We start from the raw sequence: 55,131 nt of genomic DNA, 5'->3' as shown, positions 1-55,131 counted from the left end.
CGGGCGCGTTCCTCCCGCGGTCTGGCCCCGTCCGGGTCGATCGCCGCGGTGATCAGCGAGAACTGTCCCGCCAGCGACGTCACCGACTGCGGCACCACGGGGTGCGAACCAGAAGCGTCCAACCCGGAGGCCAAGTTCACCAAGACCTGCTCGGTCGCCACCAGCAACCCCGGCTCCACGTGCGCCTGCACGGCACCGAGCTGTCGAGTGATGAGCTCAGCAGCATCCAACCCCACCTGCTCCAACGAGGCAGCCAGCACCGGCAACCGTGCCGGTACCTCCGCCCCCGACAGCGACCGGTCCACCCGGGTGACCGCCGCGACCGCCAACCGGGCCCGGGCCGTTCTCTCCGACACCCGCGCCAACGTCGCGACCGCCGCCACCGGCGAGGCGAACCCCAAGGCTTCCGCCGCCCCCGTATCCACCGAACCCGCGACCCGCACCCGCGCGGCATCCACGACCCGACCGATCTCCTCCACCGCGACCACCCCGTCCGCACCCGACGGCAGGGCGTCGAGCAGCTCACGAAGAGCGGTCAGGGCGGGAGAAGTCATACCCCCATTTTGCACGGACTATCGAACCTATGTTCGACTGAATCGGAATCTGTGGAGAACTTCGCCCGCCCTCCTTTGTGCACAGAACCTCGTCACGACACAACCCCTCCCACCGACTCCCGTCCGCTTCTACGGTGGAAGCACGAGAGGAGACATTCATGACGAACACCACCCCCACCCCCGACAGCCCCGACGACGACGCCCCCACCGCGCTCGGCGACGGCTGGGTCGAGAAGGACGGCGACGTGCTGCCCGAGGAGATCGACGAGGTTCTTCCCGAGGCGCAGCCCACAGAAGGGCAGCAGCCCCTGCCCTGAGGCGGCTCATGCGAGCGGGCTCAGCAAGCAGGACCAACGCCCCCAGCCCGTTCATAGACTCCGACCGATAGGTTGGCGGGATGCAGCAGCGCCCCCTCCCCGTGCCCCGCCGTCTCGCGGCATCCGCCCTCGTCGCCCTCGCCGTCTCGGCGACGGCCCTCGTCGCGACGATCCTCGTATTCTTCGTCACCAACGGGGCGGCCGCGGCCAACCTCGGACCGCTCACGACGTACTTCCTCCCGGCGGCCATCGCCCTCGTCGTGCTCCTGTTCGGCGCGGCGGTCGCGGGCGCGTTCCGGTCGTGGTGGGGCGCCGGCCTCGCGGGTCTCGCGGGAGGCATCCTCGCGTCCGTCGCGGGCACTGCGTACACCGTGCTGTCGACGGGCACCGCGTGGAGCCAGGAAGTGACCGACTACCTCCTCGGGAGCCTGGCGGGCACGAGCCTCGTCTTCGAGGTCGCGGCCGTCGTCGCGGCCCTCACCGTGGGCCGTGCCGTGTGGCGGGCGTTCCCGGGGTCGCCCCGCCGCCCGATCGCGATCGTCCGCGTCCCCGCCGATTCCCTCGAGAACGGCGAGCTCACCCACCTCGAGCGCACGCCCGTCGACTCCGACCTCGCCCAGGAGCAGTGGGACGCCTACGTCAGCGCCCTGGAGACTGAGGGCTTCGAGATTGTGCAGGCGGAGCCCGCGGACGAGCATCCCGACTCCGTCTTCATCGAAGACGTCGTGGTCATGTTCGGCGACGTGGCGGTCATCACGAGCCCCGGAGCCGACTCGCGGGCCGGCGAGATCGACGGCATCCGCGAGCTCGTCGAGTCGCTCGGCCACCGCGTCGAGCAGATCACCCGCCCCGGCACCCTCGACGGCGGCGACGTGCTCAAGGTGGGCTCGACGGTGTACGTCGGCCGAGGCGGACGGACCAACGGCGAGGGCATCCGTCAGCTCCGCGCGATCGTGGCGCCGCTCGGCTATACCGTCATCGCGGTGCCCATCACGAAGGCGCTGCACCTCAAGAGCGCCGTCACCGCGCTTCCCGACGGCACCGTCATCGGCTTCGCCAAGTACCTCGAGGCTCCGAGCGTCTTCGAGCGGTTCCTCCCGGTGCCCGAGGCGCACGGTGCCGCCGTCGTGGTGCTCGGGCCGGATGCCGTGCTCCTGTCGTCCGCAGCGCCGAAGACCAAGGCGCTCCTCGAGGACCTCGGGTACCGCGTCGTGACCGTCGACGTCTCCGAGTTCGAGAAGCTCGAGGGCTGCGTCACGTGCCTCTCGGTGCGCATCCGGTAGCCGCCCGAAGCCGAGGTTGCAGCGACGCTGAGGCAGGTCTAGCCTGGAAGGCTGCCCACGAGCCTCCAGGGAACCTCTCACATGTCTTCACCGTCGACCGACTCCGGTCGTAACCGCAGTACGAGCACGTTCGCCGCGATCCGGCGCCTGTACCCGTACGCCAAGCCGGCGATGCCGCGGATCATCCTCGGGATGATCGCCGCCCTGCTCGCCGGGCTCGTCGCGCTGCTCATCCCGCAGGTGCTCCGCTCCCTCGTGGACGGACCGCTGTCCACGGGAGACGTGCGGCAGGTGTGGCCCGCCTTCACCGCGGTGCTCGCGCTCGGCATCCTCGAGGCCATCATGATCGCGCTGCGGCGGTGGTTCGTGCTCACGCCCGGCACCCACATCGAGGCGCGGTTGCGCAACGGGCTGTACGCGCAACTGCAGAGCCTGCCGGTGAGCTTCCACGACCGCTGGCCGAGCGGACAGCTGCTCTCGCGCGCCGTGAGCGACCTCAACCTGATCCGCCGCTGGATCTCGTTCGGGCTCGTGCTGCTCGTCGTCAACGTCATCACGATCGTCGTCGGCCTCGTGTTCCTCATGAGCATCTCCTGGCTGCTCGGGCTCATCTTCCTGGTGTGCTCGATCCCGCTGTGGATCTACGGCTACGTGTTCGAGAACAAGTACTCGGTCGTCGCCCGGCGCAGCCAGGACCAGGCCGGAGACCTCGCCACCACTGTCGAGGAGTCGGTGCACGGCATCCGCGTGCTCAAGGCGTTCGGCCGCGGGCCGCACGCGCTCAAGAACTTCGCGAGCCAGGCCGAGGAACTCCGCGGGACCGAGATCGAGAAGGCCCGAGCGATCGCCGGCATCTGGCTGTGGCTGCTCCTCGTCCCCGACGTGACCTTCGCCCTCAGCCTGCTCGCGGGCGTGTGGCTGACCGTGCAGGAGCAGATGACCGTCGGCCAGCTGTTCGCGTTCTTCGCGACCGCCGCGGTGCTGCGCTTCCCGGTCGAGTCGATCGGCTTCCTGCTGTCGATGACGTTCGACACGCGCACCGCCGCCGACCGCTTCTTCGAGGTGATGGACACCGTCAATACGATCACCGACCCGGAATCGCCGCAGTCGATCGCCGACCCGAGGGGCCGCGTCGTCTTCGAGGGTGTCCACTTCCGGTACCAGGACTCGCCGCCGCGCGTGCCCGACCTCCTGGACGGGGTCGACCTCGCGATCGAGCCGGGGGAGACGATGGCCCTCGTCGGACTGACCGGCTCGGGGAAGTCGACGCTCACTGCCCTCACCACGCGGCTCTACGACGTGACGGCGGGGCGCATCCTCGTCGACGGTGTCGACATCCGCGACCTCACCCTCGAGGAGCTCCGCACCCACCTCGCGATGGCGTTCGAGGATGCGACGCTCTTCTCCGCGAGCGTGCGCGAGAACGTGCTCCTCGGCCGCCCCGACGCGTCCGACGCCGACCTCGCCGAAGCGCTCGAGATCGCGCAGGCCGGATTCGTGTACGACCTGCCCGACGGGCTCGAGACGAAGGTCGGCGAGGAGGGGCTGTCGCTCTCCGGCGGTCAGCGCCAGCGTCTCGCGCTCGCCCGAGCGGTCGCCGCCCGACCGTCGGTGCTCGTGCTGGATGACCCGCTCTCCGCGCTCGACGTCGACACCGAGGCCCTCGTGGAGGCCGCGCTGCGGCGCGTCCTCGCCTCCACCACCGCCCTCATCGTCGCCCACCGCCCCTCGACCGTGATGCTCGCGGACCGCGTCGCCCTCCTCGAGGAGGGCCGCGTGACCGCGGTCGGCACCCACTCCGAGCTGCTCGCGTCGAGCGAGCACTACCGCTATGTCATCTCGTCGCTCGAAGCGGAGAGCGAAGCTCTCCGTGGAGCGGACTCACAAGGCCGCGCAGAGGGAAATGCCGACGCCCGGAAGGAGGCCGACCGATGAGCGTGACGGGAGTCGAGGGCGAGGAGCGCAACGACTACACGAAGGAGGAGAGCCGAGCCATCCGGCAGCGGTCGCTGCGCCTGCTGGGGTCGCTCCTGCGACCCGTCCGCGCGCGCGTGTTCCTCACGATGGCGGTCGTCGTCATCAGCACGGCGGCGCAGGTCGCCGGGCCGCTGTTCATCGCCTACGGCATCAACAACGGGTTGCCGGCCTTGCTCGCGCAGGACTGGTTCCCGCTCGCCGGCGCGGTCGGCGCGTACCTGTTCACCGGTGTCATCGGCGCCGTGCTCATCGCGTGGTACACCGTGCTCTCGGCGCGGATCAGCCAGACCATCCTCTTCGACCTGCGCAAGCGGGTGTTCCTCCACACCCAGCGGCTGTCGCTCGACTTCCACGAGAGCTACACGTCGGGGCGCATCATCGCGCGTCAGACGAGCGACCTCGACGCGATCCGCGAGCTCCTCGACTCGGGCATCAACAACCTCGTCTCGGGGTTGCTCTACATGACCTTCACGGCGATCGCGCTCATCGCGCTCGACTGGGTCTCGGGGCTCGTGCTGTTCGGCTCGCTCGTGCCGCTGCTGCTGCTCACGCGCTGGTTCCAGAAGCGCTCGCAAGCACGATTCCGTCAGACTCGCACCGCGTCGGCGCGCCTCATCGTGCACTTCGTGGAGAGCATGACGGGCATCCGGGCGGTCAAGGCGTTCCGCAAGGAGAAGCGCAACGAGAAGGAGTTCGGCGGGCTCGTCGAGGACTACCGGGATGCCAACGCGCGCGTCATCCAGCTGTTCGGCATCTACGACCCGGGCCTCGTGCTCATCGGCAACATCGCGCTCGCGATCGTGCTCGTCGTCGGCGGCATCCGTGTCGCGGACGGCACCCTGCTCATCGGAACGCTCCTCGCGACCCTCCTCTACACGCGGCAGTTCTACGCGCCCGCGGAGGAGATGGCGATGTTCTACAACTCGTACCAGTCCGCGGCCGCGGCGCTCGAGAAGATCTCGGGCGTGCTCGAGGAGAAGCCGTCCGTCGCCGACCCGACTCGGCCGATCGACCTTCGGAAGGCGCAGGGCCGGGTCACGTTCTCGGGGGTGGAGTTCGCGTACAAGTCGGACCGCGTCATCCTGCCGACCTTCGATCTCGACATCCCGGCCGGGCAGACGATCGCACTCGTCGGATCGACGGGCGCGGGCAAGTCGACTCTCGCGAAGCTCATCTCGCGGTTCTACGACCCGACCCTCGGCACGGTCTCGCTCGACGGCGTCGACTTGCGCAGGCTGCACCCCAAGGACCTCCGCCGAGCGATCGTCATGGTGACGCAGGAGGCATACCTCTTCTCGGGCACGGTCGCCGACAACATCGCGCTCGGCAAGCCCGACGCGACCCGCGAGGAGATCGTCGCCGCGGCCCGCGCCGTCGGTGCCCACGAGTTCATCGAGGGCCTGCCGAACGGCTACGACACGGATGTGAACAAGCGCGGCGGTCGCGTGTCGGCGGGGCAGCGGCAGCTGCTCTCGTTCGCGCGCGCGTTCATCGCCGACCCGGTCGTGCTCATCCTCGATGAGGCGACGGCCTCGCTCGACATCCCGTCGGAGCGTCTCGTGCAGGAGGGGCTGCAGACGCTGCTCGCCGATCGCACCGCCGTGATCATCGCGCACCGGCTCTCGACGGTCGCGATCGCCGACCGGGTGCTCGTCATGGAGCACGGGCGCATCGTCGAGGATGGCACGCCCGCCGAGCTCATCGGCGGCACGGGCCGGTTCGCGCAGCTGCACGCCGCGTGGCGCGACTCGCTCGTGTAGGGGGCGGACTCGGGTCGGATGCGCCCCTGGTCGCATCGCGGATCAAAGTGTACGGTGTGAACATGACGACGATCACGCCTTGCCTCTGGTTCGAGTCGCGCGCTGCGGAGGCGCTCGAGCTGTACACCTCGCTCTTCCCCGACGCGCGCGTGATTTCTGAGACCCGGTGGCCCGAGGGGTCGCCCAACGCGGGCGCGCTCCTCTCGGCCGACTTCGAGCTCGCCGGCCAGCGGTTCATCCTCATCGACGGCGGCGGCCCCGGCTTCACCGACGCGATCTCGCTCGCCGTCGTCGTCGAGACCCAGGAGGAAGTCGATTACTACTGGGACGCGCTGCTCGCAGACGGTGGCGAGGAATCGATGTGCGGATGGCTCCGCGACCGCTTCGGCGTGGCGTGGCAGGTGACGCCGAGCATCCTGCCCCGCTACATGTCGGACTCCGACCCGGCCCGCGCCCGCCGCGTCAGTAGTGGCCCTGTCTTACCCTGAGTATGGTGCCGGACCTGACCGCCGCGGTCAACGCGTGCGAGGTGTGGCCGTCGGCGAGCAGCTCGCGGGTTCGCGCGATGCCGCCGCGGCGCCAGATGTCGTAGACGAGGGATGCCATGAACTCGACGCTCGCGCACTGCCGAGCTGGCCGGCCGGAGGAAGCTGGCATCGGTGGATAAGGGCACTCCAGTGCCGAAAAGGCGGAGGAGAGGGCATCCGCGGCGCTCTTCTCGCAAACCCCGGCCGCATCGTGCCTGATCTCCGTCGTTTCGGAAAGCACCGGGCGACCGGGGTGACCGGGGCAACGGCGGCGACCGGGCGACGGCGGCGACCGGGCGACCGCGTGAATGCGCGCCCTGCAGGGCTACGGTCGGTGCCGCGCCGCCGCGAGATCCACGCGGTACGAGTCGCGCGACCAGCGCAGCGGTGTCGACTCGGCTCGGTAGTGCTGCAACGCCTGGGTCTCGTGGTCGATCGGTGGATGCCCACTCGCCCGCACGACGCGCCACCAGGGCACCTCTCCGCCATAGTGCGCCATGACGGTGCCGACCGCCCGCGCCGCCCGGGAGCCGAGCGCCGCGGCCACATCCCCGTACGTCATGACGCGACCGGCCGGGATGTCGGCGACGACGTCGAGCACTCGGCTCACGAAGTCGTCGGATGGCGTCTGCACCGGGCTAGATGGAGAGCGTGCCGATGTTCTCGCCGTACTGGCTCTGGCCGGTGATGACGAAGCCGACGCGGAGGAAGAACTCCTCCGGGCCGTCATCCCCGGGCTCCCAGAGTGCGGTGATGTGGTCGAAGCCGCGGCTCTTCGCCTCCTCGGCGAGCGCGAGCACCGCGAACTTGCCGACGCCCGTGCCTTGGCGGTCGCCCGCGACGGTCACCCGCCACACGCAGCTGCGGAACTCCTCCTGCGTCGCATCCGGGTCGAAGTTGCCCCGGATGAACCCGACCACGCGGTCCTCGTCGAGCACGACTCGCGGCCAGGATGTCACCGGGTTCAGGAAGCTGTCGGCGATCGCGTACGACGGGGGAGTGACGAACTGCTCCTGGCCCCGACGCAGAGTGAGGTTGTTGGCCGCCACGATCGTCTTGGCGGACAGTTCTTCCAGTCTCAGCTCGCCCATGCCTTTCAGACTAAGCGGGCGCACGGGCATCCGCCAAGATATCTCGATGTCGAGATACTTTACGAGTGCTAGTAGGATTGTCGCGGCCAACTGAGAGGAAGCACCGTGGCAAAGATCAAGGTCGAGGGAACGGTCGTCGAGCTCGACGGCGACGAGATGACGCGCATCATCTGGCAGAAGATCAAGGACACCCTCATCCACCCCTATCTCGATGTGAACCTCGAGTACTACGACCTCGGCATCGAGCATCGCGACGCGACCGACGACCAGGTCACCATCGACGCGGCCCACGCCATCCAGAAGCACGGCGTCGGCGTCAAGTGCGCGACCATCACCCCCGACGAAGCCCGCGTCGAGGAGTTCGGCCTCAAGAAGATGTGGAAGAGCCCCAACGGCACCATCCGCAACATCCTCGGCGGCGTGATCTTCCGCGAGCCGATCATCATCTCCAACATCCCGCGCCTCGTGCCCGGCTGGAACAAGCCGATCATCATCGGCCGTCACGCGTTCGGCGACCAGTACCGCGCCACCGACTTCCGCTTCGCGGGCAAGGGCACCCTCACGGTCGAGTTCACCCCCGAGGACGGCTCCGAGCCGCTCAAGTTCGAGGTCTACCAGGCGCCCGGCGACGGCGTCGCCCAGGTGCAGTACAACCTGGATGACTCGATCCGCGACTTCGCCCGCGCGAGCCTGAACTACGGCCTCGCCCGCAGCTACCCGGTGTACCTCTCCACCAAGAACACGATCCTCAAGGCGTACGACGGCCGGTTCAAGGACATCTTCGAGGAGGTCTTCGTCACCGAGTTCAAGGACAAGTTCGACGCCGCCGGCCTCACCTACGAGCACCGCCTCATCGACGACATGGTCGCCTCGGCCATGAAGTGGGAGGGCGGGTACGTCTGGGCGTGCAAGAACTACGACGGAGACGTGCAGTCCGACACCGTCGCGCAGGGCTTTGGTTCGCTCGGGCTCATGACCTCCGTGCTCTCCACCCCCGACGGCAAGGTCGTCGAGGCGGAGGCTGCCCACGGCACAGTCACCCGCCACTACCGCCAGCACCAGGCCGGCAAGCCCACGTCGACGAACCCGATCGCGTCGATCTTCGCCTGGACCCGCGGCCTCGCGCACCGCGCGAAGCTCGACAACAACCCCGAGCTGGCCACGTTCGCCGACACGCTCGAAGAGGTCGTCATCACGGCCGTCGAGGAGGGCCACATGACGAAGGACCTCGCGCTCCTCGTCGGGCCGGACCAGAAGTGGGAGACCACCGAGGAGTTCCTCGACACGCTCGACAAAGCGCTGGCGGCGCGCCTGGGGTAACTCGGGGGCCGTGGGTGGGGATGTCCGCTTCCGGATGTCTCCGCCCGTAGACGCCCGCCGGCTAGTAGAACTTCTCTCCGCGCTCGAGCATGGCGGCGAAGCGAGCGGCGGCGCGCTCGCGGGAGTCGGCGCGCTTGAGCTGCGAGACGCGGAAGATGAAGGCCCAGCGGTTCTGAGCGTTGAGGGCCGCGAAGGCCTCCGCGGCGCTCGGGCTTGCGTCGAGCGCCGCCTGCAGCTCGACGGGCACCGGTGCATCCTTCACCCGGTACGCGGCATCCCACCGGCCGTCCGCCTTGGCGCGATCGATCTCGGCCTGACCGCCCTCGCGCATGCGCCCCTCGGCGATGAGCCTCTCGACGATGCCGATGTTGCGCTGCGACCACGGGCTCGCGCGTCGGCGCGGCGTGAACGCCTGCAGCACGTAGTCGTCGTCGAATCGTGCGACCTGGCCGTCGATCCAGCCGTGGCACAGGGCGACCTCGAGCGCCTCGTCGTAGGTGATGCCGGGTGCGCTCGACAGCTTCTTGCGGAGCTTCAGGCGGACGCCGTCGTCCGTGCCCTGCTCGAGGATGTACGCCTCCCATTGGGCGACCGAGCCGACGTCGACGAGGGGCTTGTCCGCGAAGGAAACCATGCCCCGATCGTAGAAGAAGCCCCCGATACCGCGGTGGTACCGGGGGCTCCTGGCGAGGATACGCCGACTAGCTCGCGGCGACCTCGACGCTCGCGGCGGGGGCCGCGTTCGCGGTCACCTCGACCTTGCGCGGCTTGGCCTGCTCGCTCACCGGGATGACGACGCTCAGCACGCCGTTGTCGTAGTTCGCGGAGATGGCCGCGGTGTCGATGCCCTGGCCGAGGGTGAGCTGGCGGAGGTAGGTGCCGCCCTGGCGCTCGCGGGCAAGCCACTTCACGCCCTCCTGGCTGCGGGGGGTGCGCTCGGCGCGCACCGTGAGCAGCTGGCCGTCGATGTCGACGTCGACGGATCCCGGGTCGATGCCCGGAAGGTCGGCGGTGAGGACGTAGTGGTCGCCGTCGCGGTAGAGGTCGATCGGCATGCGGCGCGGACCCTGTCGGGTCGCACCGCGGTCGAACTCGCGGAACGGGTCGAAGAGTACTGCCATGGTCTGTGTTCCTTCTCTCGAAACTTGAGTCGCTGTGACTCAACTACGAACAAATTAGCACTCGGGATGCGCGAGTGCCAGTGCGTTCGCAGGGGGCGAACGAGGATGCACGCCGGCCTCGAGTGCGGCCACGACGAGTTAATTGCCATGCGTGCATTTATCTCGATATATTCGGGTTATCCCTGCCTCCGAGGAGTCCTCAGTGCACCGACCCGCCCTCCTGTCCGCCGCCGCGGTTGCGGTCGCTCTCGCGGTCGTGCCGGTCGCCCCAGCACTCGCCGCATCGGGTATCCTCGTCGTGACGGGCACAACCGTCGGCATCACCGACGAGACGTCGGCGACGTTCCACTACGAGTTCATCGACTCGACGGACACCGGCGACGACGTCACGTGCTCCCTCGACGGTGGCCCGTGGCAGGCCTGCCCGGACGGCTACACCGTGACCGGGCTGTCCGATGGCGACCACACGATGCTGTTCGCCTCGCCCACGACCAACGGCGCGACCGCCGTATGGACCGTCGACGACGCTGGCCCGGTCGTGCAGATCGAGCCCCTGCCGCAGTACATCAACGCGGTGCCGAACGTGGAGTTCACGGTCACGGACCGCACGGGCATCCGGCGCATCTGGTGCGAGGACCTGCAGACCGGCTCGAGCGGACCCTACTGGAGCTCGGGCGACTGCGACTCGCCCTCCATCGTCAACACCGGCCTCGACGGACCGCACACCTACACTGTCACCGCCACTGACACGTGGTGGCAGGAGGGCGGCGACAGCATCACGTATTTCCTCGATCGTGTGCTGCCCGAAGTGTCGATCACGAGCGACCCCGGCACCGAGTCGGGAGCCGAGGCGCAGTTCGAGTTCGAGGGCGCCGACGTCGATTCGGAGGGCACGATCGTGCCTCCCTACCAATCCGGCATCGACCGGTTCGAGTGCGCGCTCGATGACGCCGAGCGTGCCGAGTGCGTCTCTCCGCTCGTGCTCGACGGTCTCACCGACGGCGAGCACACCGTCACGGTCTGGGCGATCGACCGGGCCGGCAACGAGACCGCCGACGAGCGAACCTGGACGGCGGATGCCTCCGCCCCGGTGATCTCGATCGACGAGGTCGAGCCGTTCCTCACGCACGCCCCCGCGAGCATCTCGTGGACCGTCGACGACCCGACCGCGACGCTCGAGTGCGAGTACGCCTTCGAGAACGCGGACGAGGCGGTCAACACCAGCGGCGCCTGCGCCGCGTCGCCTCAGGTGCTGAGCGACGTCGAGGGCCGGTACTCGTTCACCGTGGATGCCCGCGACGCGGTCGGCAATACGGCGTCGCTGAGTCGCTCGTTCGTCGTCGATCGGACGAGCCCCGTCGTCAGCCTGACGGCCACGCCGCCCGCGGTCTCGGGTTCCGCGTCCGGCTCCCTCTCGTTCACGGCGGGCGAGGGACGCCACGATCCCTGGGTGTCGGGAGTGGCACGCTTCGTGTGCGTGCTGGACGGCACCATCGTCGACCCGTGCGCGTCGCCCTTCGAATTCTCCGGGCTGGGCGACGGCGAGCACGAGTTCGGCGTCATCGCGGTCGACAACGCCGGCAACACGTCCGATTCCGTGGGCCACGACTGGCTCGTGGACACCGTGCCGCCGACTGTCGAGATCGAGTCCGCGCCCGCCGAGTTCACGAACGAGGCGAGCGCGTCGATCGTCTTCACGGTCGTGGACACGGGCTCGGGCATCCAGTCGCAGTCCTGCTCGGCGGACGGCGACTCGGTGCCGTGCTCGTCGCCGATCTCGCTCAGCGGCCTCGCAGAGGGGGAGCACGAGGTCGTGATCTCGGTCACCGACAACGCCGGGTTGACGGCGTCGGCGACGGCGACGTGGACTGTCGATACCGTTGCACCCGTGGTCGAGTTCACCCGCGCGCCCCTGACGAGCGGGGCCAGCGCGACCTTCGAGTTCCGCTCGACGGATGCGTCGCCCGTCGGTCTCCCGATCGCTGTCGCTGCCGCACCCCTCGCGATGTTCGAGTGCTCGCTCGATGGCGGGGCCTTCGACGAGTGCGCGAGCCCCCTCGAGCTGACGGGTCTCGCCGCCGGCGGGCACGAGCTATCGGTTCGGGCGACGGATGCCGCGGGCAACTCCGGCGAGGCTGCCGTGCACGAGTGGGTGGTGCAGCTCCCGGCCGCCGCTCCCGCGGACCCGCGGCCGTTGGCGAGCACCGGCAGCGGCATCCCCGTCGGCGGCATCGTCGCGGCGGGAGTGCTCACCGTGCTCGGGGGAGTGCTGCTCGCGCGCCGGACCCGGAGGGCCTAGTAGCCCGAGAAGTAGTCCGTGTGCACGCGCCGCACTCCCTGCGCGCGCAGGGCTCGGCGGAGGTCGCCCACGAGGGCGGGCGGCCCCGAGACGAAGGCGCGCCGGCGCGCGGCATCCGGAACCGTCGCCGCGATGCCCTCCGCGGTGACGCGGCCGGTGCCGCCGTGGATCCAGCCGGCCGGGAGCGGCGACGGGGCGTCCGGGGCGAACAGGATGACGCGCGCCCCGGTTCGCTCGAGGAGCTCCTGGTAGGGCAGCGCGCCCGGCGTGCTCGTCGCGTAGACGACGGTGACGTCGCGGTGCTCGCCGCGCTCGGCGGCGTGCGCGAGCTGCGAGGCGAAGGGAGTGATGCCGATGCCGCCCGCGACGAGGAGCAGCGGTTGCGAGACATCTCGTGGCAGGGCGAAGTCGCCGCCCACACCCGTTCCGCGCACTTCGGCACCCGGCTCGAGGTCGAGCAGGGCGCGCTTGAAGCTCGATGACTTGCTCGGCACGGTGATCGCGAAGGTCAGCGGGCCGTGGTCGGTCGGCGCGGAGGCGATGGAGAAGTAGCGACGGCTGCCGCGGAAGTCCGCGCGGCGGTGGGGGATGGTCAGCTCCATGTACTGGCCGGGCAGGAACCGCACCGGTCGCGACGGCTGGAACGACAGCTCCCACGTCGACGGGCTCAGTTCGCGCTTGCCGAGGTACTCCATGCGGATCGCCCGGCGCTGCCCGAAGAAGAAGGCGATGACGTTGCCCGCGACGAGCGCGAGCTCGGGGCTCGAGTAGAGCACCGGCCAGCCGGGCGCGACGGGGCCGATCGCGAACGTCGAGGCGAACAGCACGCCGACGACGGCGGCGACGAGCAGCTGCTGCCAGCGCCGCGGGGGCAGGGTGAGCGGCTCGGTGAGCATGAACCCGGCGAGGAAGACGGTGGGGTACGACAGCAGCACGAAGGAGAGCCCTGCGGCGAGATCGCTGCCCTGCAGCAGATAGCGGGTCACCCAGATCACCACGGCGACGCCGATGAACACCCCGGCCATGCTGAAGCGCTGCGTGCGGTAGAGCACGAGGAAGGCGCCGATCGCGACGAGCGGCAGCAGGTACGGGGTCGCCACCCACCAGCTCGCGAAGTTGAGTCCGGTGAGCGAGACGACGACGGCGCCGATCGCCGCGGGGTTGGCGACGTGGCGGCCGCGGATCGCGAGCACGTACTTCGAGAGGCTCGCCACGGCGCCGGCCATCGCGACCCCCGCGAGCTGCTTCGGGTCGAGCGTCGGCGGGAAGAGGAAGAACAGCAGCACGCCGGTGATGATCGCCGACTCGAGGTGCGGCTTCGCCCGGAAGACGAGCCCGAACAGGATGCTCGTGCCGACCGTCACCCCGACGGCGACGACGTTCGTCACGACGATCGCGAGCGGCGAGTACCCCGACATCTGCCCGAAGAACGAGAGCACGAGGGCCAGGACCGTGGTCGCACCGAGCACGATGAGCAGCAGGCTGTACATCGTGACGGCACCGGTGACGCGATCGAGCCACTGCTTCATAGGAACATCTCCCCGTCCAGGTCCGGCGAGAACTCTACTCGCCCGGTCGAGTGCACGCGCACGAACTGGACGCCGAACTCCTCGGCGATCCGGTCCGCGTCGGCGAAGAACAGCGCGGTCGCGCACCCGTCCGCGACGAGCGCGGTGGGGGCGATCGCCCACGTCGCGATCACACGGGAGGTGGGCAGCCCGGTGGTCGCGTCGAGGACGTGGTGCAGCCCGTTCCCCCACGCGCGACGGTTGGTCGCCGAGGCGCAGATCGCGCGGCCGCCCAGCTCGATGACGCCGATCGCCTTCGTCGGGTCGGCGGGATGCTCGAGCGCGACGCGGTACCCGGGTGCGGCATCCCACCTCCGGAGGTCCCCGCTCGCGTCGACGACGACGCCCGTGGCGCCACCGGCGACGAGCAGTTCGCCCACGAGGTCGACGAGGTAGCCCTTGCCGGCGGCTCCGATGTCGATCATGACGGGCCGCACCGCCGTGAGGGTCGAGCCATCCCACCGCACGGCGTCCTCCCACGCGGGCGCCGGCCGCGCCGGACCGCTCGGGCGCAGCGAGTACGCGGCGTCGTAGCCCAGCACTTCGAGGGAGCGTCCGACGAGCGGGCTCACGGCGCCGTCGGTGGCGACGTAGAGGCGGCGGTAGAGGTCGAGGAGCGGGGGCGCGTCGGCGGGGAGCCGCCACGACCCCGGCTCGCGCGCGATGCGCCTGACGAGCGAGTCATCCCGGAACCGCGACCACGTCGCGTCGAAGCGCGCGATGCGCTCGTGCATCGCGAGGACGAGCTCTGGCTCGAGGGCTTCTGCGCTGTCGACCTGCCAGCGCGTGCCGATGGCCTCGAACTCGAGGCTAGGCGGCAGCGTCGGCCTTGATCGTCTCGACGGCGGCATTGAAGCCGCCGCTCGCGAGCGAGGACCCGGCGACCTTGCTCACGGAGATCTCGTCGATGTCCTTGCCGACGACGATCGCCGCGATTCCGCCGATGAACTCGCCCTGGTAGCGGATGGTGTTGGGGTTGGTGCCCTCGCCGACGACCTGGACGTCGGTGATGATGTCGTCCTGGAGCGTGATCGTGACGTCGAGGGTCTCGGTGCCGTTCGGGGACTGGTACTGGCCGGTAGCGCTGTAGGTGCCGTCCGCGTAGGTGGCGTCTCCCGAGTCGGTGGTGTCGGTGGGGGACGACGTCTCCTCGGTGGTGTCCGGCATCGTGGCGTCGGTCGTGTCGTCGGTCGGGGAGGTCGTGGTGCTGCACCCGGCGAGGGCGCCGACGAGGGTCAGTCCCGCCGCGAAAGCGATGGCCGTCTTGCTGTCGGTGAGCGTGCGCATGGATCTCCTTGATCGTCTCGGATCGCGTCGTTGTCGTATCAAGCATGTCGGGTTTGGATTCCGATGGCTTGGAGGCGGCTGAGAAGGCGCTGGGGATCGGGATGCCCCCCTCCGTGTAACGGGCGTGTAAATCTCCGTTCGTCCTCTTGCGCCGGGTTTGTTCGTAAGGTTTACTAACAAACATGACGACGGGGTTCACGACCGGACGGGCACTGCGCCCGACCACCAAGGTGCTGCCGGAGCACGCCCGCGGGCACAACCGCGCGCTCGTGCTCCAGACGCTCTACCGCACCGGTCAGCTCTCGCGCGCCGACATCGCCCGCGAGACCGGCCTCACGCGCGTCACGATCTCCGACCTCGTCGCCGAGCTCATCCTCGAGCGGCTCATCATCGAGGTGGGGCAGCGCGAGGACGCCCGACCCGGCAAGCCGGCAACCCTCCTCGACCTCGACCGCAATTCCTTCCAGATCGTCGGCATCGACCTCTCGGAGTACGCCACCTTCCGGGGCGCCGTGCTCGACCTCGACGGGCAGATCCTCCACCGCGCGGAGCTGCCCCTCGCGGGAGCCACGGGAGAGGATGCCACGGCCCTCGTCGTCACCCTCGCCGAGCAGCTCGTCGCCCACGCCACGCGTCCGCTGCTCGGGCTCGGCGTCGGATCCCCCGGCATCGTCGACCTCGCCGGAGTCGTGCTGAGCGCCCCGAACCTCGGGTGGGCGAACGTGGATCTGCAGGGCATCCTCGCCGACCGCTTCGGCGTTCCGGTGGTCGTCGCCAACGACGCGAACGCCGCCGCACTCGCCGAGCACAGCTTCGGGGGCGCCGACAGCGACATGATGCTCATCAAGGTCGGGCACGGTGTGGGTGCCGCGCTCCTGCTCGACGGCACCCCGCTCTACGGCAGCCGCTTCGCCGCGGGCGAGATCGGCCACGTCGTCGTCGGCACCGACGGCGGAGCCGAGTGCGTGTGCGGCAAGCGCGGCTGCCTCGAGACGTGGCTCGCCACTCCGCGGCTGCAGGGCGCGCTCGCGGCGGCAGCCGACGCGGATGCCCGCGCCCAGGTGCTGAGGGAGGCCGGCCAGCGGCTCGGCATCGCCCTCGCCCCCGTCGTCGGAGCGCTCAACCTCGCTGAGGTCGTGCTGAGCGGACCGACCGAACTCCTCGATGGCACGCTCGCGAGCGCGACCATCGACACGCTCCGCAGTCGCACGATGGCCGAGTTCCACGGCGATCTGACGCTGCGGATGACAGCGCTCGGAGAGGACATCGTCATGCGCGGCGCCGCCGCCATGGTCCTCTCCGCGCAGCTCGGGGTCTCCTGACCCTTGCACCAGCGAGGCGCCAGCCAGGCGTCGCGTGAGTCCCACTAGAAGGAAGACACACAATGACAATGAAGAAGATCGGAGCGGTCGCCGCGGCCACCGCCGCGCTTCTCGTGCTCGCCGGGTGCTCCACGCCAGCCCCCGAAGACGCGGGCGGCACGGACATCACCCTGTGGCTGATGGGCGGTGACACCCCGGATGCGCTGCGCGACTACCTTAAGACCGAGTACGCGGACGCAACCGGGGGCACCCTCACTATCGAGGAGCAGTCCTGGGGCGACGCTCTGTCCAAGCTCACCACAGCCCTGCCTGATGCCGAGAATACCCCGGACGTCGTCGAGATCGGCAACACGTGGTCGCCGACCTTCACGACCGTCGGCGCCTTCACCGACATCAGCGACATGTACGACGAGCTCGGCGGCGACTCCCTGCTGCCGTCGTTCGTGGAGATCGGCGAGGTCGACGGGGCGAACTACGCGCTCCCGTACTACTTCGGTTCGCGCTACATGTTCTACCGCAAGGACATCTGGTCGGCTGCCGGCAAGGAGGTGCCGACGACCCTCGCCGAGTTCAACGAGACCGCGGCATCCCTGAAGACGGCGACGCAGTCGGGCTTCTACATCGGCGGCCAGGACTGGCGCAACGGCATCTCGTGGATCTTCGCCAACGGCGGAGAGCTCGCGGTCAAGGACGGCGACCAGTGGGTGTCCACCCTCTCCGACCCGAACACGATCGAGGGTCTCACCCAGCTGCAGTCGCTGTTCCAGAGCGCCTCGCTCGCCCCGGTCACGGAGTACGACAGCACGCCGTGGGTGAACATCAACAACAACGAGGCCACGGGCGCGCCCGAGGCGGCGACGATCATCGCACCCGGCTGGGCGCACTGGTCGATCGGCGACCTCGCTCCGGACCCCAACGACGACACCAAGCAGGTCGCGACCTGGAACGACGAGGTGTTCGGCACCTTCGTGCTCCCGGGCGTCGACGGCGGAGTGGCGCCGGTGTTCGCGGGCGGCTCCAACATCGCGATCTCCGCGGCGAGCAAGAACCAGGCCGCCGCGAAGGAGCTGATGAAGATCATCTTCTCCGAGGAGTACCAGACGATGCTCGGCGAGAACGGCCTCGGTCCGGCCAACCTGGACTACGCCGACTCGCTCGGCGACGACCAGTTCGCCGTCGCGCTGCGCGAGTCCGCCGCGGGGAGCAAGCTGACCCCCGCCGCGCCCGGCTGGGCCGCGGTCGAGGGCTCGGGCCTGCTCGAGGAGTTCTTCGGCAAGGTCAACGAGGGCGGGGACATCCCGGCGCTCGCAGCCGAGTACGACGAGAAGATCACCGCTCTGCTCAACGGCTAACAGGTGTGCGGCGGGCGGGATGCCAGGTCCCGCTCGCCGCACCAGCCGCACTGAACCACCGCTCACCCCACCGAAAGGAGGTACCCCCATGTCGTCATCCGTCACCCTGCGCCGCTCGCGCACCCCGTACCTCCTGCTCCTGCCGGCGGTCGCGATCCTGCTGCTCGGCATGGGCTACCCGCTCGTCTGGCAGATCGTCACCTCGCTGCACGAGTACGGGCTCGCCCAGCAGTTCGGGCAGCCCGCGCCCTTCGTGGGCCTCGAGAACTTCATCACCCTCGCGACCGACGGCGCCCTCTGGGTCGTCGTCGCCCGCTCCCTCGCGTTCTGCGTGATCACCGCGGCCGTCACTTTGGTCGTCGGCACACTCCTCGCGCTGCTCATGACCGCCGTCACGAGGACGGCCCGGCTCATCCTGCAGGTCGCGCTCCTGCTGGCGTGGTCGATGCCGGTGGTCGCCGCGATGACCGTCTGGATCTGGCTGTTCGACTGGCGGCGCGGCGTCATCAACTACGTGCTCGACATGATCCCCGGCGTCGAGCTCTACCGCTTCCAGTGGCTCGCGAGCCCGATCACGTTCTTCCTCGTCGCGAGCATCATCGTCGTCTGGATGAGCGTGCCGTTCGTCTCCTTCAGCGTCTACGCGGGCCTCACCCAGGTCTCCGAGGAGGTGATGGAGGCAGCCCAGCTGGACGGCGCGAACGGCTGGCAGAGGTTCTGGTCGATCATCCTGCCGCTCGTCCGCCCCGTCATCGCGATCGTGCTTCTTCTCCAGCTCATCTGGGACCTGCGGGTCTTCACCCAGATCACGATGCTCCAGGATGCCGGCAGCAAGGCGAGCGACTACGACCTGCTCGGCACCTACATCTACAAGCTCGGCACGAGCGCCCAGGACTTCGGGATGGCCAGTGCCGTCTCCATCCTCGTGCTCGCGATCACCATCGCGCTCAGCTGGTTCTACATCCGGTCGCTCCTGAAGGAGGACCAGCAATGACCCGCGTCCGCATCCGTCGACTGCTCCTGTCGGCGCTGGCCGTCGTCATCGCCGCACTGTGGGCGTTCCCCGTGTACTGGATGGTGAGCTCGTCGCTCATCCCCACGGCGGTACTGAACTCGTTCATCCCCACGTTCTTCCCGGCTCGCCCGACCGGCAGCAACTACGCGGGCGCACTCGCCGACGGCTCCTTCTTCCGCGCCCTCGGCATGAGCCTCGCGATCACCCTCACCGTCGTCGTCGCGTGCCTGCTGTTCGCGTTCCTCGCGGCCCTCGCGATCAGCCGCTTCCGCTTCCGGGGGCGCACGTCCTTCGTCGTCGCGGTGCTCGTCGTGCAGATGCTCCCCGCCGAGGGGCTCTTCATCGCCCAGTACAAGATGGTCTCGAGCGTGGGCCTGCTCGACTCCGTCATCGGACCGAGCGTCATCTACACGGCGGCCGTCGTGCCGTTCACGATCTGGATGCTGCGCGGCTTCGTCGCGGGCATCCCGGCCGATCTCGAGGAGGCCGCCATGGTCGACGGGCTCTCGCGCTTCGGTGCCTTCATGCGCATCACCTTCCCGCTGCTCGCACCGGGGCTCGTGGCATCCGGGGTGTACGCGTTCCTCCAGGCGTGGAACGAGTTCACCGTCGCCCTCGTGCTGCTGCCCTCGGAGGCCAACCAGACCCTCCCGCTGTGGCTGCGCGGCTTCGTGCAGGCGAGTGCCACGCGAGAGACCGACTGGGGCCAGGTCATGGCCGCCTCGACGCTCGTCGCGGTCCCCGTCATCGTCTTCTTCCTCATCGTGCAGGGCCGGCTCACGTCGGGACTCGTCGCGGGGGCGGTGAAGGGATGAGGGTCGGCATCGACATCGGTGGAACGAAGACGGATGCCGTCGCCATCCGCGATGACGGAGCGGTCGAGCACCAGCTGCGCCTCCCGACGGGCTTCGGCCACGACGCGGTGCTCGACACCGCCGTCGCCGCGGTGACGGACCTCGCCGCCGCGGCCGGAACGGACATCGCCGGTTTCGAGTCGATCGGCATCGGCGTGCCCGGGGCGGTGGATGCCGCGGGCCGCGTCGTCCACGCCGTCAACCTCGGTATCGACGACCTGCCCCTCGGAGCCGCCCTCGCGGGCCGGCTGGGCCGCCCGGTGCGGATCGACAACGACGTGAACGCCGCCGCGCTCGGAGCGTTCCGACTCCTCGGGCGCGACCCCGAGCATTCGATGGCCTACCTCAACCTCGGCACCGGGCTCGCCGCCGGGCTCGTGCTGCGCGGACGGCTGTGGCGCGGGGCGCGCGGGGCGGCCGGAGAGGTCGGGCACATCCCCGTGGACCCTGCGGGCCCGGAGTGCCCGTGCGGTCAGCGCGGGTGCCTCGAGATGGTCGCGTCGGGCTCCGCGATCGCGCGGCAGTGGCCGACCGACGACCCCAAGCCCGCTCGCGCGCTCTTCGCGGCGGCCGCCGCGGGCGAGCCGCTCGCGGTCGAGGTCCGATCGCGACTCGTCGAGAACGTCGCCGCGGCCGTGCGCCTGCTCGTGCTCACCGTCGACGTCGACAGCGTCGTGATCGGCGGCGGACTCTCGTCGCTCGGCGGGGAGCTGCTCGACGACGTCGTCGGGGTGCTGCGATCCTGGGAGGGCGCCTCGGCGTTCCTCGCCTCGGTGGACCTCAGCTCTCGGGTTGCCGTGGTGCCCGCCGGGTTCCCCGCTGCGGCGGTCGGCGCCGCTCTCGTCGGTGTGGCCGGGGAGGACTCGTGGCCGAGGTAGTCATCCTCCCGACCTCGGCGGAGGCGGGGGACCTCGCCGCGTCGGCGATCGCATCCCTGGTGTCCCGCCGTCCCGACGCGGTGCTCGGTCTCGCGACCGGGTCCACGCCGCTGTCGACGTGGCGGGCGCTCGCGGCGCGCGGCCTCGACCTCTCTCGCGTGCGCGGGTTCGCGCTCGACGAGTACGTCGGACTGCCGGCCGGGCATCCGGAGAGCTATCGCGCCGTCATCACCCGGGAGGTCGTCGAACCGCTCGGGCTCACCCCGTCGCTCGTGCGCGTGCCGTACGACGACGGTCCCCTCGCGACCGCGGGGGAGCGCTACGAGGCGGCGATCGACGCGGCGGGCGGAGTCGACCTGCAGATCCTCGGCATCGGAACGACCGGCCACATCGGCTTCAACGAGCCCGGCTCCTCGTTCGCCTCGCTCACCCGCGTGAAGACCCTCACGGAGCAGACCCGCGCCGACAACGCCCGATTCTTCGAGTCGCTCGACCAGGTGCCGATGCACTGCGTCACTCAAGGCCTCGGCACGATCCTGCGCGCCCGGCACCTCGTGCTCCTCGCGTTCGGCGAGCGCAAGGCCGAGGCGGTCGCGGGAGCCGTGGAGGGGCCGGTGACGGCATCCCTGCCGGGTTCCGCGATCCAGCTGCACCCGCACGTCACCGTCATCGTCGACGAGGCCGCGGCGTCGCGGCTGCGCTTCGCGGACTACTACCGCCACGCGTGGGCGAACCGCTTCGACTGGGAGTCGCTCTAGCAGGGGGAGAGGGCTTCAACGGCGGGTGACAGCGAAGCCGGACCTCCTACGAGAATGACGGATTGGACATCCGCCGATTCCAGGTAGTCGAGCACACCACGCGGCACGCACGAACCGGGAACCGCGACGAGAGGGGCGGGAAGCCGACCCGCCCACGCTGAAGCCGAGAGGGCGTCCGGAAAATTCGCTCCGGTGGCGAGCAGCACACGATCGGTGCGGGGGAAACCGTCGAGCGCAATCGCGAGCGACGCCTCGAACCGATCCGCGCCCCACAGTCTCGTCGTCGGCGCGATCGTGGACAGAGACGACTGGATGCCGGTGCTCACGGATGCGGGGCCGCCGGCCACCACGATGCGATCCGGTGCCACTGAACCGAGCAGCGCGGACGTCGCCGAGTCGAGTGTGGGAGCGGATCCCGGGACGAGCAGGACCGGCCACCCGCGCGCGCCGCCGGCGGCCGCGGCGGACAGCGCATCGGGAAACGTTGCGCCGGTTGCGACGTAAATTCCGTCGGAGCTCGGGAACGCGTATTCGACCACGGCGCGCGACGCGGCGTAGCGATCGGGTCCCCACAGGCGGATGGTGTCCGGCTGGATGTTCTTGAGCTGGGCGACGACACTATCGCTGACGCTCGCGGGCCCGCCCACGACGATGATGCGATCCGGATCGAGCCGCTCGATCTCATCCCTGACGACACCAGGCACTCCAGTGGGTGTCACGAGCAGTAGCGGCCCGCCGAGCGTCGCAGCGGCGGGTCCGGCGGAGAGGGCGTCGGCGAAACCGAGCCCGTTCGCGATCACGACGACCGGGGCTGGGCCCGGGTACGCCCGACGCGAGACCTCGACCCCGACCGCGAACCGGTCGACGCCCGAGATCCGCTCCACCGCGACCGGCGGTTCCGGGTCGGGCGGGATGCTCGCGAGCTGGGCATACAGCGCCGTGCCCGCCGGGGATTTGGGCTGATCGTCGGCGGTGACGAGCGCGTACCGGCTGTTGCTGAGCGACTCGCTCGGTTCGACCCGCCACCACGCCCACGGCAGGTAGCCCACGCCGTGCGCCTCCGCCCACGTCATGAACGTCGTCAGGTGCCCGCTGCCGCCGTCGGTCTGCCCGAACTCCGTCGACACGACGGGCACGACCGCGGCGACGGGGGCGATCTCGGTGTTCCAGCATGTCGTCGTGCGACAGCGCTGCGCCGGATAGTTGTGCCAGGATGCCACGAGCTGGTCGTCGTCGGGGCGGAAGGCGAGCCACTGCCTCAGGTCGTTGGCGTAATCGATCCCGCCGAGGAGGATCGGCTGCTCCGCCCCGGCGGTGCGCACCGCGGCGACGAGGGCGGACATTCCCGTCGCGGCATACGTCGCCCCGCTCAGTGTTCCCGTGTAGTCGTCCTCGACCGGTGGTCGGCAGCCGCCGTCGCGCCAGCACTGCCAGGTCAGTTCGAAGACCCAGCTGCTCGTGCCCCACCGCGAGTACGGCTCGTTGAAGAGGTCGAACATCACCGAGCGGTTGCTCGAGAACCGCGCGGCGACGGACGACCAGAACGCCGTCGACTGGCTGTCCGGCATCGCGCGCTGCCCGTGAGCGGAGTACCCCGGAGGGGCCGACGTGTGCAGGTCGAGGATCGCGACGATGCCGGCCGCGTTGAGTTTCGCCACCCACGCCTCGACCGCCGCGCGGTAGCCCTCGGCAGTCCGGCCGGAGCCGGCGGGGCTGCCCCGCAAGCCCAGCCAGCAGTCCTGGTTGAGGGGGATGCGCACGGTGTTGATCCGCCACGACGCCATGAGTGCGGCCTCTGCCGCCGTCGCTTCATCCCCCGAGTAGCCCCAGCCCTGCCAGCACGCGTACTCGAAGCTCGGCCAGTTGGCGCCGCGGGGTACGAAGGTCAGCCCGGTGCGGGCATCCACGAGCCTGTTGCCGACGACGACGGGCTGGGCGGCGGGGGGCGCGGCCGTCGCGGGCGGCGGAGGGGCGAGCGGCATCGCGATCACGACCGCGGCGGTAACCGCCGTTATCCAGGTGCGAATCCCCACGAGGCCCCCCTCGCGGGCAGCCTATACCCGCCCGGGTGCGGCGCGCCGCGCGAACTCAGGATCGATCGGTGTGCGGGGTGCCGCCCCGGGATCCCAGCGCGGTGCATCCTGAGTTCATGCGCACCGCGCCCTGAGCGAGAGTCCTAGAGGCGGCGCCCGTCGGCGTACACCGCCGACACGTGCCACTCGTGGTCGAGGAGCACGGCGTCGGCGGCGAAGCCGGGGACGAGCATCCCGAACCGCTTCTCCAGGCCGAGCACGCGAGCGGGCGTGCGCGTGAGCGCCTCCACCGCGGCTGCGGGCGGGATGCCCGTGCGGACCGCGCAGCGGAGCGCGGCATCCTGGGTGAGCGTCGACCCGGCGATCGTGTCGGTTCCGGAGAGCACCGCGAGCCCCTCGCGCACGGTCACGTTGAGGGAGCCGAGCCGGTAGTCGCCGTCGACCGAGCCCGCCGCCGCCATCGCATCGGTCACGAGCGCGATGCGGCCCGGCGCGGCCGTGAACGCGAGCGCCGCGACATCCGGATGCACGTGCACCCCGTCGAGCACGAGCTCGAGCACGACGCGCTCGTCCTCGAACGCCGCGACCACCGGACCGGGGGAGCGGTGGTGGATGCCCGGCATCGCGTTGAAGGCGTGGGTGACGAGCCGCGCGCCCCGATCGAACGCGGCCCGGGTCTGCTCGAAGCTCGCCTCGGTGTGCCCGACCGCGACGACGACGCCCGCCTCGACGAGCACGTCGATGGCCTCCCCGGCGTTGGGCAGCTCGGGGGCGAGGGTGATCTGGCGCAGGGTCCCGCGCGCGGCGGTGATCAGCTCCTCCACCTCGAGGGGGTCGGGGTCGCGCAGGAACTCGAGGTTGTGGGCTCCGCGTCGCTCGGCAGCGAGGAAGGGCCCCTCGAGGTGCGAGCCGAGCACGAGAGGGTCGGCTGCGGCGAGCTCGGCCACCGCCTCGAGGCTCTCGCCCAGGGAGGCGAGCGGGTTCGCGACGAGGCTGATGACGGAGCGGGTCGTGCCGTGCGCGCGATGGGTGGCGAGGGCGGCCGCGACCTCGTCGGCACCGTTGTCGAAGGCGTGCCCGCCCCCGCCGTGGCCGTGCAGGTCGAGGAAGCCCGGCGTGAGCCACTGACCGCCCGCGTCGACGAGCTCGTCGGCGACCGGGTGCGCGCCGGTTCCGGTCGCCACGATGACGCCCGACTCCACGAGCATCCAGAAGTCGTCGACCTGCCCGTCGGCGTCGAGCTTCCTCGCGGAGTGGACGACGGTGCTCATCGGAAGATGATCGTCCTTGCGCCGTCGAGCAGCACCCGGTCCTCCGAGAACCACTTGACCGCCTGGGTGAGGGTGCGCGACTCCTCGTCCTGCCCGATCGCGACGAGCTCCGCGGGACTGCGCGAGTGGTCGACCCGCACGACGTTCTGCTCGATGATGGGGCCCTCGTCGAGGTCGCTCGTCACGAAGTGGGCCGTCGCGCCGATGAGCTTGACCCCCCGGGCGTGCGCCTGCTTGTACGGGTTCGCGCCCTTGAATCCGGGCAGGAAGGAGTGGTGGATGTTGATGACCCGGCCGGCGAGCGCCGCGCACAGCTCGGGCGAGAGGATCTGCATGTAGCGCGCGAGCACGACGAGCTCGATGTCGTGCTGGTCGACGACCTCTTGCACGCGATCCTCGAACGCGAGCTTCTGGCCCGCCGACGTCACCGGGTGCGACTCGAACGGGACGTCGTAGAACTCGGCGAGGCCCGCGAGATCCGGGTGGTTGCTGAGCACGAGCGGGATGTCGACGCCGAGCTGACCGGCCCGCTGCCGGTACAGGAGGTCGTTGAGGCAGTGGCCCGCCTTGGAGACGAGCACGAGGGTGCGCAGCGGGCGCCCCACGACGTCGAGCTGCCACGTCATGCCGTACTTCGCGGTGACGGGGGCGAGGGCATCCTCGAACCGCTCCCGGGAAACGGGGGACTCGACCTGCAGGCGCATGAAGAACCGACCGGTGTCGTCGCTCGAGAACTGCTGCGACTCGGTGATGTTGCCCTCGGCCTCGACGATCGCGCCGGAGACGGCGTGCACGATGCCCGGCTTGTCCTCGCAGACGAGAGTGAGGATCCAGTGGGTCGCGGCGTCGGTCACCACCCCAGCGTAGCGGCGTGTCGTTGACCCGCAGCGACGCGCGGGTCTAGTGTCCGAGAGGCGTCAACTGGGAGGTTCCGTGGCCGAGTCCGAGAAGTCCGTCATCGAGCAGAACGGCATCAACACGATCGCCGAGTCGGAGCGCAAGGGCCGCCCCCGCGACCTGTTCTGGCCGTGGGCCGCCGCCAACCTCTCCCTCTTCGGTATCGCCTACGGCTCGTACCTGCTCGGCTTCGGCATCTCGTTCTGGCAGGCGACCGTCGTAGGCGTCGTCGGGATCGTGATCTCGTTCCTCTTCGTGGGCGTCATCGCGCTCGCGGGCAAGCGCGGCTCCGCCCCGACTCTCGTGCTCAGCCGCTCGGTCTTCGGGGTCAACGGCAACAAGGTGCCGAGCATCCTGTCGTGGATCCTCACGGTCGGCTGGGAGATCGTGCTCGTCTCGCTCGCGACGCTCGCGACGGCGACCGTCATCACTCAGCTCGGCGGCGACGGCGGCGTGCTCACGAAGGTCGTCGCGCTCGTCATCGTCGCCGCGCTCGTCATCGCGGCCGGCGTCATCGGCTTCGACCTCATCCTCAAGCTGCAGTTCTGGATCACGATCGCGACGGCGGTGCTCACCGTCGTCTACATCGTCATCGCCATCCCGCACATCGACCTCGCGGCGGTCGCCGCGCTGCCCGCTGGCGACGTACCGGCCGTCATCGGCGGATTCGTCTTCATGCTCACCGGCTTCGGTCTCGGGTGGGTCAACGCCGCGGCCGACTATTCGCGCTACCTGCCGCGCAACGCCTCCAGCCGCGGCGTCGTCGGGTGGACGACGTTCGGCGCGTCCATCGCCCCCGTCCTCCTGCTCGTGTTCGGCCTCCTGCTCGCGGGCTCCTCGCAGGAGCTGCGGGATGCCCTCGCCCTCGACCCCGTCGGAGCCCTCGCCGCGATCCTGCCCATCTGGTTCCTCGTGCCGTTCATCGTCGTCGCCGTGCTGGGCTTCGTCGGAGGCGCGGTGCTCGACATCTACTCGTCGGGGCTCGCGCTTCTGACGGCGGGCCTGCGCGTGCCGCGGTTCGTCGCCGCCTCCATCGACGGGGTGCTCATGGTGCTGGGCGCCGTGTTCGTGGTGTTCATCGCGGAGAACTTCTTCTTCCCCTTCCAGGGCTTCCTCATCACCCTCGGCGTGCCGATCGCCGCGTGGGCCGGAATCGTCATCGCCGACGTGCTGCTGCGTCGCGAGGGCTACGCCGAGAAGGACCTCTACGACCCGAAGGGCCGCTACGGGAGCGTGCGCTGGGCGCCCGTCGCCCTTCTCGTCGGGGGCTCGATCGTGGGCTGGGGCTTCGTCGTCAACACGTACGCCGAGTGGCTCGGCTGGCAGGGCTACTTCATGGATGCGATCGGCGGCAAGGAGGGCACGTGGGCGTTCGCGAACCTCGGGGTGCTCTTCGCCCTCGTGATCGGCTTCGTCGGCTACCTGCTGCTCGGGCGGGCCGCCATCCGTCGCGAGGAGGCGGCTGCGGATGACTGAGCCGGGCGCCGAGCCCTGGCTCGTCGTCATCGACATGCAGGTCGTCTTCGCCGAGTCCGGGAGCCCGTGGGCGACGCCCGGCTACGCGGCCATCGAGCCGACGGTGCAGCGTCTCGTGGAGCACTTCGGCGAGCGGGTCGTGTTCACCCGGTACGTCGCTCCGGAGCATCCGACCGGCGCATGGGTGCCGTACTTCGAGCTCTGGCCGTTCGCTCTCGTGCCGCCCGACGACCGGCTCTATGACCTGATGCCCGCGTTCTCCGGAGAAGCGCGCACGGTCGTGACAGCGACGACGTTCGGCAAGTGGGGTGACGAGCTCGCGAGCATCCTGGGTCCCGACCCGACGATGGTGCTCGTCGGGGTCTCGACCGACTGCTGCGTCATCTCGACGGCGCTCGCGGCGGCCGACGCGGGTGTCGCGGTGCGCGTGGTCGCCGACGGATGCGCCGGACTCAGCGAGGCCGACCACGACCGCGCCCTCGCCGCGATGTCGCTCTACGGGCCGCTCATCGAGGTCGTCACCTCCGATCAGGTGCTCTCCCGCCCCTAGGCTGAGAGGCGATGTCCAGCACCACCGGTTCTCGCGCCTCCTCCGCTCCGACCCCGCCGTTCCCGTGGGTCGGCCTCGTCACCCTCTCCCTCCTCGTGTTCACGTCGGTGACGAGCGAGTTCCTGCCGACGGGGCTGCTGCCCGACATGGCGCGCGAGCTCGGGGTGTCGGAGTCGCAAGTGGGCATCCTCGTGACCGTGTTCGCGGGCACCGTCGTGGTGACGGCTGCGCCCCTCGCGACCCTCACGCGCCGGTTCTCCCGCAAGTACCTCATCCTCGCGGTGCTCGGCATCTTCATCGTCGGCAACGTGCTCGCCGCGGTCGCGCCGAACTACGAGGTGCTGCTCGTCGCTCGAGTGATCGGCGGTCTCGCGCACGGACTGTTCTGGTCGGTCGTCGGCGCGTACTCGGGCCACCTCGTCCCGCGGCACCAGGTCGGTCGGGCGGTCGCGATCGTGTCGGGCGGCGGCACGGCCGCGTTCGTGCTCGGCGTGCCGGTCGGCACGGCGCTCGGTCACCTGCTGGGCTGGCGCGTCGCCTTCGCGATCATTGCCGGGATCACCCTCCTCCTGACCCTCGTGACGCTGAAGTTCCTGCCGCCGGTGCGCCACATCGCCCCGCTCGCGACCGGCGAGATCGCTCTGCCGCTGCGCAAGGACAAGTCCATCCCCGGTGTCGTGCTGCTGTGCATCCTCATCGTCATGATCATCACGGGGCACAACATCTTCTACACCTACATCGCCCCGTTCCTCATCGGGCCGGTGGGGCTGGATGAGGGTGCCGTCGCGGGAGTGCTGTTCCTGTACGGGGGCGCGGGTGCCATCGGCGTGCTGCTCGCGGGACTCCTCGTGGACCGCTACCCGCGTGCCGCGCTCGCCGCGTCGCTCGTCGGCATCATGGCGACCGTCCTGACCGTGGGGCTCGTGCCGCACAACCCGTGGGTCGCCGTGCCGGCGATCGTCGCGTGGAGCATCGCGTTCGGCGGCATCCCGAGCATGGTGCAGACGCGGATGCTGCACACCGCGTCCGCGCGGCTGCGGGACGTGGCATCGGCGTACCAGACGACCGCGTTCAACATCGGCATCGGCGGGGGAGCGCTCATCGGCGGCATCATCCTCGACTACTGGAGCATCACGGCGCTGCCGTTCGTCGACATCGCGATCACGGCGTCCGCCCTCGTGCTGCTGTTCGTCGGCGACCGGTGGCTGCACTCGCGCGCGCGGCGCATCACGCCGACGGAGCCGGTGCCGACCGTCGGGTGAGACCGACCGGGCTTACGCGTGCCCGACGCCCAGCCGGTCGAGGTACCCGGTGAACGCCGCCAGGCGGGGCTCGAACTCGGCGAAGACCCTCGGCGCGCGCGGCGACCACGCGAGCTCCGCGGCGCTCGCGAGTCGCGGGAACGCCATGGTCTCGACCTGGTCGATCGTCGACAGCGTCTCCGTCCACATCGGGGCTTCGATGCCCAGGATGTCGTGCTCGGCGAGGCCCGGCACGACGTCGGCCGGCTCCCACTCATAGGAGTCGCGGATGCCCGTCGGCCCGTTCGCCCACTCGAGCCCCAGCTCGGTCGACTCGTCGTACTTGTGGTCGAGGTAGATCGCGTCGGCGGGCGACAGGATGACGCGGCCCCCCTGCTCCACGAACGAGAGGGTGTGCTCGGCCGCCCCCTCCTGCGGTGTCGTGTAGCTCCAGTACTGCCCGATCGTCCCGGGCGGCAGCTCACGGGAGCGGCCCATCTCGTGCCATCCGATCAGGGTCTTGCCGGTCGCGGCGCCGATCGCGGTCGCCCGCGCGATGAAGTACTGGAAGTCCTCGTCCGTCGTCGCGAGCGACTCGTCGCCGCCGAGGTGGAGGTACGGGCCCGGTGTCAGTGCGGCGAGCTCGCGGAGGGCATCCGCCACGAATTCGTAGGTGCGCTCGGAGCGGATGGCGAGCGACGAGAAGCCGACCTCGATGCCCTCGTAGGGCTCGGCCGGGGCATCCCCGAGCTCCGGGTACGCGGCGATCGCCGCATTCGTGTGGCCGGGCATGTCGAACTCGGGAACAATCGTGATGAACCGGGATGCCGCGTACTCCACGATCTCCCGGTAGTCGTCGGCCGTATAGAAGCCGCCGCCCCCGCCGCCGACCTGCGTGCTCGCGCCGATGCCGGTGAGCTCGGGCCACGAGTCGAGCTGCAGGCGCCAGCCCTGGTCGTCGGTGAGGTGCAGGTGCAGGTGGTTGAGCTTCAGGAGGGCGATGTCGTCGAGGTAGCGCTTCACCGCGGCGACGGGGAAGAAGTGGCGGGCGACGTCGAGCATCGCGCCGCGGTAGGCGAACCGGGGGAAGTCGTCGATGTGGACGTGGGGCACGCGCCCCTCGGCATCGGTGAGCTGGGCGAGAGTCTGGCGGGCATAGAAGGCGCCCGCGTCATCCGCCGCCTCGATGCGGATGCCGTCGGGGGCGACGTCGAGGGTGTAGCCCTCGGGATGCGCACTCCCTGAGGCACTCGAAGGCAGCCCCCCGTGCACGCTCACGTCGAGGGCATCAGCACGCGAGCTTCCCTCCCGCTCGATCACCGACACGGGCTGCGGCACCACGTTCACTCCCATCCCCCGAGTATGTCAGGAGTCCTAACTAACCGCGAGGAGACCCCTACCCCTCACCGCGAGGAGACCTCTACCCTCTCCTCCTCTTCCGAAACGACGGAGATCCGGCCCGAAGCAAGCGGGATGCCGCACAGTACGCAGCGGGATGCCTCGATCTCCGTCGTTTCGGAAGAGGACAGACGCGCACAGGGGGCATGAGGGTCGCGGCGGCGCGGGACGGCTCCACAACGCCACCGCGCGAGGCTGGTACGCTGAACCGGTCGCGACTGGCGTTGAGATGGGTCAACCATCGGGGAGCGACCGCCTTCGAAGTGAGCCGTACGCCTGGGCTCACGGGATAATCGTCCTAGTTCGATCGCGCGTCAGGAGCCGCCAGTGTCATCCACGTTCAACTCCCCCCTTTCCGAAGTCGATCCCGAGATCGCCGCGGTCCTCGAGCAGGAGCTCGGCCGCCAGCGCAACACGCTCGAGATGATCGCGTCCGAGAACTTCGTGCCCCGGGCCGTGCTCGAGGCGCAGGGCTCGGTGCTCACCAACAAGTACGCCGAGGGCTACCCGGGCCGCCGGTACTACGGCGGGTGCGAGTTCGTCGACGTCGCCGAGTCGCTCGCGATCTCGCGTGCCAAGGAGCTCTTCGGCGCCGCCTACGCGAACGTTCAGCCGCACTCCGGTGCCTCCGCCAACGCCGCGGTGCTCTCCGCGATCGCGAGCCCGGGCGACCGCATCCTGGGTCTCGCCCTCGACCAGGGCGGCCACCTCACGCACGGCATGAAGCTCAACTTCTCCGGCAAGCTCTACGAGGCGAACGCCTATGGCGTCGACCCCACCACGCACCGCATCGACATGGACCAGGTGCGCGAGAAGGCCCTCGAGGTCAAGCCCCACGTGCTCATCGCCGGCTGGTCGGCGTACCCGCGCCAGCTCGACTTCGCGGCGTTCCGCGCGATCGCCGACGAGGTCGGGGCCGTGCTGTGGGTCGACATGGCCCACTTCGCCGGACTCGTCGCCGCTGGCCTGCACCCCTCGCCCGTTCCGCACGCGCACGTCACGAGCTCGACGGTGCACAAGACGATCGGCGGACCGCGCTCGGGGTTCATCCTCACCAACGACCTCGAAACCCAGAAGAAGCTCAACTCGAACGTCTTCCCCGGTCAGCAGGGCGGACCGCTCATGCACGTGATCGCGGCGAAGGCGACCGCCTTCAAGCTCGCCGGCGAGCCCGAGTTCAGGGAGCGCCAGGAGCGCACCATCCGCGGCGCCCAGATCCTCGCCGAGCGCCTCGCCGCCGCCGACGTCGCCGAGGCGGGCGTGAGCGTGCTCACGGGCGGCACAGATGTGCACCTCGTGCTCGTCGACTTGCGCAACGCGGCCATCCACGGGCAGGACGCCGAGGACATCCTGCACTCCGTCGGCATCACGGTGAACCGCAACGCCGTGCCCAACGACCCGCGCCCGCCGATGACGCCGTCCGGCGTGCGCATCGGCACCCCGGCGCTGGCCACCCGCGGCTTCGGCGACGCCGAGTTCACGGAGGTCGCCGACGTGATCGCCGCCGCCCTCAAGCCGAACCCGGATGTCGCGGCTCTCCGCTCCCGCGTGGAGAAGCTCGCCGGCGACTTCCCGCTGTACGAGGGCCTCGAGTCGCCGGGACGCTGGAGCTGATGACAGCACTCACGCTCGACGGCGTCGCGACCGCGGCCGCCGTGAAGGACGAGCTGCGCGAGCGCATCGCCGCGCTGAAGGCCCGCGGCATCACGCCCGGGCTCGGAACCCTGCTCGTCGGGGATGACCCGGGCTCGCAGTCCTACGTCGCGGGCAAGCACCGCGACTGCGCCGAGGTGGGCATCGAGTCCATCCGGGTCGACCTGCCGGCAACCGCCTCCGAGGCCGACGTCATCGCGGCGATCGAATCGCTCAACGCCGATCCCGCGGTGACGGGCTACATCATCCAGCTACCGCTGCCCGCCGGGCTCGATGAGAACGCGATGCTCGAGCTCATGGACCCCGACAAGGACGCGGATGGCCTGCACCCGACGAACCTCGGTCGGCTCGTTCTCGGCGTCTCGACGGAGATCGACTCGCCGCTGCCGTGCACGCCCGCGGGAATCGTCGACATGCTGCAGCGCTACGACGTGCCGATCGCCGGCACGCACGTCGTGGTCGTGGGTCGCGGGCTCACCGTGGGGCGCCCGCTCGGCCTGCTGCTCACCCGAAAGGGCCTCGACGCGACCGTGACGCTGACGCACTCCCGCACGGCCGACCTCGAGTCGTACGTGCGCCGCGCGGACATCCTCGTCGCGGCGGTCGGCGTCGCCGGGCTCATCAAGCCCGAGTGGGTCAAGCCCGGTGCGGCAGTGCTCGACGTCGGTATCACGCGAGTGGTGAACCCGGACACCGGCAAGGCGAGGCTCGTCGGCGACGTCGACCCCGCGGTCGCCGAGGTCGCCGGGTACCTCTCGCCGGTGCCAGGTGGCGTCGGACCCATGACCCGTGCGATGCTGCTGAAGAACGTCGTCGACGCCGCGGAAAGGACTGCACCGTGAGGATCTCCTGGGGACACGTGATCGTCGGGTTCGCCGCGCTCGTGGCGCTCGCGCTCGCCGCGGGCTTCGTGCTCGAGTACCTCGGCCTGTGGCAGCTGCAGCTGCCCTGGTCGCCGTACGTCGTCGACTAGGCGAGCCCGCTACCGGTCGAAGAGCAGCATCCCGGCGCGCAGCGCGAAGTTGCGCAGCAGCGACAGCTCGGGCACTGAGAAGGTTCGCGGCCGCGTGTCCACCACCGCGAGGACGCCGATGCGGTGCCCGTCGGGCGACTCGACGGGATGCCCGGCGTAGAAGCGCAAGTAGGGCTCGCCGGTGACCTGCGGTCGATCCCGGTTCCGCGGGTCTGCGGCGAGATCCGGGATCACGAATCCCCGCGGGTGCTCCAGGACCTCGTTGCTGAGCGACCCCCGCCGAGGCGCGGCGAGCCCGGTCTCATTCGTCGCCGCGAGGAGGCGCACCTCGTCGCGGCCGACGAAGAAGAAATCGACGCTGTGCGCCTGGAGCACCTCCTTCGCGGTCGCGAGAAGGAGATGGATGCGCGGGTCATCGCGCACCTCCGCCGACTCCACCCACGCCACCGCGGCGAGCCGGGCCTCCTCGTCTACCGGGACGCGCACGCGGTCGGGCGAGTGGTCGAGCGCGTCGGCGAGCAGGGGGATGATGCCGCGGGCTGCTCGCTCGTAGGTGGCATCCGAATCGAAGTCTTCGGCGCTCGAGACGGGCGCGCCCCCCGCGAACGACATCCGCGGGCGACCGTCGAGCGCCGATCGGGTGATGCTGTTGGCCGCCGCCGCCCGCGCCGCAGCGACGTTGCGGATCGCGGCGTTCACCGAATCGGGGAAGTGCTCGGGCACCCCCACCACGATGACGCACGGGTCGGCGGCCCGACCCGTGCTGAGGTGGTCGAGCAGCGCCGTGACCTGGCGCTTCCAGCGACGCCGCGGCATGAGCTCGAGCGTCTCGCGGACGCCGATGGTGAGCACGATCGCGTCGTAGTGCGCGATGCGACGCGGGGTCAGCTCTGCGATGATCTCGGGGATGCCGAGCCCCGGGTACGCGACCACGTCGAGGTCGGTGCCCCGCCGGGTGACGGCCGAATTGCCGCGCGCGAGGTGCCCCGCGAGCCCCAGCTCGTGACTCACGACGCCCCAACCGATGGCGACGCCCTCGCCGATCAGCAGGACGCGGTCGGGGTCGTGGCCCGGTCCCCGCACGACGGCGCGCGGCTCGGGAGGTCGGGGCGCGGTGTACCAGGCATCCCGCGAGTACCGCTCCATGAGCGCGTACGCGAGCCTGCCCAGGTAGTGCAGAAGGTCACCGAACACCGCGGCCTCCGGCCACTAGTAGTTGCCTGAGGGTAGCGCTCCCAAGAGTGGTTCGGTATCCCCGCGAACGGGGCGCTGCTCAGTCGCGCGCTGCCCCGCTGGCGGCGGTCACCGTGAACATCGTCGGCTGCGCGAATCCGTGCTCGGCGAAAGCACCGTCGACGGCGACCTGGATGCGCGAGATCCCCTCGCTCGGGACGAGCGCGATCGCCGCCCCGCCGAAACCGCCGCCGGTCATCCGCGCCCCGATCGCGCCGTTCGCCTGCGCCGTCTCGACGGCGAGGTCGAGCTCCGGCACCGAGATCTCGAAGTCGTCGCGCATGGAGATGTGCGAGGCATCCAGGAGCTCTCCGATGGCGAGCGGCCCGGACTCGCGCAGGGCGATGACGGTGTCGAGCACGCGCTGGTTCTCGGTGACGACGTGCCGCACTCGGCGGAACGTCTCATCGTCGAGGAGGTTCCTCGCGCGCGGCAGGTCGTCGACGGTCAGGTCGCGCAATGAGTCGACCTCGAGGATGCGCGCGCCCTGCTCGCACGAGGCGCGCCGTGCGGCGTACCCGCCGGTCGCGTGCGAGTGCGAGACCCCCGTGTCGATGATGAGCAGCTCAAGGCCCGCCTCCGCGAAGCCGAGGGGTACGAGCGACGACTCGAGCGAACGGCAGTCGAGGAAGACCGCGTGGTCCTCGCGGCCCAGCAGTGACGCGGACTGGTCCATGATGCCGGTGGGTGCCCCGACCGCCTTGTTCTCGGCGAGCTGGCCCACGCGGGCGAGGGTCTGCCGGTCGAAGCCCAGCTGCCAGACGTCGTTGAGGGCGACGGCGACGGCGCTCTCGATCGCCGCCGAGGAGGAGAGGCCGGCTCCGACGGGCACCGTCGAGGCGATGTACAGGTCGGCGCCGGGCACGCCGGCGAGGTCGGCCCCGAACTGGCCGAGCGCCCAGGCGACGCCGAGCGGGTAGGCCGACCAGCCGTGCAGCCGCTCCGGCGCGAGCTCGGCGATCGAGATCTCGGCGACTTCGTCGGCGAACTCCGACGCCACGCGCAGCACGCCGTCGTCGCGCAGCCCCAGGGCCACGACGGTACGGCGGTTGATCGCGAAGGGGAGCACGAAGCCGAGGTTGTAGTCGGTGTGCTCGCCGATGAGGTTGACGCGGCCGGGCGCCGACCACACCCCCTCGGATGCCCGACCGAACGTCTCCTCGAAGCCGGCGACGACGTCGTCCCTGATGTCGCTCATGCGCGCGAAATGCCTTCCCTGATGAACTCGGCCTGCGCCTCCGGCAGGACGTCGCCGATCCAGGCGCCCATGGCGGCCTCCGACCCGGCGAGGTATTTGAGCTTAGACTCGCCGCGCCGCGGACTCGTCACCTGGAGGTTCAGGCGCACGGCATCCCGGCCGACCGACACGGGAGCCTGGTGCCACGCGGCGATATAGGGCGTGGGGGTGTCGTACAGCGCGTCGAGGCCGCGGAGCACGCGGCGGTAGAGCACCGCGAGCTCGTCGCGTTCCTCGGGCGTCGTCGCGGGGAGGTCGGGGATGTGGCGGTTCGGCAGCACGTGCACCTCGAGGGGCCAGCGGGCGGCGAACGGGACGAACGCGGTCCAGTGCTGCCCGGCGAGCACGACCCGATCGGAGCCGCGCTCGAACTCGAGGATGTCGGCGAACAGCGTCGGCCCGTACTGCTCGATCGAGTCGAGCAGTCGCTGCGTGCGCGGGGTGATGTAGGGGTAGGAGTAGATCTGCCCGTGCGGGTGGTGGAGGGTGACACCGATGGCCTCGCCGCGGTTCTCGAACGGGAACACCTGCTGGATGCCCGGCAGCGAGCTCAGGAACTCCGTGCGGTCCACCCACGCCTCGATGACGGTGCGGGCCCGCGTCTCGGAGAGCGACCCGAAGGACCCCTCGTGCTCGGGACTGAAGCACACCACTTCGCAGCGCCCGTGCGACGGAGCGGTGCGTCCCAGGCCGACGCCGCCGAGCTCGATCGCGCCGAGCTCCGGACCGAAGGAGGGGGAGCGGTTCTCGAAGACGGCGACGTCGTAGCGGCTCGGCACCTCAGAGGGGTTCGTGGGGGTCTGGGGGGCGAGGGGGTCGAGGTCCGCGGGCGGCAGGACGACGCGGTTCTGCCGAGACGAGGCGATCGAGATCCACTCACCGGTGAGCGGGTCCTGGCGCATGGTCGCCATGGCGGGGCGGGGGTCGAGGTCGCGCGCGTCGACGGCCCGCTCGGCGGGGAGCGTCGAACCGGGGTCGTCGTAGTAGATGAGTTCGCGACCGTCCGCGAGGGTGGAGTGGATCTTGGTGATTCCGCCGGTGAGCATGGCATTACGATATCGAAAGCAAGGGTTTCGTTTACGGAGGATATCGAAAGCGATGAGCGAGGCACGCCGCCAGCAGCTCGCGGCGCTCGTCGACGCCCGCGGCTTCGTGCGCGTCGCCGACGCCGCCGAAGAACTCGGGGTGAGCGACGTGACCATTCGCGGCGACCTCAGCGCCCTCGAGCGGCGGGGGGCCGTTCTCCGGGTGCACGGCGGCGCGATGCCGGCCGCCGCGTTCCGGGAGCCCACGCTCGAAGCGGCCCGGGATCGGGATGCTGCCGCCAAGCGAGCCATCGGTCGGGAGGCAGCATCCCTCGTCTCCAGCGGGCAGGCGATCTACGTCGACGCCGGCAGCACCGCCCTCGCGCTCGCCGAGGCACTCGTCGAGCGACGCGACCTCCACGACCTCGTCATCGTCACGAGCGGGCTCACGATCGCCCTCGCCCTCGAGGCGGCCGTACCGCGGTTCACGGTCATCGTCACCGGCGGCACGCTGCGGCCGCTCCAGCACTCCCTCGTCAACCCGTTCGCCGCACCCATGCTCGAGTCGCTGCGGCTCGACACCGCGTTCATCGGATGCAACGGCATCCACCCCGAGCACGGCGTCACCAACCTCAACCTGCCCGACGCCGAGATCAAGAGGCTCGTCATGGGGGTCTCCGGCCGCAGCATCCTCATCGCGGATGCCTCGAAGATCGGCCGCACCGACCTCGCCGTCATCGCACCCCTCGCCGCCTTCGACACGCTCGTCACCGACGCGGTACCCGAGGGCGCCCGCCTCGACGCAGCGCACGGCCTCGACACTAGGCTGGCCCGGTGACCACCACCTCAGCACCCCTTCCCCCCACCGGCGACCAGTACGAGCTCGAGCTCGGCCCGGTCCGCGCCACCATCACGCAGGTCGCCGCCGCCCTGCGCGAACTCAGCATCGACGGGGTGGCCCTCACCCCCGGCTACCCGGTGGACAGCCAGCCGCCCTTCGCCGCCGGCATCGTCCTCGTGCCCTGGCCCAATCGCGTCGAGGACGGTCGCTGGGAGCTCGACGGCCAGGTGCAGCAGCTCGACATCACCGAGGTCTCGCGCAACAACGCCATCCACGGCCTCCTGCGGTACACGGGGTACCGCGAGCTCGAGCGGGACGCGTCATCCGTCACCCTGGGAGCGACCGTCTACCCGCAGCACGGCTACCCGTTCCTTCTCGAGACGACGGTGCGGTACGCCCTCACCGAGGACGGCATCCGCGTCACCCACACGGCGCGCAACGACAGCGCCGCCCGCGCCCCCTACGCCGTCGGCACCCACCCGTTCCTCGGCATCGGCGGGGTCGACGGGGCCGAGCTGACCCTCACCGTGCACGCCTCGACCCGCTTCGACGTGGATGACCGGCTCAACCCCCTCGGCGAGGTCGCCGTCGACGGCGACTACGACCTGCGCGCTGGTCGCCGCGTCGCCGAGCTCGAGCTCGACACGGCGTTCGGCGGGGTATCGCCGGTGGACGGCGTCGTCGCCGCCCTCACGGCCCCCGACGGCCGCGAGGTGCGCCTCCTGCAGGACGCCAACCACCCGTACGTTCAGGTGTTCATCACGCGCGAGTTTCCGGGAGTCGGCACGGCGATCGCCATCGAGCCGATGACGGCACCGCCGAACGCGTTCAACACGGGGCTCGGCGTTCGCTGGCTCGAGCCGGGCGAGACGTGGAGCGTCGAGTGGGGCATCCAGTACGCTGGATAGCAGCGAAGGGGAGTAGTTCCCTCGGGGGCCCGTCCCGCGAGGCGTGAGACATCGACATACTGGCCGGTCAGGACGACCGGCCCGGTGCTCCACCAGGCGCCAGCCGATCAGGCGGGCCTGGCGAACGAGACCTTCGGTCAGACCAGGATCTGGCCGAAGTCGTCGACCCCGATTGCTCGTGCCGATCCGCGAACCGAAGGATCACTCCGTGGCACGAACCCCTGCCGACCTTCGCCGCTGGCGCCGCTACCTCGCCGCCGAGCGCGCCGAGGCCTCCGTCTACCGCGAGCTCGCGCTGCGCCGACAGGGCCAGGAGCGGGAGATCCTCCTCGCGCTCGCCGACGCGGAGGGCCGGCACGAGCAGCACTGGGTCGACCTGCTCGGCGACGACGTCGGCAAGCCGCTGCCCGTCGACCTGCGCACCAGGATGCTCGTCTGGCTCGCCCGCACGTTCGGGTCGGTGTTCGTGCTCGCGCTCGTGCAGCGCGCGGAGGCGCGCTCGCCCTACGAGGACGACGCGGACGCGACTGACGCGATGGCGGCGGACGAGCGCATCCACGGCGAGGTCGTTCGCGGACTCGCGATCCGCGGTCGCCTCCGCATCTCGGGTACGTTCCGCGCTGCAGTGTTCGGGGCCAACGACGGCCTCGTCTCCAACCTCGCCCTCGTGCTCGGCATCGGTGCGACCGGCGTCCCGACCGCGACGGTGCTGTTCACCGGCCTCGCGGGCCTCCTCGCGGGCGCCCTCTCGATGGGCGCCGGCGAGTACGTCTCGGTGCGCTCCCAGCGCGAGCTCATCGATGCCGCCAAGCCCGACCCGTCCGCGCGCGCCGTGCTTCCCGACCTCGACGTCGACGCCAACGAGCTCGCCCTCGTCTACCGCGCCCGCGGGATGAGCGAGCAGGATGCCGCGGCGCACGCCGCCGACGTGCTCGCCACCCTCCACCTCGACGCCGACCCTGCCGTCGCCGACGAAGAAGAGGAGCTCGACCACGTGGGTACCGCGTGGGGCGCCGCCATCTCGAGCTTCTGCTTCTTCGCCTCCGGCGCCCTCATCCCGGTGCTGCCGTACCTGTTCGGCGGCGAGGGCGTCGTCGCCGTCGTCGTCGCGTCGGTGCTCGTGGGGCTCGCGCTGCTGCTCACGGGCACGGTCGTGGGACTCCTGTCCGGGGCATCCCCGCTCAAGCGCGCCCTGCGACAGCTCGCGATCGGCTTCGGGGCGGCCGCCGTCACGTACCTCCTCGGGCTCGCGTTCGGCGCGACGCTCGGGTGACGGGTGCGAGACTGGAGCGCATGATCTCCTCCGAGCTCGCCCGCGCGCTGCGCGACTCCGGCCTGGTCTGGAAGCCGCAGCCGGGCGACGCGTTCCTCATCGACCGCGTCGAGGTCGACTCCGACGTCTTCTACTTGAGCGAGCTGACGATTGAGGCGCACGACTACCCGACGGGCACCGTGCTCGGCTTCAACGGCACGACCGAGTGGGCGCTCGACTCCGTCGCTCTCGAGGACACCCTCTGGCTGCCGCACGAGCACCAGCTGAGGGAGCGACTCGGTGCGGCGTTCGTGTCGCTTCGCCCGGCGTGGTCGGTGACGGTGCTCATCGACGGTAGTGAGGAGCAGTTCGACGCGGATGCCCCCGCCGACGCCTACGGCAGGGCGTTGCTACACCTGCTGGACTCCTTCCGCGTCGAGTAACCTCCCGGACCAGCCCCTGCGTTGTCAACCCCCCGGGGCCATATTCGCAATGCACTTAGCCTCGATAAGGAGTGCTGGTCAACCGGGAGGAGCGGAGTGGGCTATCTGGCATACGGGGCCACCCAGGAGCGAATCCCGATGGATGACCGCGTTCTCGCCCACCTGCGCGCCGTCATCCTCGCGAAGTTCCGCCGTAAGGAGCCGTTCGCCCTCAACGTCGAGTTCGACCGCCAGTCCGGCAGCGGCTACGCCACCCTGTGGCTCTCGCCCACTATCGACCTGGCCTTCATGTTCGAAGGCAGCAGGCGGCCCGCCCTCAACCGGGCGTGGATCGAGGAGCTCATGCAGGCCGCCAACGGTCCCGACGGCGTGCACCTCACGCACGAGCCCGACGGCACCGAGCGCGCCGACCGCTCCGGGCGCGACGTCATCCAGATCCAGCGCGGCTGAGGCTACCTGCTCCTCCACGCCACGATTGCGCCGACTGCGGCCCCACCGACCGCCAGCCACAGCGCGTGGATGCCCAGCCCCGAGTACACCGCGGCGCCCAGTACCGCGCCCCCCGCGATAGCCAGCCACAGCACGAGGTGCGGCGCCCAACCCCAGCGGCTGCCACCGCGGAACGCCGCGACCAGTTCCTGCCCGACCTTCACGAGAGCGCCGGTCATGTAGGTGAGTCCCACGGCCTGGCCGTCCGTGATGAAGACCGTGTTGACCGCGCCCATCGCGGCGGCGAGGGCAGCGCCCGCGGCGGCGGAGTACCCGGCGGTCGCCAGGAGGGCGCCGACGAGCAGGACGGCGGCCACGAGCCCGAGCACCGCCGATTCGCGGCGCGCGGGCATCCGTCCGAGGAGGCTGCCGCCGACGACCCCCGCGACGAACGCGACGACGAGCACGAACGCGAGCCACCACGACCCGCCCCGGACGAGCTCGACGCTGCCCTGGGTGGTGTTGCCGCTCATGAACGACACGAAGTACCCGCCGAGGAAGACGAACGCGATGCCGTCCACGTAGCCGGCGAGGGCGGACAGGCCGGCGGCGGCAGCGAGGGCAGGGCGGGAGAGTCGTCGAGGCACGACTCGATAGTGGCAGGTTGCGGAGCTGCACGCCGTGCGGCGCAGCTTAGGTGCCCTGATCAGAGAGCGTACGCAGGGCCACCGCGAGGATGAACCAGCCAAGGATCATGAGGAGTGCGGCGATTCCCAAGACGAGGGAGGCAACGGAGAGGTAGCGTGCCGCACCGAACCGCCGGGCGCGCCGCCACCCCACCCACCCGAGCACCAACGGAACGGCAGCGGGAGCCCAGCTGAGCCACGGAATGGCGATCGGCAGCATCGGCGTCGCGCTGAGCAGGACGGCGAGGATGCCCAGAGGCATGCCGACCGCCCCGAGGAGGTCATCCCGAGCGCGGGCATCCGTCATGACACCCAGTGTGCGCGTCGGTGCGGGCTCGATCCCGCAACAGCACGACACGTCGTCGAGTGTTCCGAAAGTGCCGCTCCGGAGGCGCTCGAAGCGGCACTTTCGGAACACTCGCGGTCAGGGGAGGGCGCAGCACCCAGCAACACCCGCGTCGGTGCGCGCCCCTACAGTGGACCCAGCAGGGCCGGATGCTTCGACCGAGGAGCAGCACGAGTGGCCCGAGACTGGCACCCGATCCTCCAGGCCCGCGAGTACCAGCCGGGCCGGTGGGTGATGGAGGACTCGATGGGGCGGCCATTCGCCCTCATCGACTTCGTGAAGCGCGGCCCCGAGCGGGGGTACCGCGTCCGGGCGTGGCGGCGTCAGGAGGTGGGGCCGATCCTGGGGTACTACACGACGTTGGCGGGGGCGGCGAAAAACGCGCACCAGCGGTGGATCTCGCGCAGCGTGCCATCCGGCGCCCCCTATGCGGGCATCACGTGGCCGACGCAGCCCGACCCGTGGGGGTGACGCCGTCGTCATAGGATGGCCGGATGCTCCACCCCGGTGAATGGATCGCCCCTCGTCGCCTGGGCCGGGACTTCCGGTGGCTGCTCGCCTCCTCGTGGACGAGCAACCTCGGGGACGGTATCGCGCTGTCGGCCGCCCCGCTGCTCATCGCGTCGCTGACGTCGTCGCCGATCCTCGTCGCCGCGGGGGCGATGATGCAGTTCCTGCCGTGGCTGCTGTTCGGGCTCCTCGCGGGCTCGATCGCCGACCACTACGACCGGCGGCGGCTCGTCATCATCGCGAACGCGTCGCGCGCGGTCGTCGTCGCCGCGCTCGTCGTCTTCCTCCTGACGGGCCAGGCGACCGTGTGGATCGTGCTCGCGACCTCGTTCCTCTATGGCGTTGCGGAGGTGTTCGCCGACTCGGCCGGCAGCACCCTGCTGCCGATGATCGTCAAGCCCGCCGACCTCGGCGTCGGCAATGCGCGGCTGCAGGCCGGGTTCCTCGTCGGCAACCAGCTCGCCGGCCCGCCGCTCGGCGCCTTCCTGTTCGCGCTCGGCTCGTTCTGGCCGTTCCTCGTGCAGATCGTGTGCGTGAGCCTCGCGGTGCTGCTCATCGCGCGCATCGCGAGCACCCCCGTGCCGCCGCACGACGAGCCCGCCGACGGGGTGCGGGTGCAGCCGATCCGGGAGGGGTTGCGGTGGCTGCGGCACAACGCCCCCGTGCGCACGCTCGTGCTGATCATCCTGCTGTTCAACGTCACGTGGGCGGCGCCGTGGGGCATTCTCGTGTTGTACGCGACCGAGCACCTGAATATGGGGCCGGTCGGGTTCGGGGTGCTGACGACCGCGTCGGCGCTCGGCGGGCTCGTCGGGACGGTGTCGTTCGGATGGCTCGAGCGCCACGTCTCCTTCGCGACACTCATGCGCGTGTGCCTCTCGCTCGAGGTGCTCATGCACCTGGGGTTCGCCCTCACGAGCATCCCGTGGGTGGCGTTCGCGATCATGTTCGGCTTCGGCGTCTACGCGTTCGTGTGGGGCACGATCTCGACGACCGTGCGTCAGCGGCTCGTGCCGATGCGGCTGCAGGGTCGAATCGCCTCGGTCAACATGGTGGGCGTGTTCGGCGGCCTCGTGATCGGGCAGGCTCTCGGCGGTGTCATCGCGCAGGCGTGGGGCCTGACCGCGCCGTGGTGGTTCGCGTTCGGCGGCGCCGCGGTCACCCTGGTGATCGTGTGGCGGTCGATCTCCCAGATCGCGGCGGCGAAACCGGTCGTGGACGAAGCGGAAGGGCAGGGCGCATGATCGACTTCACCACCGAGTTCGAGCGCTCGCCGTTCATGCTCATCCTGCGCGGCCTCGGAGCGGAGCGCAGCGTCGAGATCGCCCAGCGCGCGTGGGACGGCGGCGTCGGCCTGGTCGAGATCCCGTTGCAGACGGACGCGGATGCCGCGGCTCTCGCCGCGCTCGTGCGCGCCGGCGAGGAGCGGTCTCGCGCCGTCGGTGCCGGAACCATCGTCTCCACCGAGCTCGTGGCGCGCGCCCAGGACCTGGGTGCGGCGTTCACCGTCGCCCCCGGCGTCGACGCCGAGGTCGTGCGCGCGTCGGCCGCGGCGGGCCTGCCCCACCTGCCGGGGGTGGCGACGGCGAGCGACATCCAGGCCGCCGTCGCGCTCGGGTGCGGCTGGGTGAAGATGTTCCCGGCGGCGCAGCTGGGGGCCGGGTGGGTGCGGGCGATGCGCGGGCCGTTCCCGGGGGTGCGGATCGTCGCGACCGGCGGCATGAGCTCGGCGACGGCGCGGGAGTACTTCGAGGCGGGTGTCGACGCGATCGCGGTCGGCGCTGCGGCGGGCGAGGCCGGCGAGGTGGCCGCGCTCGGCCGCATCGCGGCGGAGCTGCGGGACGCCTCGGAGCGCGGCTAGGCGAGGGCGGTCAGCAGGGCATCCACGTCGTCGTCGGTGTTGTACAGGTGGAAGCTCACGCGCACCCTCCCGGCGCGCACTGCGGCGCGGATGCCAGCGTCCGCGAGGCGACCGGCGGCGTCGGGGGCGTCGAGTGCGAGGATCGCGGAGTCGCCGGGCGGCAGCCCGAGCTCGCTCCGCACCCGGTTCGCGAGCCCGATGCAGTGCTCCTGCACCGCGGTCGCGTCGAGCGAGGCGAGCCACGGCATGGCGATGCCGGCGCCGAGGAGGGTGAACCAGGCGGGCGAGGCGTCGAGGCGGCGGGCATCCGGGGCCTGCAGCGACGGCAGCGCGTACGTGTTCGACCACGGGGTCTCCGAGGAGTACCAGTTGGCGGCGTGCGCGGTGAGCTCGTCGGCGAGCGACGGGGCGAGGTGCATCCACGCCGCCCCGCGTGGCGAGAGCAGCCACTTGTAGCTGCCGCCGACGACGACGTCCGCCCACGCTGTGTCGAGGCGCATCCAGCCCATCGCCTGGGTGACGTCGAGGATGACGCGCGTTTTGGTGCCGGCGACCGCCGCTCTCAGCGTCGTCACGTCGAGCACCCGACCGTCGGACGACTGCACGAGGCTCACGCTCACGACGTCGAACTCGCCCGCACGGCGCTCCAACTCGCCGGGGTCGAGCGGCGTGACAGTGACGCCGCGGTCGCCCTGCTCGGCGAACGGCGCGCTCACGCTCGTGAACTCGCCCGTGAACGTCGCCACCCGGGTGCCGTCGGGCAGCGCCGCCGCGACCAGTCCGAGCAGGGATGACACGCTCCCGCCCATCGAGACACTGGATGCCTCGACCCCCGCCATCGCCGCGAACGCCTGCCGCGCAGCCGCCACCGACGCGTCGAAGTCCGAGGGCACCAGCTCGCCGAGCTCCCACTGCCGGAGGGCGGCGTGCAGCGCCTCCGACTGCCGTCGCGACGGCAGCCCGTACGTGGCGGAGTTGAGGAACCGCTCCGCACCCTCGAAGACCTCACCCTGGAACTCGCGCATCCCGCGAGCGTAGGCGCGCGGGGGCGCGGGTGTCAGTGGCCAATTCCGGGGTGCTGGCGCTGGGGGTTACTCGAGCGCCACCTCGAGTGCGAAGCCCGCGGAGCGATCGCGCAGGCCCAGGATGCGGGCATCCCGAGCGGCCTCGCGGTCGAAGCCGAGGTGGGCCGACGGCGGGAGCATGCGCACGTTCTTCGAGCACTGGAAGTCCTCGCAAATGAGCGTTCCCAGCGTGCTGCCGCTGCGGCCGGCGTGGCCCGCGCGTTTGGCGCTGTAGAGCACGACGTCGTTGGGGAGCGTGACATCCTGGCACCACTGGCACTGGGCCCGGTTGCGGGGGTCGGCGTCGGCGCGCTTCAGCACCACCCCGATCAGCTCGTCGCCGATCGGGACCACGATGTAGGCGCGCTTGGGCAGCTTGGGCAGCTTGGGGTCGCGCCAGCCGAGGTAGTCGAGGTTCGCCCACGCGAGGTCGTCGAAGTCGGTGGGCAGGGTGAGGTCGGCGATCTCCTTGCGGGACGCGTTGACGAAGGATGCACGGATGACGTGCTCGTCGAGGGGCAGCATGATGTTCTCTTTCAGTCAGTCGGTGGGTACGGCGAAGCGACGGCTCCCGCGAGGGGAGCCGAGGGCAGCGCTATCTGCCGACGGCGGATGAACCGCCGCCGACCTCCAACCGCATGACTGAGGAATGCATGGTTCGATGGTACGCCTGGTGGCGGGGACTATCCCGCGATGGGACATCGACACGGCGATGCGAAAGATCCCGCCGATGACTAGCGCGCGCTCAGAGCGCTCGCGCCAACGCGACCGTCGCTGTGAACGGGTCGGCCCCCACGGGTATGGCCACCGACGATGTGACGCCCGCCTCGCCGAGTGCGTGCACGCGGGCCCGCACCGACTGGGGTGTGCCCGCGAGCGCCAGTCGCGCCACCCACTCGTCCGGAAGCGCCGCCGCGAACTCAGCGCGCGACGCCGAGTTCGCGCGCAGCGTCGCGAACTCCTCGGCGAAGTCGAGGGGCGCGATGTGCGGCGCCCAATCGGGATCACCCACCCACTCGAGCCCGGGTCTCGCGATCGCGAGGGCTTCAGCATCCGTGTCGGCGACGGCCGCCACGTTGTAGGCGACCAGTCGGTGCGGGCGGTCGGCTGCGATCTGGCTGAGCGCGGCTCGGGCGTACTCGGGAGTCACCGGCTCGGCGAGCACGGTGCCCGCGGCGATGCGGCCCGATACCGCGAGCGACTTGGGTCCGCGCACGCCGAGCAGGACCTCGGGTACGACGTCGGGGAGCGTGGATGCCTCGAGCGCGACTCCGTGCAACTCGAGCGGTGCATCCGACGACACCGTCTCGCCGCGAAGGAGGGCGGTGAGCGCGGTCACATGCGCCTCGAGGTAGGACAGCGGCCGCGCCGGCCACGCCCCGACACGGCTCAGCCACCCCGGCATGCCGTGCCCGACACCGATGTCCAGACGTCCGGGATGCAGTTGGGCGAGCGTCGCGAGCTCCATCGCCCCGAACACGACGTTGCGCACCGCAGCGGGAAGGATGCCGATGCCGACGCGCACCCGCGATGTCGCCCCCAGCACGGCCGCCGCCTGAGCGATGCCGCCGCGGAACCCCAGATCCTCGACCACCCACAGCTCGTCGAAACCGAGCTCCTCAGCGAGCCGGGCGAACTCCAGGATGCGGTCGGCGGGGAGGTCGCGGGGCAGCATGACGCCCTGGCGCGGTAGTGCGGTCACGAGTACAGCGTGGCACGTCGCACCCCGATCACGTCAGGCCGTGATCGATGCGATCGTGGCCTCGGCATCGGCGACCAGGAGGTACATTGCTCGCTTCGCTGCGTGCGGCATCAACTCAAAACCGAACTTTCGGTAGAACCGCTCGGCTTCCTCATTGAGAGCATCGACGACGAAAGCACGCGCGCCGAGCAAGCGGGATGCCTCGACGCCTTTGAGCACAGCATCCTGAAGCATCGATGCCCCAAGGCCGTACCCCTGGAACTGCCTGTCGACTGCGAGCCGACCGATGAGGATGATCGGGATGGGGGAGGGCATGTTCCGTTTCACGCGTCCGGACGCATCCTCGAGCGCGAGGGAGCCCGCCGACAGGCAGTAGTAGCCGGCAACCTTGCCCGATTCGTTCTCTACGGTGACGAAGGTGCGCGATGCTCCCGTGGTTTCATTCTTGAGCGCGCGGGAGCGCAACCACTCATTGAGGGATGCTTCGCCGCAGTCGAACGTGACGAACTCGTCGCCAGCCTGGAGCGCGCGAGGGGAGCGGAACGTGCTCAATCGGAGAAGACGGTGGGCCGCGTGAGAAGGTCGGCGAGACCGCTGACGGGTTTCGCCGGTCGGTCGAGGATCTCGTTGAAGGCATCCCACGACTTCTTCGACAGGTGCAGTTCCCGCTCGAAGCGAATCACTTGCTCGGCCTCTCGCACCAGGACGGTCACGGAGAAGTCGGTGACACTTCGGCCGGAGAGAGCGGCCGCTTGCTCGATCTCCGACTTTTGGTCGGGGGTTAGGCGCAGCTCGAGCCGATCGGACTTGGTCGCGTTAGGCATGGAGGCGATTGTACGGCAATTGTCCGTACACTTGACGTCTGTTTGACCTGCGCGAAATCAATCCCACCACAGGGCCATGCCCATCCCGCGGCGTGCCGCGCCGTCGTAGAAGCCCCTCAGCCGCTCGAACATTTCGAGCAAATAGCCTTGCGGGTCGGTGACTCCAAATCCTTCGTTCGCGGCTTCGACTGCGGGAGGAGACAGAAGTGTGCGAGTGTCGATTGTGTCGAGCAATGCGGCTATGGCTGCAGTCTCGGCTTCGCTCAGGCATGTCAACGCCTCATAAGTCGCGAACAGACCCGTATATCCCGGATGAAGTTCTCGGCTTCCTGCTGTTGATCGTTCAAGAGCCTCGACGAACCGATGTGCCAGCCCTGACCTAGCCGCTGCTCGGTTGAGCATCGCCGGCGCCCAGTCGAGCTGCGCGTAGTCGTCCGCTGGCAGCTCTTCTCCTCCGCACACCCGCTCGAGCATGGCGACGTCGGAGCCGCAGAGCGCGATCTGCCTCTCGGTCAGGCGTGCGAGTTGCTGAGTGACTGCCACGGTCCCATCCTGACGTCTCACGGTGCGCGGTTGGCTCAAGGACCATCCTCGAGTGAATGGTGGCTTCGTTAGCCAAGAGATGGTGGGCCCGGTGGGGCTCGAACCCACGACCCGCGGATTAAAAGTCCGATGCTCTGCCAACTGAGCTACAGGCCCTACGCGTTCAAGAGTACCGGGCGGCGCGGGGCCACCGAGTGTGACGAAAACGTCCGGTGGGCCGCTCGGGGCGTACATAATCGTCACACTCGGCGCACGCGCGTACCCTTAACCCCGATGGCCGACGACTTCCACAAGCCCACGCAGTACTCGGGCGACAAGTTCGACACGTACGAGGGCGGCGAGGACCCCGCCCAGATCATGCGCGTCGCCCACGACACCGCGCACGCCCTCATCGACCGGGCCCGCGAGACGGATGACCCGGCCGTCGTCGACCGCCTCGTCGCGTTCACCGATGCCCACGGCATCGACGCGATCGCGGAGCTCTGGGCACGGTCGAGCCCGCGCAGCCTGCCGGGTGCGCTGTGGCGCATCTACCTGTTGCGCGTGGTGATCCGGCAGGATCCGGATGGCACGAGCTACCTGTTCCAGCGGGGCACCGAGGTGCTCGCCACCATCGACGCCGCGGTGGCGGGAGCATCCATACCCACCGGACCGGAGGAGATCACCGACCTCGCCGACCAGATTCTGCGGGGGCTGTTCCGCGGCGACTTCGGGGTCGCCCTCGACCGGGCGGCAGCGTTCTGCCGCATCGAGGCGGCGGGATGCACGTCCGCCGCCGACGATGCCGAAGCCACCGAACCGGCGCGCGCCACCGAGCTCACCACCCGCGCCGACCGCTTCGCGCTCACGGCAGACGAGCTAACCGCGTGCGCGCGGCTCTACCGGTCGGGGTCGCTCGAGTAGCAGTCGAGCCTGTGAGCGCGGGGAATACCGGGGGCCGCGCGTTGTTTAGACTTACATGGCCGGGCCGCAGTAACCCCGGGCTCCACTAATAGCCGCTCCGAGCGGCCTTGCGCCGAGAGGCGTTCTGCGGCCCGGCATTTTTTGTGCCCGGGCGCAGCCATCCACCCCGCCGCACTGCTCCGAATCACCTGCATGAGCGCCCCGATCTCGCTGCGACCTGAGATGCTTGACGACGTGCCGCACGACAACGAGGTCTCGCCCGCGAGTCGCCAGCAGGCGCTCCTCGAGCGAGTGGCCGCCGGAGACAAGCAGGCGTTCAGCGACCTGTACGACGAGGTGGCCCCGCGCGTGTTCGGTCTCGTCAAGCGCCTCCTTGTCGACCACTCCCAGTCGGAGGAGGTCACCCAGGAGGTGTTCCTCGAGATCTGGCAAACCGCAACGCGGTTCGATCCGAACAAAGGGGGAGCGACGACCTGGATCCTCACGATGGCCCACCGCCGAGCGGTGGACCGGGTGCGGGCATCCCAGTCGTCGCGCGACCGAGACCTGAAGGTGGGCATCCGCGACTTCTCCTCCGACTACGATCACGTCACCGAGAGCGTCGAGGTGTCCGTGGAGCACGAGAGAGTGGAGAAAGCGATGGCACGGCTCACCGAGCTGCAGCGTCAAGCGATCCAGCTCTCCTACTACGGTGGCTACTCCAACAGCGAGGTCGCCAGCATCCTGAGCGTGCCGATCGGCACTGTGAAGACCCGCATCCGTGACGGGATGATCCGGCTGAGAGACGAATTGGGGGTGGCATCGTGACCGACCCGAAGGCCACCGAGCCCACACCGACCGACCCGGCCATCCAGTCGGGTTCCTACGCCCTGGGCGCGCTGAGCGCCGAGGAGCGCGCCGCGTTCGAGGCGCACCTGGCGGGATCCGAGGATGCCCGCACCGAGACCACGGGCCTGAGCGACACCGCCGTGCTGCTGGGCCTCGCGGTGCCACCGGTCACCCCGCCCCCGTCGCTCAAGGCGAGCATCATGGCCCAGCTGGATGGCACGCCCCAGCTTCCCGCGGTCGACGCCGCCCCGGCGCCCGGCCCCGCGGAGCTGCGCGCCCGCTCCCGCTGGAGTCAGCGCCCGCTCATCGCTCTCGCGAGCGCGGCCGCCGTTCTCGGCCTGATCGCCGGTGGCGGCATCGTCGCGACGTCGCTCGTGCAACAGGGCCAGTACCAGCAGCAGGCGGCGGCAATCGCCGAGATCACGGCGGCCGCCGACTCCCAGCGCCGCACCGTGGAGCTGCCGGATGGCTCGGCCACGCTGGTGTGGTCGGGTGAGCTCGCGTCATCCGCGCTCATCGTCGACGGGCTCGAGCCGCTCCCGGGTCACCAGGTCTACGAGCTCTGGTACATCGGCGAGGACGGCGCCCGCCCGGCCGGCACGTTCACGGCTGACGGAAGCCAGACGTCGAGAGTGCTCGAGGGCGACATGCGCGCCGGCGACGTCATCGGCGTCACGGTGGAACCGCGCGGCGGCTCCGAGCAGCCCACCTCGGATCCCGTCCTGGTCATCGAGACCGCCTAGACCGCCATAAAGTTCTCGGGTGGAAACACCGTCCTGGAATGTGCCGGCCCCAGTTCTGATCGCCGACTTCGCGATCTGGGAGATGGCTGCCACTGTCGTCGTTACAGCGGCGGTCACGTGGCTGACCATCTACTTCGCGACCCGAAGTGCAAGGAACGCCACCGGTGCAATGCTGGAGCAGGCCGAACGCGATCGACTCAGGCAGAGGCGACTGGATGCAGCATTGGCAATGCGCCAGTTCGCCGAGGCGAGAATCGCGGTTTACGAGAACGCAACATCGAAACGAGAGCTCGCACACCATATGCGTGAGATGACTCAGTCGGAAGACCGACTGAGTGTGCTTATGGCAGGGATTCCCGACGGTGAGAGAATGCGCGACGTCGTGTACGCGGCTCTGCTTGAGTATCTCGACCCTGAACTGACGAGCGCCGAGCGCGAAGCGCCAGCCGGGTTCTTTCGCTCCATCGTCGACGTTCGATTGAACAGGCGAGATCGCCTGATGCACTACATAAAAGTATGGGAGCGGGACCCCGATTCAGATCTCATAAAGGACCTCGAAAGTGATGCCTCGGTCCGTTTTCTGACCGCCGATAGACAACTTGATACATGGCTCCGAATATTCATAGAGGAGAAGAGGACCGCTAGCTCATGGTGGCGGCGCCTTCTGCGCCGCATGGAGACACTCATGAAGCGGCGCGAGCTTAGCGGCGCAAAGCCCCGAGCGAGCGCTTGACAGCGCCCGAAACGAGCCGTAACGTACAACCAAATGGTTGTACAAGTTGAACTCAGTGACGCGGAAGTCGACCGCATCTTCCACGCGCTCGCCGACGCCACGCGCCGGGACATCCTCCGCCGCACCCTGATCGGCGAGGCATCGGTGAGCGCGCTCGCCGACTCCTACGAGATGTCGTTCGCCGCCGTCCAGAAGCACGTCGCCGTGCTGGAGGGAGCAGGACTGGTGACCAAGGAACCGCGGGGCCGGGAGCGCATCGTGCGAGCCGAGCCCGAGACGATCGAGCGCGCCCGCGGGCTGCTCGACGCCTACGCCGAGCTCTGGCGCGGACGCATCGACCGCCTCGATGCGCTCTTCGCCGACGACGAGAAGCACTAGAGAAGCACTAGAGACACGAGAGAAAAGAGAAGCACCATGCCCGTGACATCCATCACCACCGACACCGACGCGCTCAGCATGACGCTCGTCGCCGACTTCCCCGTGGCGCCCGAGCGGGTGTGGGAGGCCTTCGCCGACCCGCGCCAGCTCGAGCGGTTCTGGGGCCCGCCCGGCTACCCCGCGACGTTCGGCCGCTTCGAACTGACCCCGGGCGGAGTCGTCCACTACTGGATGACGTCTCCCGAGGGCCAGAAGTTCTACGGCCGCTGGGACGTTACCGCGGTGGATGCACCGCGCTCGTTCACCGTCACCGACGCTTTCGCCGACGAGCACGGCACCGCCGACCCCGGCATGCCCGCCGGCCAGATGACGGTGAGCGTTGATGCCACGCCCACGGGTTCCCGCCTCACCGTGCTCTCGACGTCACCCACGCTCGAGGCGCTGCAACAGGTGATCGACATGGGTCAGGTCGAGGGGATGCGCCAGTCGATGGGCCAGCTCGACACCGTTCTCGCCGACCTGCGCGAGTACGCCCTCGGCAAGGGCACGCAGACGGAGATCCTGGATGACACGCACGTGCGCATCACGCGCGCCTTCGAGGCCCCGCGCTCGCTCCTCTGGCGCGCGCACACCGAGCCGGCGCTCATGCGGCAGTGGCTGCTCGGGCCGGACGGGTGGGAGATGACCGTCTGCGAGCTCGACCCCGTCGCCGGCACCCCGTACCGCTACGCTTGGGCGCCGGTCGGCGACACCGCCGGCCAGCCGTTCGGCTTCGAGGGCGAGACTGTGGTCGTCGAGCCGCAGCGCCGCCTGGTGTCGACGGAGCGCATGAGCGGCACGGACTTCCCGGGCACCGTCAACGACCTGTCGTTCGACGAGGTCGACGGGGTCACACTCCTGACCCTGTACATCACCTACACCGATGTGGCGCAGCGCGACATGATCCTCGCGACGGGGATGACGGACGGCATGGAGGCGAGCTACGCGCGCCTCGAGCAGGAACTCGTCACGGCGTAGCATCCCCGGTCAACAGCGGAAGGCCCGCCCCCCGGGTAGCGGGGCGGGCCTTCGTGCTGTGCGGAGTGTCGGCTACTCGGCCGGCGGCATCAGCACCGTGTCGATGAGGTACACGGTCGCGTTCGCGGTGTGGACGCCACCGCAGATGACCTTCGCGTCGTTGACCATGAGGTTGTCGCCCGAGCCGGTCACGGAGACGGTCGCGCCGTTGACCGTGGTCTGGTCGCCGACGATGTCGCTCGGCAGGATCTGGCCGGGAACGACGTGGTAGGTCAGGATGCTCGTCAGCAGCGCCGCGTTCTCGGGCAGCTGCAGCGCGGCCACGGTGTCGGCGGGGAGCTTCGCGAAGGCGTCATCGACCGGAGCGAAGACGGTGAACTCGCTGCCGTTGAGCGTGTCGACGAGGTTCACGTCGGGGTTGAGCTGGCCGGAGACCGCCGCGACGAGGGTCGTGAGCAGCGGGTTGTTGGACGCGGCGACGGCCACCGGGTCCTGCGCCATGCCGACGATCGAGCCGCCGCCGTCGGGGTTGGCCTCGGCGTACGCCGCGCATCCCGATCCGACGAGGTCCGCGGTGTAGTCGTTCTCCATCGAGGGCGACTCCTCCGTCGGCGCCGAGGAGGGCTCGGTCTCGGTGGAGGTCATCGGCGAACATCCGACGAGGCCGAGCGTTGCCGCGGCAGCGAGGCTGAGCGCGGCGAGGGTGGTGCGGTTGAGAACTCGCATGGGATCTCTCCTTAGGTGAGGGGGGCCGCGGTGCGGGCCCGTCGCACTGGAGTTCGGGAAGGGCGAGCAATCGGTTTGGATTTTTCTTCGGCCAACCTGCAGCGGGCTCGGTTCCGAATGCGTGTCAACCGAATTCCTTGGAGGACAACGTGCTCAGCCTCGCTCTCATCGGCCTGCTCGGCGGGCTCATCACGGGCATCTCCCCGTGCATCCTGCCGGTGCTGCCGGTCATCTTCCTGTCCGGCGGCGCCATGAGCGCGCGGGATGCGGATGCTCCCGCCACGGTCAGCCGGTGGCGCCCCTACCAGGTCATCGCAGGACTCGTCGTCGCGTTCAGCCTGTTCACCCTCATCGGGTCCCTCGTGCTGGCGCTGCTCGGGCTGCCGCAGGACTTCCTCCGCTGGGCGGGCATCGTCGTGCTCGTGCTCATCGGCGTGGGGCTGATCGTGCCGCAGTTCCAGCACATCCTTGAGAAGCCGTTCTCGTGGATCCCGCAGAAGAACGTCGGCACCGAGCGCGGCGGCTTCGTCCTCGGCCTCGCGCTCGGTGCCGTCTACGTCCCGTGCGCCGGACCGGTGCTCGCGGCGATCACGGTGGCCGGCTCGACCGGCAACATCGGCCCGGAGACGATCGTGCTCACGCTGAGCTTCGCGGTCGGCGCGGCCCTGCCGCTGCTCATCTTCGCGCTCGCCGGCCGCCGCGTGGCGGAGCGCGTGAAGACCTTCCGCAAGCACCAGAAGAAGATCCGCACCATCGGCGGCGTCGTGATGATCGCGCTCGCGATCGGCCTGGTGTTCAACCTCCCCCAGCTCCTGCAGCGCCTCGTGCCCGACTACACGAGCGCCCTCCAGGACCAGTTCGCGAGCGACGAGGCGATCGCCGAGCAGCTCGACCTCGGCGGGCTCGAGAACGACCAGAACAAGGACCTCGACCTGTGCACGAACGGCGCCACGGAGCTCGAGTCCTGCGGCACGGCGCCCGACATCCAGGGCATCCAGCAGTGGTTCAACACCCCCGGCAATGAGGCGATCGATCTCGCCGACCTGCGCGGTCAGGTCGTGCTCGTGGACTTCTGGGCGTACTCCTGCATCAACTGCCAGCGGAGCATCCCGCACATCAACGCCTGGTACGACGCGTACAAGGATGCCGGGCTCACGGTCATCGGAGTGCACTCCCCGGAGTACGCGTTCGAGAAGGAGCCCCGCAACGTCATCGCTGGCGCGCAGAACTTCGGCATCGAGTACCCGGTGGCCCTCGATAACAACCTCAGCACCTGGACGAACTACCGCAACCGCTACTGGCCGGCGCACTACCTCATCGACGCCGACGGCACGGTGCGGCACATCAAGTTCGGCGAGGGCGGCTACGCGAACACGGAGAAGCTCATACGCGAACTGCTGGTGCAGGCGAACCCCGACGTCCAGCTCCCGCCTCCCACTGACGTCGCGGATGACACGCCCGAGGCGGGCAGCACCACCCCCGAGACGTACCTGAGCCTCGGCAAGATGGTGAACTTCGCGGGCGACGAGGACTACGCCTCGGGAACGAACACCTACCGCTACCCGGATGACCAGCCGCGCGATACGTTTGCGCTCAAGGGCGACTGGACGATCGACTTCCAGAACGCCACTCCGGCAGACGGCCCGGCGAGCATCCGGCTCAACTACACCGCCCGCGAGGTGCGGATGGTGCTCGGCGGCGAGGGCACGGTGACGGTGACGATCGACGGCAAGTCGACCGAGTTCGAGGTCTCGGGTACGCCGAACTCGTATCCGATCATCCCGCTCGGCGACTCGCGCCAGGGCACTCTCGAAGTGACGCTCGAGCCGGGCGTGGAGGCGTACTCGTTCACCTTCGGATAGTCGGATGTCCGGGCCGGCGCAGGGGGCCGGCCCGGGGCTATCCGAACTTGCCGGAGATGTAGTCCTCGGTGGCCTGCACCGACGGCCGGGAGAACATCGTGACGGTGTCGTCGTATTCGATGAGTTTGCCGGGTTTGCCGGTTCCGGCGATGGTGAAGAACGCGGTCTTGTCGGAGACGCGGGATGCTTGTTGCATGTTGTGGGTGACGATGACGATGGTGTAGTCGGTTTTGAGTTCTTCGATGAGGTCTTCGATGGCGAG

58 protein-coding genes, 1 tRNA gene, 1 pseudogene and 1 riboswitch (1 of these 61 only partly in view) are annotated in these 55,131 nt (G+C 69.9%); of the genes and pseudogenes, 34 read left to right on the top strand and 26 right to left on the bottom strand.

Going from position 1 to position 55,131, the window contains the following annotated elements:
- The coding region annotated (locus tag Q5716_RS15855; RefSeq protein ID WP_305004134.1) for a DUF222 domain-containing protein crosses the window boundary (this coding region is incomplete at its 3' end): on the bottom strand, nt 1-554 show 554 of its 929 nt. 375 nt of the annotated region lie to the left of the window's left edge.
- A gap of 158 nt (nt 555-712) precedes the next feature.
- Here Q5716_RS15855 and Q5716_RS15850 point away from each other — a divergent pair.
- The 5 genes from Q5716_RS15850 to Q5716_RS15830 all read left to right on the top strand — a co-directional run bounded on the left by Q5716_RS15850 (nt 713) and on the right by Q5716_RS15830 (nt 6,379).
- On the top strand, nt 713-871 hold the full coding sequence (locus Q5716_RS15850; RefSeq protein ID WP_305004133.1) for a hypothetical protein: 159 nt from the start codon (nt 713-715) through the stop codon (nt 869-871).
- Between the two features lie 80 nt (nt 872-951).
- The gene (gene ddaH, locus Q5716_RS15845; RefSeq protein ID WP_305004132.1) at nt 952-2,154 is read left to right on the top strand and encodes a dimethylargininase; all 1,203 of its coding nucleotides are present in this window, start codon (nt 952-954) and stop codon (nt 2,152-2,154) included.
- Nucleotides 2,155-2,235: 81 nt separating this feature from the next.
- The gene (locus Q5716_RS15840; RefSeq protein ID WP_305004131.1) at nt 2,236-4,089 is read left to right on the top strand and encodes an ABC transporter ATP-binding protein; all 1,854 of its coding nucleotides are present in this window, start codon (nt 2,236-2,238) and stop codon (nt 4,087-4,089) included.
- On the top strand, nt 4,086-5,891 hold the full coding sequence (locus tag Q5716_RS15835; RefSeq protein WP_305004130.1) for an ABC transporter ATP-binding protein: 1,806 nt from the start codon (nt 4,086-4,088) through the stop codon (nt 5,889-5,891). Before Q5716_RS15840 ends, Q5716_RS15835 begins: the two co-directional genes overlap by 4 nt.
- 62 nt (nt 5,892-5,953) lie before the next feature.
- Nucleotides 5,954-6,379, top strand: a complete 426-nt coding sequence (locus Q5716_RS15830) for a VOC family protein (protein WP_305004129.1) — start codon at nt 5,954-5,956, stop codon at nt 6,377-6,379.
- A gap of 364 nt (nt 6,380-6,743) precedes the next feature.
- Here Q5716_RS15830 and Q5716_RS15825 read toward each other — a convergent pair whose 3' ends face one another.
- Nucleotides 6,744-7,052: an MGMT family protein gene (locus tag Q5716_RS15825; RefSeq protein ID WP_305004128.1), complete on the bottom strand. Its 309-nt coding sequence runs from the start codon at nt 7,050-7,052 to the stop codon at nt 6,744-6,746.
- A gap of 4 nt (nt 7,053-7,056) precedes the next feature.
- Complete coding sequence (locus Q5716_RS15820) at nt 7,057-7,509, bottom strand: GNAT family N-acetyltransferase (RefSeq protein WP_305004127.1); 453 nt, start codon at nt 7,507-7,509, stop codon at nt 7,057-7,059.
- A 105-nt stretch (nt 7,510-7,614) separates the two neighbouring features.
- On the opposite strand from Q5716_RS15820, the gene Q5716_RS15815 reads away from it, so the two are divergent.
- A complete protein-coding gene (locus tag Q5716_RS15815; RefSeq protein ID WP_305004126.1) occupies nt 7,615-8,829 on the top strand; it encodes an NADP-dependent isocitrate dehydrogenase in 1,215 nt (404 codons plus the stop codon).
- 61 nt (nt 8,830-8,890) lie between these two features.
- Here the strand turns inward: Q5716_RS15815 and Q5716_RS15810 are convergent, their stop codons facing one another.
- Together Q5716_RS15810 and Q5716_RS15805 are read right to left on the bottom strand one after the other, a co-directional pair.
- Nucleotides 8,891-9,463, bottom strand: coding sequence for a YdeI/OmpD-associated family protein (locus tag Q5716_RS15810; RefSeq protein WP_305004125.1), 573 nt, complete (start codon nt 9,461-9,463; stop codon nt 8,891-8,893).
- A 67-nt stretch (nt 9,464-9,530) separates the two neighbouring features.
- Nucleotides 9,531-9,950 carry an Hsp20/alpha crystallin family protein gene (locus Q5716_RS15805; protein WP_305004124.1) on the bottom strand — a complete coding sequence of 140 codons (420 nt, stop codon included), beginning with the start codon at nt 9,948-9,950 and terminating at the stop codon, nt 9,531-9,533.
- A gap of 202 nt (nt 9,951-10,152) precedes the next feature.
- Between Q5716_RS15805 and Q5716_RS15800 the strand changes: the two genes are divergently transcribed.
- Nucleotides 10,153-12,249 carry an LAVTG motif-containing sortase-dependent surface protein gene (locus tag Q5716_RS15800; RefSeq protein WP_305004123.1) on the top strand — a complete coding sequence of 699 codons (2,097 nt, stop codon included), beginning with the start codon at nt 10,153-10,155 and terminating at the stop codon, nt 12,247-12,249.
- On the opposite strand, the gene Q5716_RS15795 is transcribed toward Q5716_RS15800, so the two are convergent.
- From Q5716_RS15795 to Q5716_RS15785, 3 genes are read right to left on the bottom strand one after another with little or no spacing between them, the layout of a single operon-like run.
- Nucleotides 12,246-13,778, bottom strand: coding sequence for an FAD-dependent oxidoreductase (locus Q5716_RS15795; protein WP_305004122.1), 1,533 nt, complete (start codon nt 13,776-13,778; stop codon nt 12,246-12,248). The genes Q5716_RS15800 and Q5716_RS15795 overlap by 4 nt on opposite strands.
- Nucleotides 13,775-14,668, bottom strand: coding sequence for an FAD:protein FMN transferase (locus Q5716_RS15790; RefSeq protein ID WP_305004121.1), 894 nt, complete (start codon nt 14,666-14,668; stop codon nt 13,775-13,777). Before Q5716_RS15790 ends, Q5716_RS15795 begins: the two co-directional genes overlap by 4 nt.
- Nucleotides 14,628-15,104 carry an FMN-binding protein gene (locus tag Q5716_RS15785; RefSeq protein WP_305004120.1) on the bottom strand — a complete coding sequence of 159 codons (477 nt, stop codon included), beginning with the start codon at nt 15,102-15,104 and terminating at the stop codon, nt 14,628-14,630. The genes Q5716_RS15790 and Q5716_RS15785 overlap by 41 nt, the downstream gene beginning before the upstream one ends.
- Nucleotides 15,105-15,286: 182 nt before the next feature.
- Here Q5716_RS15785 and Q5716_RS15780 point away from each other — a divergent pair, with 182 nt between their 5' ends.
- The 6 genes from Q5716_RS15780 to Q5716_RS15755 all read left to right on the top strand — a co-directional run bounded on the left by Q5716_RS15780 (nt 15,287) and on the right by Q5716_RS15755 (nt 21,283).
- On the top strand, nt 15,287-16,426 hold the full coding sequence (locus Q5716_RS15780; protein WP_305004119.1) for an ROK family transcriptional regulator: 1,140 nt from the start codon (nt 15,287-15,289) through the stop codon (nt 16,424-16,426).
- A gap of 68 nt (nt 16,427-16,494) precedes the next feature.
- On the top strand, nt 16,495-17,778 hold the full coding sequence (locus Q5716_RS15775) for an extracellular solute-binding protein (protein WP_369523981.1): 1,284 nt from the start codon (nt 16,495-16,497) through the stop codon (nt 17,776-17,778).
- 88 nt (nt 17,779-17,866) lie between these two features.
- Nucleotides 17,867-18,772 (top strand): carbohydrate ABC transporter permease, encoded by a 906-nt coding sequence (locus Q5716_RS15770; protein WP_305004117.1) that lies wholly within the window; start codon nt 17,867-17,869, stop codon nt 18,770-18,772.
- Nucleotides 18,769-19,608: a carbohydrate ABC transporter permease gene (locus Q5716_RS15765; protein WP_305004116.1), complete on the top strand. Its 840-nt coding sequence runs from the start codon at nt 18,769-18,771 to the stop codon at nt 19,606-19,608. Before Q5716_RS15770 ends, Q5716_RS15765 begins: the two co-directional genes overlap by 4 nt.
- The gene (locus Q5716_RS15760; RefSeq protein ID WP_305004115.1) at nt 19,605-20,525 is read left to right on the top strand and encodes an ROK family protein; all 921 of its coding nucleotides are present in this window, start codon (nt 19,605-19,607) and stop codon (nt 20,523-20,525) included. The genes Q5716_RS15765 and Q5716_RS15760 overlap by 4 nt, the downstream gene beginning before the upstream one ends.
- Nucleotides 20,513-21,283, top strand: a complete 771-nt coding sequence (locus Q5716_RS15755; RefSeq protein WP_305004114.1) for a glucosamine-6-phosphate deaminase — start codon at nt 20,513-20,515, stop codon at nt 21,281-21,283. The genes Q5716_RS15760 and Q5716_RS15755 overlap by 13 nt, the downstream gene beginning before the upstream one ends.
- On the opposite strand, the gene Q5716_RS15750 is transcribed toward Q5716_RS15755, so the two are convergent.
- The 3 genes from Q5716_RS15750 to purU form a co-directional block, all read right to left on the bottom strand.
- A complete protein-coding gene (locus Q5716_RS15750; protein ID WP_305004113.1) occupies nt 21,280-23,316 on the bottom strand; it encodes a cell wall-binding repeat-containing protein in 2,037 nt (678 codons plus the stop codon). The genes Q5716_RS15755 and Q5716_RS15750 overlap by 4 nt on opposite strands.
- Before the next feature lie 143 nt (nt 23,317-23,459).
- Nucleotides 23,460-24,587 (bottom strand): N-acetylglucosamine-6-phosphate deacetylase, encoded by a 1,128-nt coding sequence (gene nagA / locus Q5716_RS15745; RefSeq protein WP_305004112.1) that lies wholly within the window; start codon nt 24,585-24,587, stop codon nt 23,460-23,462.
- Nucleotides 24,584-25,441 carry a formyltetrahydrofolate deformylase gene (purU, locus tag Q5716_RS15740; protein ID WP_305004111.1) on the bottom strand — a complete coding sequence of 286 codons (858 nt, stop codon included), beginning with the start codon at nt 25,439-25,441 and terminating at the stop codon, nt 24,584-24,586. Before purU ends, nagA begins: the two co-directional genes overlap by 4 nt.
- A gap of 79 nt (nt 25,442-25,520) precedes the next feature.
- Between purU and Q5716_RS15735 the strand changes: the two genes are divergently transcribed.
- From Q5716_RS15735 to Q5716_RS15725, 3 genes are read left to right on the top strand one after another with little or no spacing between them, the layout of a single operon-like run.
- Nucleotides 25,521-26,960, top strand: coding sequence for a purine-cytosine permease family protein (locus Q5716_RS15735; RefSeq protein ID WP_305004110.1), 1,440 nt, complete (start codon nt 25,521-25,523; stop codon nt 26,958-26,960).
- Nucleotides 26,953-27,510, top strand: a complete 558-nt coding sequence (locus Q5716_RS15730; RefSeq protein WP_305004109.1) for a cysteine hydrolase family protein — start codon at nt 26,953-26,955, stop codon at nt 27,508-27,510. Before Q5716_RS15735 ends, Q5716_RS15730 begins: the two co-directional genes overlap by 8 nt.
- Before the next feature lie 11 nt (nt 27,511-27,521).
- Nucleotides 27,522-28,772, top strand: coding sequence for an MFS transporter (locus tag Q5716_RS15725; RefSeq protein ID WP_305004108.1), 1,251 nt, complete (start codon nt 27,522-27,524; stop codon nt 28,770-28,772).
- A gap of 12 nt (nt 28,773-28,784) precedes the next feature.
- On the opposite strand, the gene Q5716_RS15720 is transcribed toward Q5716_RS15725, so the two are convergent.
- Entirely contained in the window at nt 28,785-30,104 is a 1,320-nt protein-coding gene (locus tag Q5716_RS15720; protein WP_305004107.1) for a beta-N-acetylhexosaminidase, read from the bottom strand.
- A 249-nt stretch (nt 30,105-30,353) separates the two neighbouring features.
- Nucleotides 30,354-30,438: riboswitch (ZMP/ZTP riboswitch) on the top strand.
- A gap of 38 nt (nt 30,439-30,476) precedes the next feature.
- On the opposite strand from Q5716_RS15720, the gene glyA reads away from it, so the two are divergent.
- The 3 genes from glyA to Q5716_RS15705 are packed head-to-tail and all read left to right on the top strand — an operon-like array spanning nt 30,477 to nt 32,775.
- Complete coding sequence (gene glyA / locus Q5716_RS15715; RefSeq protein WP_305004106.1) at nt 30,477-31,763, top strand: serine hydroxymethyltransferase; 1,287 nt, start codon at nt 30,477-30,479, stop codon at nt 31,761-31,763.
- Nucleotides 31,763-32,644: a bifunctional methylenetetrahydrofolate dehydrogenase/methenyltetrahydrofolate cyclohydrolase gene (locus tag Q5716_RS15710; protein ID WP_305004105.1), complete on the top strand. Its 882-nt coding sequence runs from the start codon at nt 31,763-31,765 to the stop codon at nt 32,642-32,644. The genes glyA and Q5716_RS15710 overlap by 1 nt, the downstream gene beginning before the upstream one ends.
- Complete coding sequence (locus tag Q5716_RS15705) at nt 32,641-32,775, top strand: hypothetical protein (RefSeq protein ID WP_305004104.1); 135 nt, start codon at nt 32,641-32,643, stop codon at nt 32,773-32,775. Before Q5716_RS15710 ends, Q5716_RS15705 begins: the two co-directional genes overlap by 4 nt.
- 9 nt (nt 32,776-32,784) lie before the next feature.
- Here the strand turns inward: Q5716_RS15705 and Q5716_RS15700 are convergent, their stop codons facing one another.
- The 3 genes from Q5716_RS15700 to galT form a co-directional block, all read right to left on the bottom strand.
- A complete protein-coding gene (locus tag Q5716_RS15700; RefSeq protein WP_305004103.1) occupies nt 32,785-33,969 on the bottom strand; it encodes a GAF domain-containing protein in 1,185 nt (394 codons plus the stop codon).
- Nucleotides 33,970-34,048: 79 nt separating this feature from the next.
- Nucleotides 34,049-35,206: a galactokinase gene (gene galK / locus Q5716_RS15695; protein ID WP_305004102.1), complete on the bottom strand. Its 1,158-nt coding sequence runs from the start codon at nt 35,204-35,206 to the stop codon at nt 34,049-34,051.
- On the bottom strand, nt 35,203-36,291 hold the full coding sequence (gene galT / locus Q5716_RS15690) for a galactose-1-phosphate uridylyltransferase (protein WP_305004101.1): 1,089 nt from the start codon (nt 36,289-36,291) through the stop codon (nt 35,203-35,205). Before galT ends, galK begins: the two co-directional genes overlap by 4 nt.
- Nucleotides 36,292-36,343: 52 nt before the next feature.
- Here galT and Q5716_RS15685 point away from each other — a divergent pair, with 52 nt between their 5' ends.
- From Q5716_RS15685 to Q5716_RS15665, 5 genes are all read left to right on the top strand, one after another.
- Nucleotides 36,344-37,108 carry a DeoR/GlpR family DNA-binding transcription regulator gene (locus Q5716_RS15685; protein ID WP_305004100.1) on the top strand — a complete coding sequence of 255 codons (765 nt, stop codon included), beginning with the start codon at nt 36,344-36,346 and terminating at the stop codon, nt 37,106-37,108.
- Nucleotides 37,105-38,019 carry an aldose 1-epimerase family protein gene (locus tag Q5716_RS15680; RefSeq protein WP_305004099.1) on the top strand — a complete coding sequence of 305 codons (915 nt, stop codon included), beginning with the start codon at nt 37,105-37,107 and terminating at the stop codon, nt 38,017-38,019. Before Q5716_RS15685 ends, Q5716_RS15680 begins: the two co-directional genes overlap by 4 nt.
- A 208-nt stretch (nt 38,020-38,227) precedes the next feature.
- Nucleotides 38,228-39,292: a VIT1/CCC1 transporter family protein gene (locus Q5716_RS15675; RefSeq protein ID WP_305004098.1), complete on the top strand. Its 1,065-nt coding sequence runs from the start codon at nt 38,228-38,230 to the stop codon at nt 39,290-39,292.
- 20 nt (nt 39,293-39,312) lie between these two features.
- The gene (locus Q5716_RS15670; RefSeq protein WP_305004097.1) at nt 39,313-39,714 is read left to right on the top strand and encodes a pilus assembly protein CpaE; all 402 of its coding nucleotides are present in this window, start codon (nt 39,313-39,315) and stop codon (nt 39,712-39,714) included.
- Nucleotides 39,715-39,810: 96 nt separating this feature from the next.
- Nucleotides 39,811-40,164 (top strand): DUF7882 family protein, encoded by a 354-nt coding sequence (locus Q5716_RS15665; protein WP_491047340.1) that lies wholly within the window; start codon nt 39,811-39,813, stop codon nt 40,162-40,164.
- 2 nt (nt 40,165-40,166) lie between these two features.
- Here the strand turns inward: Q5716_RS15665 and Q5716_RS15660 are convergent, their stop codons facing one another.
- Together Q5716_RS15660 and Q5716_RS15655 are read right to left on the bottom strand one after the other, a co-directional pair.
- Entirely contained in the window at nt 40,167-40,790 is a 624-nt protein-coding gene (locus Q5716_RS15660; RefSeq protein ID WP_305004095.1) for a YoaK family protein, read from the bottom strand.
- Between the two features lie 46 nt (nt 40,791-40,836).
- The gene (locus Q5716_RS15655; RefSeq protein ID WP_305004094.1) at nt 40,837-41,136 is read right to left on the bottom strand and encodes a hypothetical protein; all 300 of its coding nucleotides are present in this window, start codon (nt 41,134-41,136) and stop codon (nt 40,837-40,839) included.
- Between the two features lie 213 nt (nt 41,137-41,349).
- Here Q5716_RS15655 and Q5716_RS15650 point away from each other — a divergent pair, with 213 nt between their 5' ends.
- The 3 genes from Q5716_RS15650 to Q5716_RS15640 are packed head-to-tail and all read left to right on the top strand — an operon-like array spanning nt 41,350 to nt 43,546.
- A complete protein-coding gene (locus Q5716_RS15650) occupies nt 41,350-41,646 on the top strand; it encodes a hypothetical protein (protein ID WP_305004093.1) in 297 nt (98 codons plus the stop codon).
- A gap of 23 nt (nt 41,647-41,669) precedes the next feature.
- Nucleotides 41,670-42,929, top strand: coding sequence for an MFS transporter (locus Q5716_RS15645; RefSeq protein ID WP_305004092.1), 1,260 nt, complete (start codon nt 41,670-41,672; stop codon nt 42,927-42,929).
- Nucleotides 42,926-43,546 carry a bifunctional 4-hydroxy-2-oxoglutarate aldolase/2-dehydro-3-deoxy-phosphogluconate aldolase gene (locus tag Q5716_RS15640; RefSeq protein ID WP_305004091.1) on the top strand — a complete coding sequence of 207 codons (621 nt, stop codon included), beginning with the start codon at nt 42,926-42,928 and terminating at the stop codon, nt 43,544-43,546. The genes Q5716_RS15645 and Q5716_RS15640 overlap by 4 nt, the downstream gene beginning before the upstream one ends.
- On the opposite strand, the gene Q5716_RS15635 is transcribed toward Q5716_RS15640, so the two are convergent.
- From Q5716_RS15635 to Q5716_RS15605, 7 genes are all read right to left on the bottom strand, one after another.
- Nucleotides 43,543-44,571, bottom strand: a complete 1,029-nt coding sequence (locus Q5716_RS15635; protein ID WP_305004090.1) for an aminotransferase class V-fold PLP-dependent enzyme — start codon at nt 44,569-44,571, stop codon at nt 43,543-43,545. The genes Q5716_RS15640 and Q5716_RS15635 overlap by 4 nt on opposite strands.
- 66 nt (nt 44,572-44,637) lie before the next feature.
- Nucleotides 44,638-45,135 carry an FBP domain-containing protein gene (locus Q5716_RS15630; protein ID WP_305004089.1) on the bottom strand — a complete coding sequence of 166 codons (498 nt, stop codon included), beginning with the start codon at nt 45,133-45,135 and terminating at the stop codon, nt 44,638-44,640.
- Nucleotides 45,136-45,355: 220 nt separating this feature from the next.
- Nucleotides 45,356-46,312 carry an LLM class flavin-dependent oxidoreductase gene (locus Q5716_RS15625; RefSeq protein WP_305004088.1) on the bottom strand — a complete coding sequence of 319 codons (957 nt, stop codon included), beginning with the start codon at nt 46,310-46,312 and terminating at the stop codon, nt 45,356-45,358.
- 33 nt (nt 46,313-46,345) lie between these two features.
- The gene (locus tag Q5716_RS15620) at nt 46,346-46,777 is read right to left on the bottom strand and encodes a GNAT family N-acetyltransferase (protein ID WP_305004087.1); all 432 of its coding nucleotides are present in this window, start codon (nt 46,775-46,777) and stop codon (nt 46,346-46,348) included.
- Between the two features lie 83 nt (nt 46,778-46,860).
- On the bottom strand, nt 46,861-47,136 hold the full coding sequence (locus Q5716_RS15615) for a type II toxin-antitoxin system TacA family antitoxin (RefSeq protein ID WP_305004086.1): 276 nt from the start codon (nt 47,134-47,136) through the stop codon (nt 46,861-46,863).
- 57 nt (nt 47,137-47,193) lie between these two features.
- On the bottom strand, nt 47,194-47,679 hold the full coding sequence (locus Q5716_RS15610; RefSeq protein ID WP_305004085.1) for a hypothetical protein: 486 nt from the start codon (nt 47,677-47,679) through the stop codon (nt 47,194-47,196).
- Nucleotides 47,680-47,759: 80 nt separating this feature from the next.
- Nucleotides 47,760-47,835, bottom strand: a tRNA-Lys gene (locus Q5716_RS15605).
- A 117-nt stretch (nt 47,836-47,952) separates the two neighbouring features.
- On the opposite strand from Q5716_RS15605, the gene Q5716_RS15600 reads away from it, so the two are divergent.
- The 6 genes from Q5716_RS15600 to Q5716_RS15575 all read left to right on the top strand — a co-directional run bounded on the left by Q5716_RS15600 (nt 47,953) and on the right by Q5716_RS15575 (nt 52,281).
- Nucleotides 47,953-48,582, top strand: a complete 630-nt coding sequence (locus Q5716_RS15600; protein WP_305004084.1) for a DNA-directed RNA polymerase subunit beta — start codon at nt 47,953-47,955, stop codon at nt 48,580-48,582.
- 222 nt (nt 48,583-48,804) lie between these two features.
- The gene (locus Q5716_RS15595; RefSeq protein WP_305004135.1) at nt 48,805-49,389 is read left to right on the top strand and encodes a sigma-70 family RNA polymerase sigma factor; all 585 of its coding nucleotides are present in this window, start codon (nt 48,805-48,807) and stop codon (nt 49,387-49,389) included.
- A complete protein-coding gene (locus tag Q5716_RS15590) occupies nt 49,386-50,153 on the top strand; it encodes an anti-sigma factor (protein WP_305004083.1) in 768 nt (255 codons plus the stop codon). The genes Q5716_RS15595 and Q5716_RS15590 overlap by 4 nt, the downstream gene beginning before the upstream one ends.
- A 19-nt stretch (nt 50,154-50,172) precedes the next feature.
- Nucleotides 50,173-50,886, top strand: a complete 714-nt coding sequence (locus tag Q5716_RS15585; RefSeq protein WP_305004082.1) for a hypothetical protein — start codon at nt 50,173-50,175, stop codon at nt 50,884-50,886.
- A gap of 33 nt (nt 50,887-50,919) precedes the next feature.
- Nucleotides 50,920-51,264, top strand: a complete 345-nt coding sequence (locus Q5716_RS15580; RefSeq protein ID WP_305004081.1) for an ArsR/SmtB family transcription factor — start codon at nt 50,920-50,922, stop codon at nt 51,262-51,264.
- A gap of 36 nt (nt 51,265-51,300) precedes the next feature.
- Entirely contained in the window at nt 51,301-52,281 is a 981-nt protein-coding gene (locus tag Q5716_RS15575) for an SRPBCC family protein (protein ID WP_305004080.1), read from the top strand.
- Nucleotides 52,282-52,353: 72 nt separating this feature from the next.
- On the opposite strand, the gene Q5716_RS15570 is transcribed toward Q5716_RS15575, so the two are convergent.
- The gene (locus tag Q5716_RS15570) at nt 52,354-53,007 is read right to left on the bottom strand and encodes a fasciclin domain-containing protein (RefSeq protein ID WP_305004079.1); all 654 of its coding nucleotides are present in this window, start codon (nt 53,005-53,007) and stop codon (nt 52,354-52,356) included.
- Between the two features lie 149 nt (nt 53,008-53,156).
- Here Q5716_RS15570 and Q5716_RS15565 point away from each other — a divergent pair, with 149 nt between their 5' ends.
- Nucleotides 53,157-54,869, top strand: a complete 1,713-nt coding sequence (locus tag Q5716_RS15565) for a cytochrome c biogenesis protein DipZ (protein WP_305004078.1) — start codon at nt 53,157-53,159, stop codon at nt 54,867-54,869.
- A 37-nt stretch (nt 54,870-54,906) separates the two neighbouring features.
- Here the strand turns inward: Q5716_RS15565 and Q5716_RS15560 are convergent.
- Nucleotides 54,907-55,131, bottom strand: a pseudogene (locus Q5716_RS15560) (phosphate ABC transporter ATP-binding protein); the annotation flags it as partial.

It is taken from the genome of Antiquaquibacter soli, assembly GCF_030580675.1.
Lineage (GTDB): Bacteria > Actinomycetota > Actinomycetes > Actinomycetales > Microbacteriaceae > Rhodoglobus > Rhodoglobus soli.
This window is presented reverse-complemented; position numbering and strand designations above follow the sequence as displayed.

Bases quoted from the DNA above. Each gene is read 5' to 3' on its own strand.
- Q5716_RS15765 (WP_305004116.1), top strand. From the start codon at position 18,769: ATGACCCGCGTCCGCATCCGTCGACTGCTCCTGTCGGCGCTGGCCGTC.
- Q5716_RS15840 (WP_305004131.1), top strand. From the start codon at position 2,236: ATGTCTTCACCGTCGACCGACTCCGGTCGTAACCGCAGTACGAGCACG.
- Q5716_RS15720 (WP_305004107.1), bottom strand. From the start codon at position 30,104: ATGGGAGTGAACGTGGTGCCGCAGCCCGTGTCGGTGATCGAGCGGGAG.
- Q5716_RS15795 (WP_305004122.1), bottom strand. From the start codon at position 13,778: ATGAAGCAGTGGCTCGATCGCGTCACCGGTGCCGTCACGATGTACAGC.
- Q5716_RS15575 (WP_305004080.1), top strand. From the start codon at position 51,301: ATGCCCGTGACATCCATCACCACCGACACCGACGCGCTCAGCATGACG.
- Q5716_RS15775 (WP_369523981.1), top strand. From the start codon at position 16,495: ATGAAGAAGATCGGAGCGGTCGCCGCGGCCACCGCCGCGCTTCTCGTG.
- Q5716_RS15790 (WP_305004121.1), bottom strand. From the start codon at position 14,668: ATGCCGCCGTCGAGACGATCAAGGCCGACGCTGCCGCCTAGCCTCGAG.
- Q5716_RS15630 (WP_305004089.1), bottom strand. From the start codon at position 45,135: ATGCTGCCCCTCGACGAGCACGTCATCCGTGCATCCTTCGTCAACGCG.
- Q5716_RS15580 (WP_305004081.1), top strand. From the start codon at position 50,920: ATGGTTGTACAAGTTGAACTCAGTGACGCGGAAGTCGACCGCATCTTC.
- Q5716_RS15655 (WP_305004094.1), bottom strand. From the start codon at position 41,136: ATGACGGATGCCCGCGCTCGGGATGACCTCCTCGGGGCGGTCGGCATG.
- Q5716_RS15615 (WP_305004086.1), bottom strand. From the start codon at position 47,136: ATGCCTAACGCGACCAAGTCCGATCGGCTCGAGCTGCGCCTAACCCCC.
- Q5716_RS15770 (WP_305004117.1), top strand. From the start codon at position 17,867: ATGTCGTCATCCGTCACCCTGCGCCGCTCGCGCACCCCGTACCTCCTG.
- Q5716_RS15820 (WP_305004127.1), bottom strand. From the start codon at position 7,509: ATGGGCGAGCTGAGACTGGAAGAACTGTCCGCCAAGACGATCGTGGCG.
- Q5716_RS15710 (WP_305004105.1), top strand. From the start codon at position 31,763: ATGACAGCACTCACGCTCGACGGCGTCGCGACCGCGGCCGCCGTGAAG.
- galT (WP_305004101.1), bottom strand. From the start codon at position 36,291: ATGCTCACCGGCGGAATCACCAAGATCCACTCCACCCTCGCGGACGGT.
- Q5716_RS15850 (WP_305004133.1), top strand. From the start codon at position 713: ATGACGAACACCACCCCCACCCCCGACAGCCCCGACGACGACGCCCCC.
- Q5716_RS15830 (WP_305004129.1), top strand. From the start codon at position 5,954: ATGACGACGATCACGCCTTGCCTCTGGTTCGAGTCGCGCGCTGCGGAG.
- Q5716_RS15730 (WP_305004109.1), top strand. From the start codon at position 26,953: ATGACTGAGCCGGGCGCCGAGCCCTGGCTCGTCGTCATCGACATGCAG.
- Q5716_RS15595 (WP_305004135.1), top strand. From the start codon at position 48,805: ATGCTTGACGACGTGCCGCACGACAACGAGGTCTCGCCCGCGAGTCGC.
- Q5716_RS15645 (WP_305004092.1), top strand. From the start codon at position 41,670: ATGCTCCACCCCGGTGAATGGATCGCCCCTCGTCGCCTGGGCCGGGAC.
- Q5716_RS15685 (WP_305004100.1), top strand. From the start codon at position 36,344: ATGAGCGAGGCACGCCGCCAGCAGCTCGCGGCGCTCGTCGACGCCCGC.
- Q5716_RS15805 (WP_305004124.1), bottom strand. From the start codon at position 9,950: ATGGCAGTACTCTTCGACCCGTTCCGCGAGTTCGACCGCGGTGCGACC.
- Q5716_RS15785 (WP_305004120.1), bottom strand. From the start codon at position 15,104: ATGCGCACGCTCACCGACAGCAAGACGGCCATCGCTTTCGCGGCGGGA.
- Q5716_RS15780 (WP_305004119.1), top strand. From the start codon at position 15,287: ATGACGACGGGGTTCACGACCGGACGGGCACTGCGCCCGACCACCAAG.
- ddaH (WP_305004132.1), top strand. From the start codon at position 952: ATGCAGCAGCGCCCCCTCCCCGTGCCCCGCCGTCTCGCGGCATCCGCC.
- Q5716_RS15760 (WP_305004115.1), top strand. From the start codon at position 19,605: ATGAGGGTCGGCATCGACATCGGTGGAACGAAGACGGATGCCGTCGCC.
- nagA (WP_305004112.1), bottom strand. From the start codon at position 24,587: ATGAGCACCGTCGTCCACTCCGCGAGGAAGCTCGACGCCGACGGGCAG.
- Q5716_RS15725 (WP_305004108.1), top strand. From the start codon at position 27,522: ATGTCCAGCACCACCGGTTCTCGCGCCTCCTCCGCTCCGACCCCGCCG.
- Q5716_RS15835 (WP_305004130.1), top strand. From the start codon at position 4,086: ATGAGCGTGACGGGAGTCGAGGGCGAGGAGCGCAACGACTACACGAAG.
- Q5716_RS15640 (WP_305004091.1), top strand. From the start codon at position 42,926: ATGATCGACTTCACCACCGAGTTCGAGCGCTCGCCGTTCATGCTCATC.
- Q5716_RS15635 (WP_305004090.1), bottom strand. From the start codon at position 44,571: ATGCGCGAGTTCCAGGGTGAGGTCTTCGAGGGTGCGGAGCGGTTCCTC.
- Q5716_RS15600 (WP_305004084.1), top strand. From the start codon at position 47,953: ATGGCCGACGACTTCCACAAGCCCACGCAGTACTCGGGCGACAAGTTC.
- galK (WP_305004102.1), bottom strand. From the start codon at position 35,206: ATGAGCGACATCAGGGACGACGTCGTCGCCGGCTTCGAGGAGACGTTC.
- Q5716_RS15670 (WP_305004097.1), top strand. From the start codon at position 39,313: ATGATCTCCTCCGAGCTCGCCCGCGCGCTGCGCGACTCCGGCCTGGTC.
- Q5716_RS15810 (WP_305004125.1), bottom strand. From the start codon at position 9,463: ATGGTTTCCTTCGCGGACAAGCCCCTCGTCGACGTCGGCTCGGTCGCC.
- Q5716_RS15570 (WP_305004079.1), bottom strand. From the start codon at position 53,007: ATGCGAGTTCTCAACCGCACCACCCTCGCCGCGCTCAGCCTCGCTGCC.